General features: G+C 70.2%; 50 protein-coding genes (2 of these 50 running past the window's edge). 36 read left to right on the top strand and 14 right to left on the bottom strand.

What is annotated here, in order from left to right:
* Together N4G66_RS06270 and N4G66_RS06265 are read left to right on the top strand one after the other, a co-directional pair.
* Positions 1-218: the end of an ABC transporter substrate-binding protein gene (locus N4G66_RS06270; protein WP_261702936.1), read on the top strand. Its footprint begins 1,387 nt before the window's first position; only the last 218 of its 1,605 coding nucleotides appear in the window; the start codon falls outside the window, past its left edge; the stop codon is at positions 216-218.
* Between the two features lie 93 nt (positions 219-311).
* Complete coding sequence (locus tag N4G66_RS06265; RefSeq protein ID WP_261702935.1) at positions 312-1,895, top strand: ABC transporter substrate-binding protein; 1,584 nt, start codon at positions 312-314, stop codon at positions 1,893-1,895.
* Positions 1,896-2,002: 107 nt separating this feature from the next.
* Here N4G66_RS06265 and N4G66_RS06260 read toward each other — a convergent pair whose 3' ends face one another.
* Both N4G66_RS06260 and N4G66_RS06255 read right to left on the bottom strand, forming a co-directional pair.
* Entirely contained in the window at positions 2,003-2,674 is a 672-nt protein-coding gene (locus N4G66_RS06260; RefSeq protein WP_261702934.1) for a response regulator, read from the bottom strand.
* Positions 2,675-2,911: 237 nt separating this feature from the next.
* Positions 2,912-3,829, bottom strand: coding sequence for a RecB family exonuclease (locus tag N4G66_RS06255; RefSeq protein ID WP_261702933.1), 918 nt, complete (start codon positions 3,827-3,829; stop codon positions 2,912-2,914).
* Between the two features lie 176 nt (positions 3,830-4,005).
* Here N4G66_RS06255 and N4G66_RS06250 point away from each other — a divergent pair, with 176 nt between their 5' ends.
* The 3 genes from N4G66_RS06250 to N4G66_RS06240 all read left to right on the top strand — a co-directional run bounded on the left by N4G66_RS06250 (position 4,006) and on the right by N4G66_RS06240 (position 8,308).
* The gene (locus N4G66_RS06250; RefSeq protein ID WP_261702932.1) at positions 4,006-5,745 is read left to right on the top strand and encodes a site-2 protease family protein; all 1,740 of its coding nucleotides are present in this window, start codon (positions 4,006-4,008) and stop codon (positions 5,743-5,745) included.
* A 41-nt stretch (positions 5,746-5,786) separates the two neighbouring features.
* Entirely contained in the window at positions 5,787-6,689 is a 903-nt protein-coding gene (locus N4G66_RS06245; protein ID WP_261702931.1) for a tRNA (adenine-N1)-methyltransferase, read from the top strand.
* Between the two features lie 1,043 nt (positions 6,690-7,732).
* Entirely contained in the window at positions 7,733-8,308 is a 576-nt protein-coding gene (locus tag N4G66_RS06240) for a hypothetical protein (RefSeq protein ID WP_261702930.1), read from the top strand.
* A 98-nt stretch (positions 8,309-8,406) separates the two neighbouring features.
* Here N4G66_RS06240 and N4G66_RS06235 read toward each other — a convergent pair whose 3' ends face one another.
* Positions 8,407-8,712, bottom strand: a complete 306-nt coding sequence (locus tag N4G66_RS06235) for a ferredoxin (protein ID WP_261702929.1) — start codon at positions 8,710-8,712, stop codon at positions 8,407-8,409.
* 253 nt (positions 8,713-8,965) lie between these two features.
* On the opposite strand from N4G66_RS06235, the gene arc reads away from it, so the two are divergent.
* From arc to prcA, 6 genes are all read left to right on the top strand, one after another.
* Positions 8,966-10,732: a proteasome ATPase gene (gene arc / locus N4G66_RS06230; RefSeq protein WP_261702928.1), complete on the top strand. Its 1,767-nt coding sequence runs from the start codon at positions 8,966-8,968 to the stop codon at positions 10,730-10,732.
* 232 nt (positions 10,733-10,964) lie between these two features.
* Positions 10,965-12,476, top strand: coding sequence for a depupylase/deamidase Dop (dop, locus tag N4G66_RS06225; RefSeq protein ID WP_391858761.1), 1,512 nt, complete (start codon positions 10,965-10,967; stop codon positions 12,474-12,476).
* Between the two features lie 156 nt (positions 12,477-12,632).
* On the top strand, positions 12,633-12,851 hold the full coding sequence (locus N4G66_RS06220; protein WP_261702927.1) for a ubiquitin-like protein Pup: 219 nt from the start codon (positions 12,633-12,635) through the stop codon (positions 12,849-12,851).
* 32 nt (positions 12,852-12,883) lie between these two features.
* On the top strand, positions 12,884-13,477 hold the full coding sequence (locus tag N4G66_RS06215; RefSeq protein WP_261702926.1) for an endonuclease VII domain-containing protein: 594 nt from the start codon (positions 12,884-12,886) through the stop codon (positions 13,475-13,477).
* Positions 13,429-14,274 carry a proteasome subunit beta gene (gene prcB, locus N4G66_RS06210; protein WP_261702925.1) on the top strand — a complete coding sequence of 282 codons (846 nt, stop codon included), beginning with the start codon at positions 13,429-13,431 and terminating at the stop codon, positions 14,272-14,274. The genes N4G66_RS06215 and prcB overlap by 49 nt, the downstream gene beginning before the upstream one ends.
* A 57-nt stretch (positions 14,275-14,331) precedes the next feature.
* Positions 14,332-15,078 carry a proteasome subunit alpha gene (prcA, locus tag N4G66_RS06205; protein ID WP_261702924.1) on the top strand — a complete coding sequence of 249 codons (747 nt, stop codon included), beginning with the start codon at positions 14,332-14,334 and terminating at the stop codon, positions 15,076-15,078.
* 128 nt (positions 15,079-15,206) lie between these two features.
* Here the strand turns inward: prcA and N4G66_RS06200 are convergent, their stop codons facing one another.
* Positions 15,207-16,220, bottom strand: a complete 1,014-nt coding sequence (locus N4G66_RS06200) for a LacI family DNA-binding transcriptional regulator (RefSeq protein WP_261702923.1) — start codon at positions 16,218-16,220, stop codon at positions 15,207-15,209.
* Positions 16,221-16,328: 108 nt separating this feature from the next.
* Here N4G66_RS06200 and N4G66_RS06195 point away from each other — a divergent pair, with 108 nt between their 5' ends.
* From N4G66_RS06195 to N4G66_RS06140, 12 genes are all read left to right on the top strand, one after another.
* Positions 16,329-17,588 carry an MFS transporter gene (locus N4G66_RS06195; RefSeq protein ID WP_261702970.1) on the top strand — a complete coding sequence of 420 codons (1,260 nt, stop codon included), beginning with the start codon at positions 16,329-16,331 and terminating at the stop codon, positions 17,586-17,588.
* A gap of 9 nt (positions 17,589-17,597) precedes the next feature.
* Positions 17,598-18,959, top strand: coding sequence for a Pup--protein ligase (pafA, locus tag N4G66_RS06190; RefSeq protein WP_171143128.1), 1,362 nt, complete (start codon positions 17,598-17,600; stop codon positions 18,957-18,959).
* A 127-nt stretch (positions 18,960-19,086) separates the two neighbouring features.
* Positions 19,087-20,094, top strand: a complete 1,008-nt coding sequence (locus N4G66_RS06185; protein WP_261702922.1) for an FKBP-type peptidyl-prolyl cis-trans isomerase — start codon at positions 19,087-19,089, stop codon at positions 20,092-20,094.
* A 60-nt stretch (positions 20,095-20,154) separates the two neighbouring features.
* Entirely contained in the window at positions 20,155-20,526 is a 372-nt protein-coding gene (locus tag N4G66_RS06180) for an FKBP-type peptidyl-prolyl cis-trans isomerase (protein WP_261702921.1), read from the top strand.
* A 133-nt stretch (positions 20,527-20,659) separates the two neighbouring features.
* On the top strand, positions 20,660-21,613 hold the full coding sequence (locus tag N4G66_RS06175; RefSeq protein WP_261702920.1) for a helix-turn-helix transcriptional regulator: 954 nt from the start codon (positions 20,660-20,662) through the stop codon (positions 21,611-21,613).
* Positions 21,614-21,629: 16 nt separating this feature from the next.
* Positions 21,630-22,655 (top strand): helix-turn-helix transcriptional regulator, encoded by a 1,026-nt coding sequence (locus N4G66_RS06170; RefSeq protein ID WP_261702919.1) that lies wholly within the window; start codon positions 21,630-21,632, stop codon positions 22,653-22,655.
* A gap of 152 nt (positions 22,656-22,807) precedes the next feature.
* Positions 22,808-23,068: a hypothetical protein gene (locus tag N4G66_RS06165; RefSeq protein WP_103553753.1), complete on the top strand. Its 261-nt coding sequence runs from the start codon at positions 22,808-22,810 to the stop codon at positions 23,066-23,068.
* Between the two features lie 10 nt (positions 23,069-23,078).
* Entirely contained in the window at positions 23,079-23,273 is a 195-nt protein-coding gene (locus N4G66_RS06160) for a hypothetical protein (protein WP_261702918.1), read from the top strand.
* 237 nt (positions 23,274-23,510) lie between these two features.
* Positions 23,511-23,795: a Sec-independent protein translocase subunit TatA gene (tatA, locus tag N4G66_RS06155; RefSeq protein WP_261702917.1), complete on the top strand. Its 285-nt coding sequence runs from the start codon at positions 23,511-23,513 to the stop codon at positions 23,793-23,795.
* Positions 23,796-23,842: 47 nt separating this feature from the next.
* The gene (gene tatC / locus N4G66_RS06150) at positions 23,843-24,790 is read left to right on the top strand and encodes a twin-arginine translocase subunit TatC (protein ID WP_261702916.1); all 948 of its coding nucleotides are present in this window, start codon (positions 23,843-23,845) and stop codon (positions 24,788-24,790) included.
* A 29-nt stretch (positions 24,791-24,819) separates the two neighbouring features.
* On the top strand, positions 24,820-25,710 hold the full coding sequence (locus tag N4G66_RS06145; protein ID WP_261702915.1) for a diacylglycerol kinase: 891 nt from the start codon (positions 24,820-24,822) through the stop codon (positions 25,708-25,710).
* A 40-nt stretch (positions 25,711-25,750) separates the two neighbouring features.
* Positions 25,751-28,612: a DEAD/DEAH box helicase gene (locus tag N4G66_RS06140; protein ID WP_261702914.1), complete on the top strand. Its 2,862-nt coding sequence runs from the start codon at positions 25,751-25,753 to the stop codon at positions 28,610-28,612.
* A 388-nt stretch (positions 28,613-29,000) separates the two neighbouring features.
* On the opposite strand, the gene atzF is transcribed toward N4G66_RS06140, so the two are convergent.
* The 4 genes from atzF to N4G66_RS06120 all read right to left on the bottom strand — a co-directional run bounded on the left by atzF (position 29,001) and on the right by N4G66_RS06120 (position 35,965).
* Entirely contained in the window at positions 29,001-30,665 is a 1,665-nt protein-coding gene (atzF, locus tag N4G66_RS06135) for an allophanate hydrolase (RefSeq protein ID WP_261702913.1), read from the bottom strand.
* Between the two features lie 355 nt (positions 30,666-31,020).
* Positions 31,021-34,548 (bottom strand): 5-oxoprolinase/urea amidolyase family protein, encoded by a 3,528-nt coding sequence (locus N4G66_RS06130; RefSeq protein ID WP_261702912.1) that lies wholly within the window; start codon positions 34,546-34,548, stop codon positions 31,021-31,023.
* Positions 34,545-35,144, bottom strand: coding sequence for an urea amidolyase associated protein UAAP2 (locus tag N4G66_RS06125; RefSeq protein WP_261702911.1), 600 nt, complete (start codon positions 35,142-35,144; stop codon positions 34,545-34,547). The genes N4G66_RS06130 and N4G66_RS06125 overlap by 4 nt, the downstream gene beginning before the upstream one ends.
* Positions 35,141-35,965, bottom strand: a complete 825-nt coding sequence (locus N4G66_RS06120; protein WP_261702910.1) for an urea amidolyase associated protein UAAP1 — start codon at positions 35,963-35,965, stop codon at positions 35,141-35,143. The genes N4G66_RS06125 and N4G66_RS06120 overlap by 4 nt, the downstream gene beginning before the upstream one ends.
* 214 nt (positions 35,966-36,179) lie before the next feature.
* On the opposite strand from N4G66_RS06120, the gene N4G66_RS06115 reads away from it, so the two are divergent.
* The 6 genes from N4G66_RS06115 to N4G66_RS06090 all read left to right on the top strand — a co-directional run bounded on the left by N4G66_RS06115 (position 36,180) and on the right by N4G66_RS06090 (position 41,772).
* Positions 36,180-36,806, top strand: a complete 627-nt coding sequence (locus tag N4G66_RS06115) for a TetR/AcrR family transcriptional regulator (RefSeq protein ID WP_261702909.1) — start codon at positions 36,180-36,182, stop codon at positions 36,804-36,806.
* A 363-nt stretch (positions 36,807-37,169) separates the two neighbouring features.
* Positions 37,170-38,756 (top strand): sensor histidine kinase, encoded by a 1,587-nt coding sequence (locus N4G66_RS06110; RefSeq protein WP_261702908.1) that lies wholly within the window; start codon positions 37,170-37,172, stop codon positions 38,754-38,756.
* On the top strand, positions 38,753-39,160 hold the full coding sequence (locus tag N4G66_RS06105; RefSeq protein WP_261702907.1) for a roadblock/LC7 domain-containing protein: 408 nt from the start codon (positions 38,753-38,755) through the stop codon (positions 39,158-39,160). The genes N4G66_RS06110 and N4G66_RS06105 overlap by 4 nt, the downstream gene beginning before the upstream one ends.
* Positions 39,157-39,606, top strand: a complete 450-nt coding sequence (locus N4G66_RS06100; protein WP_261702906.1) for a DUF742 domain-containing protein — start codon at positions 39,157-39,159, stop codon at positions 39,604-39,606. Before N4G66_RS06105 ends, N4G66_RS06100 begins: the two co-directional genes overlap by 4 nt.
* Positions 39,587-40,207, top strand: a complete 621-nt coding sequence (locus N4G66_RS06095) for a GTP-binding protein (RefSeq protein ID WP_261702905.1) — start codon at positions 39,587-39,589, stop codon at positions 40,205-40,207. Before N4G66_RS06100 ends, N4G66_RS06095 begins: the two co-directional genes overlap by 20 nt.
* 74 nt (positions 40,208-40,281) lie before the next feature.
* Positions 40,282-41,772: a cytochrome P450 gene (locus tag N4G66_RS06090; protein ID WP_261702904.1), complete on the top strand. Its 1,491-nt coding sequence runs from the start codon at positions 40,282-40,284 to the stop codon at positions 41,770-41,772.
* Here the strand turns inward: N4G66_RS06090 and N4G66_RS06085 are convergent.
* On the bottom strand, positions 41,766-42,725 hold the full coding sequence (locus tag N4G66_RS06085; protein WP_261702903.1) for an RluA family pseudouridine synthase: 960 nt from the start codon (positions 42,723-42,725) through the stop codon (positions 41,766-41,768). The genes N4G66_RS06090 and N4G66_RS06085 overlap by 7 nt on opposite strands.
* A 4-nt stretch (positions 42,726-42,729) precedes the next feature.
* The gene (locus tag N4G66_RS06080) at positions 42,730-44,283 is read right to left on the bottom strand and encodes an amino acid permease (RefSeq protein ID WP_261702902.1); all 1,554 of its coding nucleotides are present in this window, start codon (positions 44,281-44,283) and stop codon (positions 42,730-42,732) included.
* A gap of 229 nt (positions 44,284-44,512) precedes the next feature.
* Between N4G66_RS06080 and N4G66_RS06075 the strand changes: the two genes are divergently transcribed.
* The 3 genes from N4G66_RS06075 to N4G66_RS06065 all read left to right on the top strand — a co-directional run bounded on the left by N4G66_RS06075 (position 44,513) and on the right by N4G66_RS06065 (position 47,171).
* A complete protein-coding gene (locus N4G66_RS06075) occupies positions 44,513-45,154 on the top strand; it encodes a PadR family transcriptional regulator (RefSeq protein WP_261702901.1) in 642 nt (213 codons plus the stop codon).
* A gap of 227 nt (positions 45,155-45,381) precedes the next feature.
* Complete coding sequence (locus tag N4G66_RS06070; RefSeq protein ID WP_261702900.1) at positions 45,382-46,398, top strand: ATP-binding cassette domain-containing protein; 1,017 nt, start codon at positions 45,382-45,384, stop codon at positions 46,396-46,398.
* Positions 46,395-47,171, top strand: a complete 777-nt coding sequence (locus N4G66_RS06065) for an ABC transporter permease (protein WP_261702899.1) — start codon at positions 46,395-46,397, stop codon at positions 47,169-47,171. The genes N4G66_RS06070 and N4G66_RS06065 overlap by 4 nt, the downstream gene beginning before the upstream one ends.
* 204 nt (positions 47,172-47,375) lie before the next feature.
* On the opposite strand, the gene N4G66_RS06060 is transcribed toward N4G66_RS06065, so the two are convergent.
* Positions 47,376-48,212 (bottom strand): siderophore-interacting protein, encoded by an 837-nt coding sequence (locus N4G66_RS06060; RefSeq protein ID WP_261702898.1) that lies wholly within the window; start codon positions 48,210-48,212, stop codon positions 47,376-47,378.
* A gap of 101 nt (positions 48,213-48,313) precedes the next feature.
* Complete coding sequence (locus N4G66_RS06055) at positions 48,314-49,252, bottom strand: 5'-3' exonuclease (protein ID WP_261702969.1); 939 nt, start codon at positions 49,250-49,252, stop codon at positions 48,314-48,316.
* A gap of 171 nt (positions 49,253-49,423) precedes the next feature.
* Here N4G66_RS06055 and N4G66_RS06050 point away from each other — a divergent pair, with 171 nt between their 5' ends.
* From N4G66_RS06050 to N4G66_RS06035, 4 genes are all read left to right on the top strand, one after another.
* Positions 49,424-50,503, top strand: a complete 1,080-nt coding sequence (locus N4G66_RS06050; protein ID WP_261702897.1) for a quaternary amine ABC transporter ATP-binding protein — start codon at positions 49,424-49,426, stop codon at positions 50,501-50,503.
* Entirely contained in the window at positions 50,496-53,111 is a 2,616-nt protein-coding gene (locus N4G66_RS06045) for an ABC transporter permease/substrate binding protein (protein ID WP_261702896.1), read from the top strand. The genes N4G66_RS06050 and N4G66_RS06045 overlap by 8 nt, the downstream gene beginning before the upstream one ends.
* 841 nt (positions 53,112-53,952) lie before the next feature.
* Complete coding sequence (locus N4G66_RS06040; RefSeq protein ID WP_261702895.1) at positions 53,953-54,534, top strand: helix-turn-helix domain-containing protein; 582 nt, start codon at positions 53,953-53,955, stop codon at positions 54,532-54,534.
* Between the two features lie 114 nt (positions 54,535-54,648).
* On the top strand, positions 54,649-55,368 hold the full coding sequence (locus N4G66_RS06035) for a helical backbone metal receptor (protein WP_261702894.1): 720 nt from the start codon (positions 54,649-54,651) through the stop codon (positions 55,366-55,368).
* 158 nt (positions 55,369-55,526) lie between these two features.
* Here the strand turns inward: N4G66_RS06035 and N4G66_RS06030 are convergent, their stop codons facing one another.
* Positions 55,527-57,350, bottom strand: a complete 1,824-nt coding sequence (locus N4G66_RS06030) for a choline/carnitine O-acyltransferase (protein ID WP_261702893.1) — start codon at positions 57,348-57,350, stop codon at positions 55,527-55,529.
* Positions 57,347-57,671: the end of a class I SAM-dependent methyltransferase gene (locus N4G66_RS06025; protein ID WP_261702892.1), read on the bottom strand. 521 nt of this gene lie beyond the right edge of the window; the window shows 325 of its 846 coding nt (coding positions 522-846); the start codon falls outside the window, past its right edge; its stop codon occupies positions 57,347-57,349. Before N4G66_RS06025 ends, N4G66_RS06030 begins: the two co-directional genes overlap by 4 nt.

Here is a 57,671-nt window from a genome sequence, read left to right as displayed (position 1 = left end):
ACCTGATCCCCGCCTCCCGGCGTGAGGCCGACCGCCTCAGCGCGTCGAAGAGTCTCACGACCATTCAGGACATCGTCGCGAAGGACGTCCCGCTGATCCCGCTGTGGCAGGGCAAGCAGTACATCGCCGCCCGCGACAACATCACGGGCTCGGAGTGGGCGCTCAACTCCTCCTCCACGCTTCAGCTGTGGGAGCTCAGCCGCGGCGTCAGCGGGTAACGGAACCATCCGATCCGGGGCCGTCAGGCCCCGGATCCGGCCTGGGGCCCTACAGTCTCGGGTTCAGTAGATCCAACGACAAGGCACGTGCAAGTGAACATGCGTAACCAGTGGCCAGTCCTGCCGATCGTGGCGGGGCTGGCCTCCGGCCTGCTGACCGGCTGCGGCTCGGAGACGGGCAGTACCGGGAGCAGTAGCTCCTCCGTGGTGATCGGGATGTCCGACGACGTCCTGGCCACCGACCCAGCTTCCGGCTACGACCCAGGATCGTGGCTGCTGTTCAACAACGTCTTCCAGTCGCTGTTGAGCTTCCCCAAGGGCGGAACCGAGCCCGAGCCGGAAGCGGCCAAGGAGTGCGCGTTCACCGACACCAACACCAAGGTGTACAAGTGCACGCTGCAGGACGGTCTGAAGTTCAGCAACGGTGACGCGCTCACCTCGGCGGACGTGAAGTTCTCCTTCGACCGCACGCTGAAGATCAACGACGGTGCCGGTCCGGCGATCATGTTCCCGATGCTCGACCGGGTCGTCACTCCGGACGCCCAGACCGTCGTCTTCCGCCTCAAGTACGCCGACGCCACCTTCCCGAGCAAGATCGCCTCCGGCGCCGGCTCGATCGTGGACCACCAGCAGTACGCCACGAACGCGCTCCGCAAGGACAACGAGGCCGTCGGTTCCGGCCCGTACAAGCTCGACTCGTTCAGCCACGACAAGGCCGTCTTCTCGGTCAACCCGAGCTACAAGGGCACCGTCAAGGCCAAGAACACCGGCGTCACGCTGCAGTTCTTCCACGGCGACCAGGCGGCTCTGAAGAACTCCCTGCTGAACAAGCAGATCGACGTCGCCTACCGAGGCCTCGCCGCCGACGACATCGCGGCGATCCAGAACGACTCCGCGGCCGACAGCGGCATCAACGTCATCGAGGGATCCAGCGCCGAAGTCCAGCACCTCGTCTTCAACATGGACGACCCGGTGGCCGGCAAGCTCGGTGTCCGCAAGGCCATCGCCTACCTCCTGGACCGCGACGCCCTCGTCGGCGACGTCTACCAGGACACCGCGACCCCGCTGTACTCGATCGTCCCGTCCGGCGTCGCCGGGCACAGCACGTCCTTCTTCGACACCTACGGCGCCCGCCCCTCGCGGTCCAAGGCCGCGGCCGCACTGCGCACCGAGGGCATCACCGGCAAGGTGAAGCTCACCCTCTGGTCGACCCCGTCGCGCTACGGTCCCGCCACGGACCAGGAGTTCAAGGCGATCGCCAAGCAGCTCAACGCCAGCGGACTCTTCGACGCGAACGTGAAGTCCGTCGCCTACGGCCAGTACGAGCAGGACGTCACCGCGGGCAAGTACGGCGTGTACGTGAAGGGCTGGGTGCCCGACTACCCGGACCCGGACAACTTCACGGCCCCGTTCTTCGGCAAGGGCAACGTGCTGAGCAACAACTACACCAACAGCACGATCACCGGCACCCTCATCCCGAAGACGGCCGCCGAGAGCGACCGCGCCTCGACCGAGGCCGAATACGGCAAGCTCCAGGACCTGGTCGCCAAGGACGTGCCCGTCCTCCCGATCTGGCAGGCCAAGCAGTACGCCGTCGCGCGCGACAGCGTCTACGGCCTCGAGAACTGCCTCGACGCCTCGACCGTGTTCCGCTTCTGGGAGATCTACAAGGGCTGACCGGGCACCGCTCGTGACCGCCGTACACGAAGGGCGCCCGTTCCTCACCGGAACGGGCGCCCTTCGCGCTGCCTGCAGCGAACCGGGACCGGCCCGGCGAACCGGCGCTACTGAGCCCCGGGACGCACCAGCCCGCTCTCGTACGCGTACACCGCGGCCTGCACCCGGTCGCGCAGCCCCAGCTTCGTCAGGACATGCCCCACATGCGTCTTGACCGTGGTCTCGCTGACGAACAGATCGGCCGCGATCTCCGCGTTCGACAGCCCGCGCGCCACCAGCTTGAGCACCTCGACCTCACGGTCGGTCAGCGTGTGCAACGTGTCCGGAACCGGCTCGTCGCCGGACGGCAGATGGCCCGCGTACTTGTCGAGCAGCCGGCGCGTGATGCTCGGCGCGAGCATCGCCTCGCCCGCCGCGACCACCCGGATCGCCTGCACCAGTTCATTGGCGGGCGCGTCCTTCAGGAGGAAACCGCTGGCGCCCGCGCGAAGCGCCTCCACCACATACTCGTCGAGGTCGAACGTCGTCAGGACGAGGACCTTCGCCGGACCGTCCCGGCCGGGGCCGGTGATCTGCCGGGTCGCCTCGACACCGTCCATCCGCGGCATACGGATGTCCATCAGAACCACATCGGGCTGCAGCGCACGCACCTGATCGAGTGCCTGGAGACCGTCACCGGCCTCGCCGACGACCGCCAGGTCCTGCTCCGCTTCCAGAATCATCCGGAAGCCGGTGCGCAGCAGCGGCTGGTCGTCGACCAGTAGGACGCGGATGGCCACGTAAGTCTCCTTCGCTAGTCCGGCCCCATTCTGCCCTGCTCCTACGGCCTGTCCGACAATTCCCGCCGGACCCGCGACGCCCGGCACCGCATCTCACCGCGTTGTCGGCTCACCCGCGTACGCCCAGCCCGAGGACGACCCTCCGCCTCGCGACGCTCCCCCACAGCCCGAAAGGCGTGGGAGGGGCCCCAGCATCCGACATCGCGCGCCGATCCACCGGGAACCACGGAACAGCCCTCAGCCGCCCGACCCGGGCGCCCTGACCGGGAGCGGATACACCGGGGGAGTACCACCGAATTCCGGACACACCGCCTGGTGGTCGCACCAGCCGCAGAGTTTGGTGGGACGCGGCCGCCACTCGCCCGTCTCCGTCGCCTCCCGGATCGCGTCCCACAGAGCGAGCAGCTTGCGCTCGACCCGCTCCAGGTCCGCGATCTCCGGGTCGTACGTCAGCACGTCACCGCTGCCGAGATAGACGAGCTGAAGACGGCGCGGAACCACCCGCTTCAGCCGCCACACCACCAGGGCGTAGAACTTCATCTGGAACAGGGCACCCTCGGCATACTCGGGCCGGGGCGCCTTGCCCGTCTTGTAGTCGACGATCCGGACCTCGCCCGTCGGGGCCACGTCGACCCGGTCGATGATGCCGCGCAGGGTGAGCCCGGAATCCAGCCGCGCCTCGACGAACAGCTCCCGCTCGGCCGGTTCCAGCCGCGTCGGATCCTCCAGCGTGAACCAGCGCTCCACCAACTGCTCGGCCTCGGTGAGCCAGCGCGCGAGCCGCTCGCCCTCCGGGTCGTCGGCGAACAGCTCCACGACCTCCGGCTTCGTCTCCCTCAGCCGGTCCCACTGGGCGGGGATCATCGACTTGGCGCGCGGCGCGGTCCGGTCCGAGGCCGGGGCGTCGAAGAGCCGCTCGAGGACCGCGTGCACCAGCGTTCCCCTGGTCGCGGCCTCGCTCGGCTTCTCGGGCAACTTGTCGATCACCCGGAACCGGTACAGCAACGGACACTGCATGAAGTCACTGGCACGCGAGGGCGACAGCGAGGCGGGCGCGCGCGCGACCGCCGGGGCCGGTCCGTCGGCGACGGGCGCGCCCGCCTCGCCGGCCGCGGCCGCTTCTTCGGGTACGGCGCCCTCGGTACTGGTTTCCATGACAACAGACCTTACGGCCCGCCACCGACAGCGAACCGGTCCCGGCGGCGGCGACGGCGCGGAAAACAGAGGGGGTGCCGGGGCGGAACGTGCCGCGACGGCCGCATACCATCGACCCAGACCCCCCTGCTCCGCATGAACCGGGGGCGGGGGACGCTATCGAACGAGGGGACATCGTGGACGAGAGCGGCGGGAGCGGGCAGCCGCGGTCCGGTACCGGCGAGGCGACCGAGCACCACGAGAGGCCCCCGGCCTCCGCCGGTCCGGCCTCCGGCGCACGCCCCGGACCGGCCGGGCCCGAGACCACCACCGGGCCGGCGCCCACGGCCCCCGGTCACGACTCCCGGACCGAGACGGACCCCGACGCGGACACCGGCACCCCGGCCGAGGCGGAAACCCCCGCCCGCCCCGAGGCCGACTCCCGCACAGCCACCGACGCCACCTCCCACGCGGAGTCCGGGCCCCACGACGACACCACGCCTGAGGACCGGACCGGACCCAAGGCGCACCCCACGCCCGCTCCGGAGCCCGTGGCCCACGCCGGAGCCTCCCACGACCCGCTGGTGAAGGCCCCCGCCTCCACCGAGCACACAGCGGGGAACGAGGAGACCGGAGCCCGCAACGAGCCCCCCGAGCCGTCCGACGGCCGGAGCGAGGCGCACGGCGACGAGCCGTCCCCCACGGACCACGACGAACCCGCCGACGCCCACCGGACCCGCGCCCGCACGGGCAACGGCAAAGGACGGCCACCGCGCCGCGGAAAGGAGCCCGGCGGCGGACTGCTGATGGGCCGGCCGTTCGGCGTGCCCGTGTACGTCGCGCCCAGCTGGTTCCTCGTCGCCGCCCTGATCACCTGGGTGTTCGGCGGCCAGCTCGACCGCGTCCTGCCCGAACTCGGCGCCGCCCGCTACCTGGTGTCCCTCTTCTTCGCGGTCGCCTTCTACGCCTCCGTACTCGTCCACGAACTCGCCCACACCGTCGCGGCCCTGCGCTTCAAACTGCCGGTACGCCGGATCCAGCTCCAGTTCTTCGGCGGCGTCTCCGAGATCGAGAAAGAAGCCGAGACCCCCGGCCGGGAGTTCGTGCTCGCCTTCGTCGGCCCGCTGCTCTCCCTCATCCTGTCCGGCCTCTTCTACCTCGCCATGCTGCCCGTGGAGCCCGGCACGGTCCCCGGCGTCCTGCTGGCCGGCCTGATGATCTCCAACCTCATCGTGGCCGCCTTCAACCTGCTGCCCGGCCTCCCCCTCGACGGCGGCCGCATGCTCCGCGCCGTCGTCTGGAAGATCACCGGCAGGCCGATGAGCGGCACCGTCGCCGCCGCCTGGGTCGGCCGCGCCCTCGCCGTCTCCGTACTCATCGGACTGCCCCTGCTCACCCAGTCCGAAGCGCTCGGCGCCGCCCCGGAGAACGTCGGCGGCATGGACACCATCACCGACGCCCTCCTCGCCGCCATCCTCGCGGCGATCATCTGGACCGGCGCCGGCAACAGCCTCCGCATGGCCCGGCTGCGCGAACACCTCCCGGAACTGCGCGCCCGGTCGCTCACCCGGCGCGCGGTCCCGGTCGAGACCAGCACCCCGCTCTCCGAGGCACTGCGCCGCGCCAACGACGTCGGCGCCCGCGCCCTGGTCGTCGTCGACGCCGACGGCGAACCGCTCTCCCTCGTCCGCGAGGCCGCCATCGTCGGCGTACCCGAGCACCGCCGCCCCTGGGTCGCGGTCAGCGGCCTCGCCCAGGACCTCACCGACGGCATGCGGGTCTCCGCCGAGCTCGCGGGCGAGGCCCTCCTCGACGCCCTGCGCGCCAGCCCCGCCACCGAGTACCTGGTGGTGGAGGACTCCGGCGAGATCTACGGCGTCCTGTCCGCCGCGGACGTGGAACGCGCCTTCGTGAAGGCCATGGCCCGGCCCTCCTGACCGTGGTCGGCGGCCCTGTCCGGGACCGGTAGGCTGTTCACATGTCCGAACCGACCGGTGCCGCCCGCAGGCGCGGGCCCTTCAAGGTCGGGGACCAGGTACAGCTGACCGACCCCAAGGGCCGCCACTACACGTTCACGCTCGAGGCCGGGAAGAATTTTCATACCCACAAGGGTTCCTTCCCCCACGACGAGCTGATCGGTGCTCCCGAGGGCAGCGTTGTCCGCACCACGGGGAACGTCGCCTATCTCGCGCTGCGCCCCCTGCTCCCCGACTACGTCCTGTCCATGCCCCGCGGCGCCGCCGTGGTCTACCCCAAGGACGCGGGGCAGATCCTGGCCTTCGCCGACATCTTCCCCGGCGCCCGCGTCGTGGAAGCGGGTGTCGGCTCCGGCTCGCTCAGCAGCTTCCTGCTGCGCGGCATCGGCGACCAGGGCATGCTGCACTCCTACGAGCGTCGCGAGGACTTCGCCGAGATCGCCCAGCAGAACGTGGAGCGCTACTTCGGCGGACCGCACCCCGCCTGGCAGCTCACCGTCGGCGACCTCCAGGACAACCTGAACGACACCGATGTCGACCGCGTCATCCTCGACATGCTCGCTCCCTGGGAGTGCCTGGAGGCCGTCTCCAAGGCGCTCGTCCCCGGCGGCATCCTCTGCTGCTACGTGGCGACCACCACCCAGCTCGCGCGGACCGTCGAGTCGATCCGTGAGATCGGCTGCTTCAACGAGCCGACCGCCTGGGAATCGATGATCCGCAACTGGCACGTCGAAGGCCTGGCCGTCCGCCCGGACCACCGGATGATCGGCCACACCGGCTTCCTGCTCACCGCCCGCCGCCTCGCGGACGGCGTCGAGCCGCCCATGCGCCGCCGCCGCCCCTCCAAGGGCGCGTACGGCGAGGACTACACCGGCCCGAACGCCGACGGCGGCGCCGGCCGCTGACGTACCCAACGCACCACAACTGTGGCCGAGTTCCCGGATCTCACCGGGAACTCGGCCACAGTGCTTTCCCGTTGACACTCCATCAGGGCCGCCGGACGGACCTGCCGAAAGCCCCCTGCCGACCGTCCTCCCGAGCCCACCGACGGTCCTCCGCAAGGCTGCTGACGGGTCCTCGGGAAGTCGGCGGACGGGCCTGCCGGCCGCTCCGGCGCATGGCCCGGAGGATGGCCGGGTCGTGTATCGGGAACGGGGCTCACGGGCTTGAGACGCGCGCCGGTGAGTGGCCAGGTGAGTGACCAGGAAGGCGGTCGACAGGTCTGCCGGGAGCCCCGCCGATGCGACCGCCTTCCGCGCAGGCCAACAGGCCGCCGGGACGGCTGCCGACACGGGCCTGCCGGGTGCCGGGGCCGGGCCTGCCGAGCGTCGGGGCCACCCCGCTCGCGCGCCGCCCCATCAGGACGCAGCACCTAGCCCCGGGGTGGAGCGCGACGGGCAGCTCGGCCGCCGTCGGCAGGCGGCACCCGGAGGCTGGTCGGCGGGCCCGTTAGCGGGTCCGTTCGCGGGTCCGCCGGCAGACCGGCCATGGGTCCGACGCGCGCTGCCGGATCGCGCCGGTGGTTGTCGGCGGAGCTGCCGCGAGCGGGGCCCACGTGCCTGACGGGCCGGCCTCCGGACCGTGCGGACGTCAGTCGACGGGTCTGGCCCGGAGACCGGCGGGCAAGGCCGCCGAGCCCGTCGGCAGGCCGTACGGAACGTGGGCGGAGGGCTGTACGGAACGCGGGCGGAGGGCCGAGCGGCGTCGCCCTCAGGACGCCCTCCCGACGGCCGTCCCCGTGGCCCTTCCCTCGGGTCCCCGACGGCCCTCCCGGTGGCCTTCCGGCGGCCCTCCCGACGGTCCGGGCGGGGCCCTTACGGGACCGTGCCGGAAACTCCGCCGGAACTCTTCACAAGTCCGGACCCCGCCGTTCCACCAGGCTGTGACGTGTGGCACCATGCGGGTCACCCCACCCCCACCGGCACAGCCCTCGCGGGAGACACTCCTAGTGCAGCAATCCGTTGTTCCGGAACTGGCACACACGCAGACCAGCCCCATCCAGTGGGTCGCCACGGCCACCGCCATCGCCGGAGTCGTGGCGCTGTCGTCCGTGCTTCACCCCGATCCGGCGAGGGCGGCCCAGCCCGGCGCCGGCCCGAAAACGGCGACGGCCCCGGTGGCCGCCCCCGACCCGACCGGCGTGGACTTCCCGATCACCTGCGGGCCCACCAAGGTGCTCGTGCAGAAGAAGGCCGCCGGGGACCTGGACGGCGACGGCCGCCCCGAGACCGTGGCCGTCGTCCGCTGCGACGCCGGCTCCGGCACCCCGCCCAACGGCGTCTACGTCCTCACCCAGGCCGAGGGAGCGAAACAGCCCAGGGTCGTGGCGACCCTGGTCGATCCCAAGGACCGGCTGAGCGTCACGGACTTCGCGGTGCGCGACGGAGCCGTCACAGCCACTCTGCTCGGCTACTCCTCGACCGACGTACCGAGTTGCTGCCCGGACCTGAAGGACAGCGCCAAGTGGCAGTGGAAGAACGGCGCGTTCATCCGCTCGACACCGTCCGAAGCGCGGAGTGCCTGAGCGCGCCCCCGGCGCGAGACCCGAACAAAAGAAAACACCCTCCGCGACGCGGAGGGTGTGAGGAACCAGACATCAGGTGACGCGCGGTACCCGAAAGGTCACTCCGCGTCGGAACCGTAGACCTCGACCTTGTCCGAAACCCGACGGACGTGGATGCAGTCCCCCGGGCACTCCTTCGCCGAGTCCGTCACATCGCGCAGAAGCGGCAGCGGTACGGGCGTTGTGGCGCCCACCGCCTGCAGGAGCTCGTCCTCCGGGCTCTTCACATAGGCCAGCCCGTCAATGTCCAGCTCAAAGACCTCGGGCGCGTACTGGACGCAGATCCCGTCGCCGGTACAGAGATCCTGGTCGATCCAGACCTCAAGCGCCTCGCCGTCGACTCCGGCCTCCTGCTGCACGGTCATTTCTCCTGCCGTTTTCTGCGTCGAGCGGACCGAAGACTGGGGAATCGGGCCAGCTCTGACGGGTGTTGAACACTTCGACCCTACCTCCGCCCGCTTCCCAATCATGTTCGGTGGGTATTCCCCTGGCGTGAGGGAGAGCGCAAGGGTGAAGATCGGACACACCCCGACAGTCTTTGTGATCTAGGGGTTTCAATCGACACCCACCCAGGTAGGGTCTGGAAGCGTCCAGCTCCCCTTGGAGGAGGTGAGGACCGTGGCAGCCCACGACGACGACATGAACCGCGGCATCCGCCCGGGACGAGGGTCCGATGACCCCGCCGGGCAGATTGCCTACCTTGAGCAGGAGATCGCCGTCCTGCGACGCAAGCTCGCCGACTCTCCGCGGCACACGAGGATTCTCGAAGAGCGGATCGTCGAGTTGCAGACCAACCTGGCAGGCGTGTCCGCACAGAACGAGCGGCTCGCCAACACGCTCCGTGAGGCCCGCGACCAGATCGTGGCCCTCAAGGAAGAAGTCGACCGGCTCGCACAGCCGCCGGCCGGCTTCGGTGTCTTCCTCACGGCGAACGAGGACGGCACGGCGGACATCTTCACCGGGGGCCGCAAGCTCCGGGTGAACGTCAGCCCCAGCGTGGAGCTCGTCGAGCTCAGGCGCGGCCAGGAAGTGATGCTCAACGAAGCTCTCAACGTGGTCGAGGCCATGGAGTACGAGAGCATCGGCGAGATCGTCACCCTCAAGGAGATCCTGGAGGACGGCGAGCGCGCCCTCGTGCAGGGGCACACCGACGAGGAACGGGTGGTACGGCTCGCCGAGCCGCTCCTGGACGTCAATATCCGTCCCGGGGACGCCCTGCTCCTCGAACCCCGTTCCGGCTACGTCTACGAGATCGTTCCGAAGAGCGAGGTCGAGGAACTCGTCCTCGAAGAGGTCCCGGACATCGGCTACGAGCAGATCGGCGGTCTGGGCGGCCAGATCGAGATGATCCGCGACGCGGTCGAGCTCCCGTACCTCTACCCCGACCTCTTCAAGGAGCACGAACTGCGGCCGCCCAAGGGCGTCCTGCTGTACGGGCCCCCCGGATGCGGAAAGACCCTCATCGCCAAGGCCGTGGCCAATTCGCTGGCCAAGAAGGTCGCCGAAGTGACCGGACAGGCCACCGGCAAGAGCTTCTTCCTCAACATCAAGGGCCCCGAGCTCCTGAACAAGTACGTCGGTGAGACCGAGCGGCAGATCCGGCTCATCTTCCAGCGTGCCCGGGAGAAGGCCAGCGAGGGCACACCCGTCATCGTCTTCTTCGACGAGATGGAGTCCCTCTTCCGCACCCGTGGATCAGGCGTCAGCTCGGACGTGGAGAACACCATCGTCCCGCAGCTCCTCGCCGAGATCGACGGCGTGGAGGGCCTGCAGAACGTGGTGGTGATCGGTGCCTCGAACCGTGAGGACATGATCGACCCCGCCATCCTGCGGCCCGGCCGGCTCGACGTGAAGATCAAGATCGAGCGCCCGGACGCCGAGGCGGCGAAGGACATCTTCCAGAAGTACCTCACCGAGCGTCTCCCGCTGCACCCCGAGGACGTGGGAGAGCACGGCGGCGACAGGGCGGCCACCGTCCACGGCATGATCCAGACAGCCGTGGAGCAGATGTACGCCGAATCGGAGGAGAACCGCTTCCTGGAGGTCACCTACGCCAACGGTGACAAGGAAGTCCTCTACTTCAAGGACTTCAATTCCGGCGCCATGATCGAGAACATCGTCGGCCGCGCCAAGAAGATGGCCATCAAGGACTTCTTGGAGCACAGCCAGAAGGGCCTCCGGGTCTCCCACCTCCTCCAGGCATGCGTGGACGAGTTCAAGGAGAACGAGGACCTGCCGAACACCACCAACCCGGACGACTGGGCCAGGATCTCCGGAAAGAAGGGTGAACGGATCGTCTATATCCGTACGCTCATCACCGGAAAGCAGGGCGCGGACACCGGACGCTCCATCGACACGGTGGCCAACACCGGTCAGTACCTGTAAAAGACAGGGCGGCTGCGGGTGCCCTTCACGGGTATCCGCAGCCGACTGCTTTTCAGGACATGGCCGGAGCACAGCAATGACGCAAATGATCTCCCCACCAGCGCAAAGGCGTTCTAGGCTCTTCCGTACCGCCGAGTCGCCAGTGCGGGGACGGGCACCGCACACGCACCGGAGCGCCAGCGGTACTTGAGCAGCGCCCCCGACCGAGGGCGCCGCCGGCAAGGAGGGCCGCATGACCGTACGGCGAGTAATGGGCATCGAGACGGAGTACGGGATCTCCGTCCCCGGTCACCCCAACGCCAATGCCATGCTCACCTCGTCCCAGATCGTCAACGCCTACGCGGCGGCGATGCACCGGGCGCGCCGCGCCCGCTGGGACTTCGAGGAGGAGAACCCGCTGCGGGACGCACGAGGCTTCGACCTCGCCCGGGAGACCGCCGACTCCAGCCAGCTCACCGACGAGGACATCGGTCTGGCCAATGTCATCCTCACCAACGGTGCACGGCTGTACGTCGACCACGCACACCCGGAATACAGCTCCCCCGAAGTCACCAACCCGCGGGACGCGGTCCTGTGGGACAAGGCCGGCGAGCGCATCATGGCGGAGGCCGCCGAGCGAGCGGCCCAGCTCCCGGGCGCCCAGCCGATCCACCTCTACAAGAACAACACCGACAACAAGGGCGCCTCGTACGGCACGCACGAGAACTACCTGATGAAGCGGGAGACCCCCTTCTCGGACATCGTGCGGCACCTGACGCCGTTCTTCGTCTCACGCCAGGTCGTCACCGGAGCGGGCCGCGTCGGTATCGGTCAGGACGGGCACGAGCACGGCTTCCAGCTCAGCCAGCGCGCCGACTACTTCGAGGTCGAGGTCGGCCTCGAGACCACCCTCAAGCGCCCCATCATCAACACCCGCGACGAGCCGCACGCGGACGCGGAGAAGTACCGCCGGCTGCACGTGATCATCGGGGACGCGAACCTCTCCGAGATCTCGACCTATCTCAAGCTCGGCACGACGGCGCTCGTCCTCTCCATGATCGAGGACGGCTTCATCGCCGTCGACCTGGCCGTCGACCAGCCCGTACGCACCCTCCACCAGGTCTCCCACGACCCGACCCTCAAGCGCCTGGTCACACTCCGCAGCGGCCGCACGCTCACCGCGGTCCAGCTCCAGATGGAGTACTTCGAGCTGTCCCGCAAGTACGTCGAGGAGCGCTTCGGGGCGGACGCCGACGAACAGACCAAGGACGTCCTGCTGCGCTGGGAGGACACCCTGAACCGCCTGGAGAACGACCCGATGAGCCTCTCCGGGGAGCTCGACTGGGTCGCCAAGCGGGAGCTCATGGAGGGCTACCGGCGCCGTGACGACCTCGACTGGGACGCCGCCCGGCTGCACCTGGTCGACCTCCAGTACGCCGACGTGCGTGCCGAGAAGGGCCTCTACAACCGTCTGGCCGCCCGCGGCAAGATCAAGCGCCTGCTGGACGAGAACGAGGTCGAGCGGGCCCGCACGACACCGCCCGAGGACACCCGGGCGTACTTCCGCGGGCGCTGCCTGGAGCAGTACGCGGACGACGTGGCGGCGGCCTCCTGGGACTCGGTGATCTTCGATCTGCCGGGCCGGGACTCGCTCCAGCGCGTCCCAACCCTGGAGCCGCTTCGCGGAACGCGTAATCACGTCAAGGAGCTCCTGGACCGCTGCCGTACGGCCGAGGACCTGGTCAGGGTCCTGTCGGGCAACTGAGCTTCCACCCGGACGGCACCGGCCGGACAGGGTGGAATACCTGGCGTTACGGGAATCATCGAGGTGGCCCCCGTACGTTGTAGCAACTGCGGGGCCGATGTCGGACCCTGCTTGTAGGGTCTGATCAAGAACGTCGAACCGAGCGGGGTGAGGGTTATGGCGACCAAGGACACCGGCGGCGGACAGCAGAAGGCGACGCGTTCCACCGAGGAGGTCGAGGAACAGTCGCAAGACGCACAGGCGACCGACGACCTCAAGGAACGCCAGGAAAAGCTGAGCGACGACGTCGACTCGGTTCTTGACGAAATTGACGATGTCTTGGAGGAGAACGCCGAGGACTTCGTCCGTAGCTTCGTTCAGAAGGGCGGCGAGTAGCCTTCGAATCCAAGGCCACGGGGGGCTTCGGGTTGAAGAGCGAAGAGGGTGTGAAGTGTTGCGTGCGGTGCGGCGAAGCCAAGCCGCACGCGGCCTTCGCTCGTAAGCGGTCCAATCTGGACGGTCTGCAGCATCACTGTCGAGATTGCGCGTCGGACTATCACCGAAAGCGTCAGGTGAGTCTCGGGCGGAAAGTCCGCCCTCAGGCGGACGTGCCCGAGGGGCACAAGCTCTGCCTCAAATGCGGTGAGGTCAAGCCGTGGAGCGAGTGGCATCGCAATGCAACGGCTTCGGACGGGCTGTCTACGCGTTGCAAGGTGTGCCGAGTCGCCGAGGGGCGTGCGGGACACCTCAAACGCCACTACGGCCTCACCGAAGCCGAACGCGACGAGATGGTGGCCTCGCAGATGGGGCTCTGCGTGATCTGCTTGAAAGCTCCCGCCATTCATGTGGATCACTGCCACAAGACGGGTAGTGTCCGTGGCGTACTGTGCTTCAACTGCAATTCGGCCATCGGCAAGTTGGGAGATGATCCCGACGCAGTTCGTCGGGCTGCCGCCTACTTGGAAGGATCCCCGTGGAAGCCAACACTCGTAGCACCGGGCGTCTACCGGCTGCCTTCCTGACGCCCGGGTCGTCGTCCTTCATGGACTTCCTGTCCGAGCACCAGCCGGAGATGCTGCCGGGCAAGCGGCAACTGCCGCCCATCCAGGGCGTGATCGAGGCCCCGCACGGCACGACCATCGTCGCCGTCACCTTCGCCGGCGGAGTCGTCCTCGCCGGTGACCGGCGGGCCACGATGGGGAACGTCATCGCCCAGCGAGACATCGAGAAGGTGTTCCCGGCCGACGAGTACTCGGCGGTGGGCATCGCCGGTACGGCGGGTCTGGCCGTGGAGATGGTGAAGCTGTTCCAGCTGGAGCTGGAGCACTTCGAGAAGGTGGAGGGCGCCACGCTCTCCCTGGAGGGCAAGGCGAACCGCCTGTCCACGATGATCCGTTCCAACCTCGGCATGGCCATGCAGGGCCTCGCCGTGGTCCCCCTCTTCGCGGGCTTCGACGTGGACCGCGACCGGGGCCGCATCTTCTCCTACGACGTCACCGGCGGCCGCTCCGAGGAGCACGGCTACGCGGCCACGGGCTCCGGCTCGATCTTCGCGCGCAGCGCCATGAAGAAGCTCTACGCCAAGGATCTGACGGAGGACCAGGCTACGACGCTGGTCGTCCAGGCCCTCTACGACGCGGCCGACGACGACTCGGCGACCGGTGGTCCCGATGTCGCGCGCCGGATCTACCCGATCGTCACCGTGATCACCGAGACCGGCTTCCGCCGGCTCACCGACGATGAGTCCTCCGAGATCGCCCGCGTGATCCTGGAGCGGCGACTCGTGCAGCCCGACGGCCCGCGTGCCGCGCTGCTCTGAGACCGGCCTCTTTTCCCAGGTGATCCAGTGACTTCGACAGAAAGGGACGGATAGCCGGTGTCGACTCCGTTCTACGTCTCACCCCAGCAGGCCATGGCCGACCGGGCGGAGTATGCCCGCAAGGGCATCGCCCGTGGCCGCAGCCTGGTCGTGCTGCAGTACGCCGACGGCATCGTGTTCGTCGGCGAGAACCCGTCCCGCGCGCTGCACAAGTTCAGCGAGATCTACGACCGGATCGGCTTCGCGGCCGCCGGCAAGTACAACGAGTACGAGAACCTGCGGATCGGCGGTGTGCGCTACGCCGACCTGCGCGGCTACACGTACGACCGTGACGACGTGACCGCCCGTGGTCTCGCCAATGTGTACGCCCAGACGCTGGGCACGATCTTCTCGTCGGCGGCGGAGAAGCCGTACGAGGTGGAGCTGGTGGTCGCCGAGGTCGGCGACACGCCCGACGGGGACCAGATCTACCGGCTGCCGCACGACGGTTCGATCGTGGACGAGCACGGTTCGGTCGCCGTCGGCGGCAATGCCGAGCAGATCAGCACCTATCTGGACACCCAGCACCGGGACGGGATGTCGCTGGCGGAGGCTTTGAAGCTGGCTGTTCAGTCGCTGTCCCGGGAGCCGAACGGCGGCGAGCGGGAGATTCCGGCGGAGCGCCTGGAGGTCGCGGTGCTGGACCGGACGCGGCCGCAGAAGCGGAAGTTCAAGCGGATCGTCGGTCGTCAGCTCGGCCGGCTGCTGGAGGCCGGAGGAGCGGAGACCGCGACGGAGGCCGAGGACGCCGACGACGACGAGTGAGGTCACGTCCGACCTCGCGCCCGTCAGTCGGGTGCACATACGGAAGGGGCCGCCCCGGTGCACACCGGCGCGGCCCCTTCCGCGTGCGGGCCCGGGTCCGGTGGGCCCAGGGGTGAAGGTGGTGGCGTCTACGGGGCTGGAGGGGCCGTGGAGCCCCGAACGACCAGTTCGACGGGGATGTCCTCCTGCGGGGGTGTGCGGCCGTCCAGGACGGCGAGGAGGGCCTTCATGCCCTGTTCGCCGAAACGCTCCGCGTCCAGGCGGACCGTCGTGAGTTCCGGGTCGAGGGCGCGGGCCAGGGCGAGGTCGTCCAGGCCGGTGATGGAGATGTCCTCGGGGATGCGCAGGCCGAGGCGGCGGGCCGCCTTGTAGGCGCCGGCGGCCAGTTTGTCGTCGTCGCAGATCACTGCGGTGGGGCGCGGTCCCGGGGCGGTGAGGGCGGTCTGGGCCGCGGCCAGGGCGTCCTCGAAGGAGATGGGCGCCCGTGCGACGCGCAGGCTGGTTCCGGGGATCTCGCAGAGGCAGGAGGCGATTTCCCGGGCGCGGACCTCGAAGGTCCAGGACGGGATGTCGGCGGCGAGGTGCAGGAAGCGGCGGTGGCCGAGTTCGAGCAGATGGGCGGTGATCTGGCGTACGCCGTCCGCGATGTCGAGGTTGACGGTCGCCGCGCCCTGGCTGCCGGCCGGGTCGCTGTCGAGCATGACCAGGGGGAGCTGGTCCCCGCGGATCGCGGTGAGGGCGTCGGCCGCCATGGAGGAGGCGATCACGCCGTCGAGGGCGGCCTGGGCGGAGCCGAAGGGGTCGCGGGCGGGGCCGATGCCCTCGGGGGAGGGGTAGAGGACCACGCCGAAGCCGTGCTGGGCGGCCACGCGGGCCGCGCCGGTGTAGACGCCCGCGAAGAACTCGGTGGTGAGCGCGGGGACCACCAGGAGGACGGTGCGGGTGCGGCCGAGGCGGAGGTTGCGGGCGGCCAGGTTGGGGCGGTAGCCGAGCTCCTGGGCCGCGTCCCGGACGCGTTCGGCCGTCGCCGCGGAGACGCGGCCGCGCCACTTGTCGCCCAGTACCAGGGAGACCGCTGCCTGGGAGACCCCGGCGGCCTCGGCGACGTCCCGGCTGGTGGGGCGCGTACTACCTCTTGCCACCGTCGGCCTGCTCCTTCGTCTGGACTCCCGGACAGCGCACATGGTACGTATGGAAGGAGGCGTTATACGTAACACTTGAACGTCGCGCACTATCTGGAAGGGCAGGCCATGGCCGCGGGATACCTGGAGATCCTCAGGGCGAGGCACGCCACCCGGCTGCTCGTCGGCACGCTCGTGGGGCGGCTGCCGAACGCCACCGCGGCCATCGCGGTCGTGCTGTTCGTGCGGGCCGAGGGTGGCACGTACAGCCTGGCGGGCGCGCTCGCCGCCGTGTACGGGGTGGCCAACGCGGTGGGACAGCCCCTGCTCGGCAGGCTCGTGGACCTCTACGGGCAACCGCGGGTGCAGCTGCCGGCGGCGGTCGTCTCGGCCTTCGGGATGGGCGTCTTCGCCTTCGTCGGGACGGGCCGGCCGGGCCTCGCCTGTGCCGCGATGGCCGTGGCCGGTCTCTTCACGCCTCCCCTGGAGGGCGGTCTGCGGGCGCTGTGGCCCTCCGTCCTGCGCAAGGAGGAGCAGGTGCACACCGCGTACGCGATGGACGCCGTGGCGCAGGAAGTGATGTTCACCGTCGGGCCGTTGTTCGTGACGCTGTGCGTCTCGCTCTGGTCCGCCCGGGCCGCGCTGCTGATCCTGAGCGTCATCGGTGTCCTGGGGGCCCTCTCCGTGGTCGTCTCGCCGCCCTCGCGCGCGTGGCGGTCGGCCCCGCGCGAGGCGCACTGGCTCGGCGCCCTGCGCTCACTGGGGCTGGTGGCCCTGCTCGGCGCGTTCCTGTTCATCGGGATGGCGCTCGGCTCGATCACGGTCGCCGCGGTGTCGTACGCCGACGGGCACGGCGGGGACGCGGTGTACGGCTGGCTGATGGCGGGCATCGGCCTCGGCGCGCTGCTCGGCGGCCTGGTCTACGGCGCGCGTCGGTGGGGCGGGGCGCCGGAGCGGCGACTGCGGGTGCTCGTAGCCCTTCTGGCGGTCTGTTACGTCCCGCTGATGCTGGTGCCCGGTCCGGTCGCCATGACGGCTCTGGCCACGCTCGCCGGGGTGTTCCTCGCGCCCTGCATCGCCTGCGCCTTCGTCCTGGTGGACCGGCACGCTCCGGCCGGTACCGTCACCGAGGCCTTCTCCTGGCTCGTGACGACGTTCACCGTGGGCGCGTCGGTCGGAACGGGCCTCGCGGGGCCCGTCGTCGAGTGGGGCGGGGCGGCCCGGGGCTTCGCCGTTCCGGGGGTCGCGGGCGCGGCCGCGCTGGTGGTTCTGCTGGCCACGGGCCGGGTCCTCGCAGCTACCGGGAGGGGCGCGGTCGTTGCGGTCTCATCGGAAAATGATCCAAACCGAGCCGTCGAACCCCGTTTCAGCTCAGGGGATCGGGCGTAATGTTCAGTCATGGACCGCCGCATTTTCGGGCTGGAGAACGAGTACGGCGTCACGTGTACGTTCAGGGGACAGCGCCGCCTGTCTCCCGACGAGGTGGCGCGGTACCTCTTCCGCCGTGTCGTGTCATGGGGCCGCAGCAGCAATGTCTTTCTGCGGAACGGTGCCCGCCTTTATCTCGACGTGGGATCACATCCGGAATACGCGACACCCGAATGTGACAACGTGACGGAGCTCGTCACCCACGACAAGGCCGGCGAGCGCATTCTCGAAGGACTCCTGGTGGACGCCGAACGACGCCTGCACGAGGAAGGAATCGCGGGCGACGTCTATCTGTTCAAGAACAACACCGACTCGGCAGGCAACTCCTACGGATGCCACGAGAACTATCTGGTGGCGCGGCACGGGGAGTTCTCCCGGCTCGCGGACATCCTCATTCCGTTCCTCGTCACGAGGCAGCTGCTGTGCGGTGCCGGCAAGGTGCTGCAGACTCCGCGCGGTGCCGTGTACTGCGTGAGCCAGCGAGCCGAGCACATCTGGGAGGGTGTCAGTTCCGCGACGACGCGCTCCCGGCCCATCATCAACACGCGGGACGAGCCGCACGCGGACGCCGAGCGCTACCGTCGGCTGCACGTCATCGTCGGTGACTCGAACATGTCCGAGACGACCATGCTCCTCAAGGTCGGTGCCACCGACCTCGTGCTGCGCATGATCGAGGCGGGCACCGTCATGCGTGACCTCACCCTGGAGAACCCCATTCGGGCGATCCGTGAGGTCAGCCACGACATCACGGGCCGCCGCAAGGTGCGCCTCGCCAGCGGCCGTGAGGCCTCCGCGCTCGAAGTGCAGCGCGAGTACTACGAGAAGGCCGTGGACTTCGTCGAGCGCCGCGGCATCCGAACCGGAACCGTCGAACAGGTCCTCGAACTGTGGGGCCGTGTGCTCGACTCGATCGAGGCCGAGGACCTCGACCGGATCGGCACCGAGATCGACTGGGTCATGAAGTACCAGCTCATCGAGCGGTACCGGGCCAAGCACAACATGACCATGTCGCACCCGAGGGTCGCGCAGATAGACCTCGCCTACCACGACATCCACCGTCGTCGTGGCCTCTACTACCTGCTGGAGAGGAAGGGGCAAGCCGCGCGGATCTGCAACGACTTGAAGATCTTCGAGGGCAAGTCCGTACCGCCGCAGACGACTCGGGCGCGGCTGCGCGGCGACTTCATCCGGCGGGCTCAGGAGCAGCGCCGCGACTTCACCGTGGACTGGGTCCACCTGAAGCTCAACGACCAGGCGCAGCGCACGGTGTTGTGCAAGGACCCGTTCCGTTCGGTGGACGACCGGGTGGAGAAGCTCATCGCCGGAATGTGAGCCGGGGTTTCGCGGGTGAAGCGGAACGCAACGCGGGGCGCCGTACGTTTTCCGTACGGCGCCCTTCTCACGTCGTAGAGTTGCGCGCACGCCATCAACCAAGATCGACCGATACGAGGCCCCCACCGTGCGCCGACGCTCACTCCTTCTGTCCGTACCCGCTGGACTGGTCACACTCGCCGGATGCGGTGACGACGGCAAGTCAGACACGGCGAAGTCCAGCAACAGTCCCTCGCCTTCGGCCTCCGCCGCGGCCTCCGCGCCGCCCCCGCCGAAGATCGTCGACGGCCCGCTGCCGGCGATCACCGCCGGTACGAAGTTCGGTGAGAAGCCGACCGTCGCCAAGGGGACCGGAGAGCCGTCGAAGGACCTCGCGGTCAGGACGGTCATCGCGGGCGGCGGCCAGACGGTCGCGGAGAACGACTACATCCAGGCCAACTACCTGGGTCAGATCTGGGCCACGGCGAAGGTCTTCGACAACTCCTACGACCGCAAGACGCCGCTGGTCATCCAGCTCGCGCAGGGCGGCATCATCGACGGCTGGCGCTACGCCCTGGTGGGCAAGAAGGCCGGCAGCCGTGTCGAGATGTCGGTCCCCCCGACCTGGGGCTACGGCTCGCAGGGCAACGCGCAGGCGGGTATCAAGGGCACGGACACGCTGGTGTTCGTCGTCGACATCGAGAACACGTTCAACTCCAAGAGCTCCGCCAAGGGCAAGGACGTCGCGCAGAGCGATGCCAAGCTGCCGAAGGTCGGCACCAACACGAACGGCGAAGCTCCCAAGATCACGGTACCGAAGACGGACCCTCCCACGGCGCTCGTGGCGAACTATGTGATCGAGGGCGACGGCGACGTGGTCAAGGCCGACAACAGCGTCCTGGTGCAGTACGAGGGCGTGCTCTGGGACACCGGCAAGGAGTTCGACTCCACGTACCAGCGGGGTCAGCTGACGTCGTTCGGGCTCCAGCAGGTCGTCAAGGGCTGGGCGCAGGGGCTGACCGGCAAGAAGGTGGGCAGCCGCGTTCTCATCGTGATCCCGCCGAAGCTGGGTTACGGCGACAAGCCGCCGGCCGGCAGCGGGATCAAGAAGGACTCCACGCTCGTCTTCTCGGTCGACATCCTGGCGAAGATGTGACGCCCTCGGTGATGTAAGACTGTCAGCGTTGCCCATACGTACACAAGCAGGAGCAAAGACGTGAGCATCGAGAAGCCCGAGATCGATTTCCCTGAGGGCCAGCCGCCGGCGGACCTCGAGATCAAGGACATCTGGGAGGGCGAAGGCCCCGAGGCCAAGTCGGGCCAGAACGTCACGGTGCACTACGTGGGTGTGTCGTTCAGCACGGGTGAGGAGTTCGACGCGAGCTGGAACCGGGGCGAACCGTTCCGTTTCCCGCTCGGCGGCGGCCGCGTCATCAAGGGCTGGGACAAGGGTGTGCAGGGCATGAAGGTCGGCGGCCGTCGCCGGCTGACCATCCCCGCCCACCTCGCCTACGGCGACCAGAGCCCGACCCCGGCGATCAAGCCCGGTGAGACGCTGATCTTCGTAGTCGACCTGATCGCGGTCTGATCACGGCGGACCGGATCCGATCTGGATTCGATCATCTGGGGCCCATGCCTGTCCGGGCATGGGCCCTCGGCTTTTACCGCGACCCTCCGGAGCGGTACGGTCATCGGTCGGAAGCACCATAGGAAGGGCGTCGATGGCCATTGCCAAGGCCGAGCGGCTGATGAACCTCGCACTGTGTCTGCTCGGGACGCGGCGGCCGCTCAGCAAGCGCGAACTCCGCGAGTCCATCGAGGCCTATCTGGAAGCCGGGTCGGACGACTCCTTCAACCGGATGTTCGAGCGGGACAAGGACGATCTGCGCGAACTCGGCCTGGTCATCGAGACGGTGGAGAACCTCGACGGCGAGGTGGGTTATCTCGCCCGCCGGGACAGTAACCGCCTGCCGCCGATCACCCTCGACGCCGAGGAGGCCGCCGCCCTCGGTCTGGCCGCCAAGGTCTGGCAGCAGGCCCGGCTGGCCGGTGCCGCGAGCGGCGCGCTGCAGAAGCTGCGCGCCGCGGGTCTGCCCGAGGATGTGGACCCGTACGAGTCGCACGGTGCCCTGGAGCCGCACATTCCCGTCCACGAGGCCGCCTTCGAGCCCCTGATGCTCGCCTGCCGCGACCGCCGTCCGGTCGTCTTCGACTACCGCAAGGCCACCGCCGTGCGCCCTGAGACGCGGCATGTCGAGCCCTGGGCCCTGGAGTGCTGGCGCGGCCACTGGTATCTCGCGGGCTGGGACCGCGACCGCGGCGCCGAGCGCGTCTTCCGGCTCTCCCGGATCACCGGCAAGGTCCGCGCGCGTGCGGGGCGGTACACGGCAGAGGTCCCCGATGTCGTCACCGTGCGCGAGACGGTCGCCGGCTGGGCGGGGGAGATCACCGACCGCTCGGCGTTGATCCGGCTGCGTTCCGGCGCGGGCTATCCGCTGCGGGCCAAGGCTGTCTCCGTACGGGAACTGGGCGGCGGCTGGGACGAGTTGGAGATTCCGTACGGGCACGGACTGGACGCCTGGCTGGTCGAGTTCGGGCCGGACGTGGTGGTCGTGGAGCCCGCCGAACTGCGGGCCGATGTGGTCGACCGGCTGCGCGCCGTGGCCAAGGGCTGAGGGGAAACGTAAGAAAGTGGCAGGAAAACCGGCCAGGCCCACGAACGCGATCGACCAGACCCGGCGGATGCTCTCCCTGGTGACGTATCTGCGTGAGCGCCCCGGCGCCCGCGTCGGCGATGTCGCCCGTGCCTTCGGGATCACCGAGGACGAACTGATCTCCGACCTCGACGTGCTGCCGCTGTGCGGGACCAGCTTCCGTGGCGGGGACCTGCTCGACATCGACACCGACGGCGACCGGATCTGGTGGCACAACCCCGACGACGTCGCCGAGCCGCTGCGGATCGCCGCCGACGAGGCGACCGCGCTGCTGGTGGCCGCCCGCGCGGTGTCCACCCTGCCCGGCCTGCGTGAGGGCGACCGGCAGGCGCTGCTGCGGGCCACCGCCAAGGTGGAGGCCGCCTCGGGGGAGGCGGCGGGTGCCAGCTCCCGGCTGTCGGTGACCTTCGAGTCCGAGGGCGGCGTCTTCGCCGACGTGGACCGGGCGATCTCCGAGCGGCGCCGGCTGTGGATCCGCTACTACTCGCCCTCGCGGGACGAGCTGAGCGAACGCGAGATCGATCCGATCCGCCTGGTCAGCGTGGGTCACACCTATGTGGAGGCCTGGTGCCGCCGCTCGGAGGCGCGCCGCACCTTCCGGCTCGACCGGGTCGCCGAGATCCGCATCCTGGACGAGCCGTCCGCGCCGCCGGAGGTCGAGCTGCGGGATCTGTCCGAGGGGCTGGTCCAGCCCGCGGCCGAGGACCCCGAGGTGGTCGTCGAGGTCGGTCCCGGCGGGCGCTGGGTCGCCGAGTACTACCCGCACGACAGCGCGGATGAGCTGCCGGACGGCGGGCTGCGTATCACCTTGCGGACCCCTGATCCCACGTCGCTGCGGCGGCTGGCCCTGCGTCTCGGCGGTGACGGCCGGATCGTCTCGCCCGAGGACCTCGCGGACAGCGCCCGGAGCGCGGCTCGCGAGGCGCTGGCCGCCTACGACGCGCCGGACGGGCTCGAAGGGGTCGAGGACAGGCCGTACGAGGGGCGGGAGCAAGGGCTTTGAGCACGTCGTCGATGTCTGGTGCGCCGGGAAGGCCGGGCACATCGGAGAAGCCGGGTGCCGTGCGGCGGGCGGAGACGGCGGGACGCGCCGGGGCGCCTTCGGGTGCGCCGGGGACGCCCGGCCGGACGGGGTCGCCCTCGGGTGCGCCGGAGATGTCGGTCGGGACGGCCTTCGCCGGGATGCGAAGGGTGGTCGAGGTGATGTTCAAGGCCGCCTGTCCCGACTGCCGGGCCGGCTTCGAGCTCACGCCGGGCGCCCTGCGCCTGGCCATCGGCGCCAGCAGCCGCACCACGTTCTACTCGTTCACCTGTCCCGCGTGCGGTTCCGCCGTCCGCAAGCCCGCGGGGGAGCGCATCGTCGAACTGCTCACCGGGGGCGGGGTCCGCACGCTGCGGCTGCACTCCACCCTCTAAGGTCGTCGTCATGTTCTGGCCGATGTTTGCGATCGCCGCGGGTTTCCTGGGAATCACGGTTCTGGGAGTGCTCGCCGTCCGTGTCTTCCTGGAAGCGGAGCGTCTGGGCCGACAGGTGGCCGACTCCGCGCGCCGCATCGGCACGGCCTCCGAGGACCTGGAACGGGCCGCTGTGAGGGCCGCACGCTCTATGGATGCGGTATGAGTCGTTCCATGGATGCGCAATGAGTCACGCCAGCCTGTCAACTTCATGCCGGGGCCAGGTACGCTCAGGGTCGCGGCCCGGAGAATGAGGCGCGGGCCGCGAACTGGGAGTACGCACAGGGATTGCCCCGCGTTCACCCCTGAGCGTTACGATCGCTGACAACGCGATGATCGGACACATGTCCGATCCATCGGACAGCACCCCGACCATGCAGCCTCGGTGAGAAGGTAAAGACTTATGTTCGGAAGGCTCGGAGCTCCCGAGATCATTCTCATCCTCGTCGTCATCATCCTGCTGTTCGGCGCGAAGAAGCTTCCGGACATGGCGCGCTCCCTCGGCAAGTCCGCCCGGATCCTCAAGAGCGAGGCCAAGGCGATGAAGGACGAGGGCGGCACCCCGGCCACGGCCGGCCCGCCCAGCACCGACGAGCAGCCCCCCGCTCAGCGCACCATCCAGGCCGCCCCCGGCGACGTGACCAGCTCGCGCCCGGTCAACGAGCCGACGGACACGACCCAGCGCTGACGCAGGGCCGGTGACATCCGGCCCGCCGCATGAGATGAGGATGTGGGTTGCTCAAGTCTGCCCGCAACACGGAGAGGGATCCCGAGGGGCGGATGCCCCTCGCGGACCATCTTCGCGAGCTCCGCAACCGGCTCGCGAAGGCGGTGCTGGCCATCGTCCTGGTGACGATCGTCGCAGCCTTCTACTACAACAACATCATCAACTTCTTCACCAAGCCGGTCCTGGACTCCATCGGGTGTCCGGAGACCTTCGCGGAGCTGGCGAAGCAGCCCAAGAACCACCAGTGCGCGCAGATCACCATCAACGGTCTGCTCGCCCCGTTCACCCTGGCGCTGAAGGTCTCCCTGATGGCGGGCGTCGTGCTCGCCTCGCCGGTCTGGCTCTACCAGCTCTGGGCGTTCGTCGCGCCGGGTCTGCACAAGAGTGAGAAGAAGTACGCGTACGCGTTCGTCGGCACCGGGGTCCCGCTGTTCTTCGGCGGCGCCTTCTTCGCCTACAAGGTGCTTCCCACCACGGCGAAGGTCCTGATGCAGTTCACGCCGAGCGGCGTGAAGAACCTCCTGCCGCTGGACGACCTGCTCGATCTGGTCACGCGCATGGTGGTGGTCTTCGGTCTCTCCTTCGAGCTGCCGCTGCTCCTGGTGATGCTCAACCTCACGGGCATCATCACCGGTCAGCGCATGCTCGGCTGGTGGCGCGGCATGATCATCGGCATCACGGTCTTCGCCGCCGTCGCCACTCCCAGCACCGACCCGCTGACCATGATGGCGCTCGCCGGGCCGATCTGGATCCTGTACTTCGGCGCGGTCGTCTTCTCGCTGCTCAACGACCGGCGCAAGCGTCGGCGCGACGAGTCCGGGCCGGGCGACGACGAGGCCTCCGACCTCGACCTCACTCCCGAGGACATCGGAGACATCGAGAACGTGACGGCCGGACCGACTCTTCCGGAGCAGGCCAGCACGGACCGGGTCAACGGTTATGACGACGTGACCTGACGAAGCCCGGGACCTCGTAGGGTCAGCCTGTGACCAGCGAGATCACCCTCTTCGTCAACCCCACCGCGGGCCGCGGCCGGGGCGCCCGCGCGGCGCTGCCGGCCGCTTCCGCGTTGCGCGCCGCGGGATTCTCCGTCCGGACGGTCCTCGGCGACGACGCGGCGGACGCCCTCGCGCGGGCCCGCGAGGCGGTCGCGGGCGGCACCGGCGCTCTCGTCGCGGTCGGCGGCGACGGCATGGCGAACCTCGCCCTCCAGGCCGTGGCCGGGACCCGTACCCCGTTCGGACTGGTCGCCGCCGGGACCGGCAACGACTTCGCGCGCGCCCTCGGCCTGCCCGTGGGTGACCCGGCGGCCTCGGGACGGCTGATCGCCGACGCCCTCAAGAGCGACCGGCTGACGGACGTCGACCTGGGCCGGGTGAACGGCACCTGGTTCGGCACCGTCCTCGCGTCCGGGTTCGACTCCCGGGTCAACGACCGCGGGAACCGGATGCGCCTGCCCGTCGGCCGTTTCAAGTACGACGTCGCCATGCTCGCCGAACTGGCCGCCTTCCGGCCCTTCTCGTACCGCATCACGCTGGACGACGGCGCGACCCGGGAGACCGAGGCGACGCTCGTGGCCGTCGGCAACGGATCGTCGTACGGCGGCGGTATGAGGATCTGCCCCGGCGCGGACCTCGGTGACGGCCTGTTCGACATAACCGTGGTCGGGGACTGCACCCGCACGACGTTGCTCAAGATCTTCCCGAGGGTCTACCGGGGCACCCACGTCGACCATCCCCTGGTGAGCGTGCACCGGGCGGCCCGCGTCGAACTCCTCGCCGAGGGCATCACCGGCTACGCGGACGGGGAGCCGCTCGGGCCGCTGCCGCTCGTGGCGGAGTGCATACCGGCGGCCGTGCGCGTCGCACTTCCCTGAGCTGCGGGGATCCGATGTTTCACAGCATCTGATACGGATAATGATCGTCCTCATGTCAGTGCCTCCCGGTAGTCTCGAAAGCACGATGACAGAGGACCTCTCACCGGCCGAGCGGTATGCGGCAGCACGCAGGCGCGCTGCCGAGCAGGCCACCGCGCTCGCCTCCTTCCGCGAGATGTACGACTTCGGCCTCGACCCCTTCCAGATCGAGGCCTGCCGGGCGCTCGAGGCGGGCAAGGGTGTGCTGGTGGCGGCGCCCACCGGCTCGGGCAAGACGATCGTCGGCGAGTTCGCCGTCCACCTCGCCCTCCAGCAGGGCAAGAAGTGCTTCTACACGACCCCGATCAAGGCACTCTCCAACCAGAAGTACGCCGACCTGTGCCGCCGTTACGGCGCGGACAAGGTCGGCCTGCTCACCGGCGACAACAGCGTCAACTCCGAGGCCCCGGTGGTCGTCATGACCACCGAGGTCCTGCGGAACATGCTGTACGCGGGCTCGCAGACCCTCCTCGGACTCGGCTATGTGGTGATGGACGAGGTGCACTACCTCTCCGACCGCTTCCGCGGCGCCGTCTGGGAGGAAGTGATCATTCACCTCCCCGAGTCGGTGACCCTGGTGTCGCTGTCGGCGACCGTGTCGAACGCGGAGGAGTTCGGTGACTGGCTGGACACCGTGCGCGGTGACACCCAGGTGATCGTCTCCGAGCACCGTCCCGTCCCGCTCTTCCAGCATGTGCTGGCCGGACGGCGGATGTACGACCTCTTCGAGGAGGGCGAGGGCCAGCGCAAGGCCGTCAACCCCGACCTCACGCGCATGGCGCGCATGGAGGCGAGCCGTCCGTCGTACCAGGACCGTAAGCGGGGCCGCGCGATGCGCGAGGCGGACCGGGAGCGTGAGCGCAGACAGCGCTCGCGCATCTGGACGCCCGGCCGCCCCGAGGTCATCGAGCGGCTCGAGTCCGAAGGGCTGCTGCCCGCCATCACGTTCATCTTCAGCCGCGCGGCCTGCGAGGCCGCCGTGCAGCAGTGCCTCCACGCAGGTCTGCGGCTGAACGACGACGCGGCGCGTGCGCGCGTCCGGGAACTCGTCGAGGAGCGCACCGCCTCCATCCCGGACGAGGACCTGCACGTCCTCGGCTACTTCGAATGGCTGGAGGGCCTGGAGCGCGGCATCGCGGCCCACCACGCGGGCATGCTGCCCACCTTCAAGGAGGTCGTCGAAGAACTCTTCGTCCGCGGCCTCGTCAAGGCTGTCTTCGCGACGGAGACCCTCGCGCTGGGCATCAACATGCCTGCCCGCTCGGTGGTGTTGGAGAAGCTCGTCAAGTGGAACGGCGAGCAGCACGCCGACATCACCCCCGGCGAGTACACCCAGCTGACCGGCCGCGCCGGCCGCCGCGGCATCGACGTCGAGGGCCACGCGGTCGTGCTGTGGCAGCGCGGCTTCAGCCCCGAGTACCTCGCGGGACTCGCGGGCACCCGCACCTATCCGCTGCGCTCCAGCTTCAAGCCGTCGTACAACATGGCGGTGAACCTGGTCGACCAGTTCGGGCGGCACCGCTCGCGCGAGCTCCTTGAGACGTCCTTCGCGCAGTTCCAGGCCGACAAGTCGGTCGTCGGGATCTCCCGGCAGGTGCAGCGCAACGAGGAGGGTCTCGAGGGCTACAAGGAGTCCATGACCTGCCACCTCGGTGACTTCGACGCGTACATGGACCTGCGCCGCGAACTCAAGGACCGCGAGACCGAGCTGGCCCGCCAGGGCATGTCGCAGCGCCGTGCGGAAGCGGCCGTCGCCCTGGAGAAGCTGAAGCCGGGCGACGTGATCCATGTGCCTACCGGGAAGTACGCCGGACTCGCCCTGGTGCTGGACCCCGGGCTGCCCGCGGGCAGGTCGAACGGCCACCGGGGCTTCGAGCAGCACGACGGCCCGCGCCCGCTGGTGCTCACCGCCGAGCGCCAGGTGAAGCGGCTGGCCTCGATGGACTTCCCGGTGCCGGTCGAGGCGCTCGACCGGATGCGCATCCCCAAGTCGTTCAACGCGCGTTCGCCGCAGTCCCGTCGGGACCTGGCGTCCGCGCTGCGGACCAAGGCCGGGCACATCGTCCCGGACCGGCACCGCAAGAAGCGCGCCGAGGCCGCCGACGACCGTGAGATCGCCCGGCTGCGCACGGTGATCCGCTCGCACCCCTGCCACGGGTGCAACGACCGCGAGGACCACGCCCGTTGGGCCGAGCGCTATCACCGCCTGCAGCGCGACACCTCGCAGCTGGAGCGGCGTATCGAGGGCCGGACGAACACCATCGCCCGCACCTTCGACCGGATCGTCGCCCTCCTCACCGAGCTGGACTATCTGCGCGCCGACGCGGTCACCGAGCACGGCAAGCGGCTCGCCCGGCTGTACGGCGAACTCGACCTGCTGGCCAGCGAATGTCTGCGCGCCGGCATCTGGGACGGACTTTCCCCGGCCGAACTCGCCGCGTGTGTCTCGGCGTTGGTGTACGAGTCCCGGGTCGCCGACGACGCGATGGCGCCGAAGGTGCCGTCCGGCAAGGCCAAGGCCGCGCTCGCCGAGACGGTGCGTATCTGGGGCCGTCTCGACGCACTGGAGGAGGACTTCGGGATCAACCAGACCGAGGGCGTCGGCCAGCGCGAGCCGGACCTCGGCTTCGCCTGGGCCGCTCATGAGTGGGCGTCCGGCAAGGGTCTCGACGAGGTGCTGCGCGAGGCCGAGATGCCCGCCGGTGACTTCGTGCGCTGGTGCAAGCAGGTCATCGACGTCCTCGGCCAGATCGCGGCCGCCGCGCCCGTCTCGGGCGGCGAGAAGTCGACGGTCGCGAAGAACGCGCGCAAGGCCGTCGACGCCCTGCTGCGCGGGGTGGTGGCGTACTCGTCGGTGGGCTGACGAGCGGCGGCCCGTCCGCCGGTGATCCGAGCCGAGCCGACACGGCCGGTGGGATGCCACCCCCTACTGTCCGGGGGCGGCACCTCACCGGCCGCGCTCGTTCCGGCGGGGTGCGGAGGTCGGCTCCGTGGCTGTTCGGTGCGATACGGCGGACGGTTCCGCGGCTGTTCCCGGCGGGGTGCACCTGGCGACCCCGCGCCTCTCGGCGGGGTGCGGCCGACTTGGGCGGGGTGCGGCCGGCGGCTGTGCGCCGGTTTCCGGTGGATGCGGCCTGCGGTTCCGGTCCCGTGCCGGCGGGGTGCACCCGGCGGCCCGGGCCGTTTTCGGCGGGATGTGGCCGGCGGCCCCGCGCCCGTGTCGGCCGGGTGCCGCCGGGGGCTCGGGTGGGTCAGCGGTTCGGGTGGCGGCTCACGTACGCGCGCCAGCCTCCGTACTCCGTGATGTCGGGCGCGCCGTCCAGTGCGCCGGGTTCGCAGAGGAATCCGGGCACGCTGCTGCCGTCGGCCAGTTCGATGCTGCCCAGCGTCATCGGGCGGGGGAGAGCCGCGAGCAGGCGTCCGAGGCCGTCCGCGGGGAGGCTCCACACCTCGGCCTCGACGGCGGAGCCGCCCGCGCCGACATGGACGAGCCCCGGCTTGGGCGGGCTGGTGGCCAGGGCATGCAGGCGATAGACGGCGGCGGTGGTGGTCGTACGGTCGAGGCGGGCGCCCAGGGAGAGCAGCTGGGGGTTGAGCGGCTGGCCGGACAGATGCGCCCCCACCACGGCGAGTCGGGTCTCCGGCTCCAGAGAGCGGGCGATCCGGGCGAGCCGCTCGTCGGTGAACGCGGGGCCGATCAGCATCACGCCGAAAGGGAGTCCGGCGGGTGTCCGCCCGGCCGGGACGGCGACGGCCGCCAGGTCGAAGAGGTTCGTGGAGTTGGTGAAGCGGCCCAGACGGGCGTTGGCGCCCAGCGGGTCGGCGGCAACTTCGGCGAGCGTGGGATGGCCGGGTGCGGTGGGCAGGAGCAGCGCGTCGGCGTCGGCCAGTTCCGCGAGGGCCCGGGTGCGCAGGGAGGCCAGCCGCTCCTGGTCGGCGTACAGCTGGTGGGCGGGGATGTCCCGGGCGCGGGTGATGATCCCCGCGACGGTGGGGTCGAGACCCGCACCCCCCTCGGCGGTCAGTTTGTCGACAAAACTGCCTACCGCCGTGTAGCGCTCGGCGACGAAGGCGCCCTCGTAGAGCATCGCGGCGGCCTCGGTGAACGGGGTGAGGTCGAGCGGGCGGACCTCGGCCCCCGCCGCGACGAGCCGGTGCACGGCCGCCTCGTACGCCTCTGCCCAGCCCTCGTCCAGCTCGCCGAGCTGTGCCGTCGGAGGGACGGCGACGCGCCAGGGGCCGGGGGTGCGCTGGGGGAGCGGGGGGAGTTCGCGACCGGAAGGGGACGCCATGTACGCGAGGGCCTGTTCGGCCTCCGGGAGGGTGCGGGCGAACACGGTCACGCAGTCCAGGGACGCACAGGCCGGGACGACACCGGTCGTCGGCACCAGACCGCGGGTCGGCTTCAGGCCGACGATGCCGTTGAACGCCGCGGGGACGCGGCCGGAGCCTGCGGTGTCCGTGCCGAGCGCGAGGTCGACGATGCCGAGGGCCACCGCCACAGCCGATCCCGAGCTGGAGCCGCCGCTGATCCGTTCCGGGTCCAGGGCGCCCCGGACGGCGCCGTGGGGAGAGCGGGTGCCGACCAGGCCGGTGGCGAACTGGTCGAGGTTCGTGGTGCCGAGGACGACGGCACCGGCCGCGCGGAGGCGGGCGACCGCGGGGGCGTCGGCCTCCGGGGTGTACGCGTAGGCGGGGCAGCCGGCGGTGGTGGGCAGGCCCGCGACGTCGATGTTGCCCTTCACGGCGAGGAGCGAGCCGGCGAGCGGGAGGCGCTCGCCGGCGGCGAACCGGGCGTCCACCGCGCGGGCTTCGTTCTCGGCTTCCGTCCGGGGGCGCAGGCCGATCCAGATCTCGGGGCGGTCCACGGCCTCGATACGGGCGTACGCCATGCGGACTCGGCTGAGGGCGGACATCGGTACTCCTTCTGCTGGGGCGGTTCCCCCACCGGCGGTGCGGCGGACGCTCCGTGCCCCCGTTCGCCCGGGGTTTCCCCGTTCCGGCGGGCCGGGAACTCGCCGGAGGACCGGACGGGTGCGGTCGCGGCCGCCGGTCCGCGGTCGGACGCGGGCGACGGCGCGGACGCTTGCGGGCGACGGCGGGGACTGTGCGGACGACGGCGGGGGCCGGTTCGGACGGTGCGGGAGGCAGGGCGGGTGCGGACGGCGGCGGAACGGGCGTGGTCGGGTGCGGACGGGTGCGGGTGACAGCGGCGGGGCCGGTTCGGACCGCCGCGGGTGGAGGCGGGGCCGGTTCGGGTGGCGGCGACGGTCAGGGTGCCGACGGTTCCAGGGGGGCGAGCACCAGCAGGGCCGTGCCCGCCTCCACCTGGGCACCCGGTTTGGTGAGGATCTGCTGGACGACGCCGTCGACCGGGGCGGGGACGCGTGACTCCATCTTCATCGCCTCCAGGGCGAGCAGCGGTTGCCCCGCCGTCACCCGCTCGCCCGGCTCCACGTTGAGCTGCCACACCGACGCGGCGAACTCGGCCTCGATCAGCCGGCCGCCCTCCGGGACGCTCACCTCGACGGCCGGCGCCGCCGGGGCCCCCGCCGCCTGTGCGCGGGTGAACTCGCCCGCCGCCTCCCAGGCGTCCCGCTCGGCGGAGAACGCGCCGCCCTGCCGGGACCGGAACTCCGCGACGGACTCGGCGTTCTCGGCGAGGAAGTCCTCGTACGCGGCGAGCGAGAAGGTGCCCTCCTCGACGCGTGGCACGAAGCGGCCGGAGATGATGTCGGCCCGCAGCTCCAGGAGTTCGTCCGCCTCCACCGGGTACCACTTGATCCGGTCGAAGAAGCGCAGCAGCCAGGGCGAGCCCGGCTCGAACGCGCCGCGCTGCTGCCAGCCCGACCACACCTGGGTCGTCCGGCCGACGAACTGGTAGCCGCCGGGGCCCTCCATGCCGTAGACGCAGAGGTAGGCGCCTCCGATGCCGACCGAGTTCTCGGCGGTCCAGGTGCGGGCCGGGTTGTACTTGGTGGTCACCAGGCGGTGGCGCGGGTCCAGCGGGGTGGCGACCGGCGCGCCCAGGTACACATCGCCCAGGCCGAGGACGAGATACTCCGCGTCGAAGACCGTGCGGTACACGTCGTCCACCGAATCGAGGCCGTTCACGCGGCGGATGAACTCGATGTTCCACGGGCACCAGGGAGCGTCGTCGCGGACACCGGCCATGTAGCGGGCGATGGCCTCGCGGGTGGCCGGGTCGTCCCAGGACAGCGGGAGATGGACGGTCCGGGAGGGGACGACGAGCTGGTCGCTCGGCGGGAGCGCGCGGACCGTCCGCCGTACGGTGTCCAGGAGTTCGCGCTGGGGCAGCCGGCGCGGGTCCGCCTGGATCTGGAGCGAGCGGATGCCCGGTGTGAGGTCGGTGACACCGTCGAGGTCCGCCTCCGTCACCGCCTCCATCAGCGCGTGGACCCGCATGCGCAGGGCCAGGTCCAGCTGCATGGGCCCGAACTCGACCAGCAGGTTGTCGTCGCCGCTGCGGCGGTACGTCACATCGCCGTCCCGGGCGAGCACCCCGCCGTCGACGATCGCGGGCCGCGCCGAACCGTCGTCGGCGAGCGGCGCGAAGCGCACGGTGTCGCCGGGGCGGAACTGGCCGAGCTTCCAGCGCTCGGTGCTGACGACGGTCGCCGGACAGACGAAGCCGCCGAGCGAGGGGCCGTCCGGGCCGAGCAGCACCGGCATGTCGCCGGTGTAGTCGACGGCGCCGACCGAGTACGGCGTGTCGTGGATGTTGGACGGGTGCAGGCCGGCCTCGCCGCCGTCCGCGCGGGCCCAGCGGGGCTTCGGGCCGATGAGCCGTACGCCGGTGCGGGCAGAGTTGAAGTGGACCTTCCAGTCGGCGGCGTAGAAGTCGTGGATGTCGTCCTCGGTGAAGAACTCCGGTGCCGCGTGCGGTCCTTCGAGGGCGCCGACCCGCCACTCGGCCGTGAAGCCGGGACGCTCGCCGGGTGGCACGGGTGCCCCGAGTGCCGTGACCGCGCCGCCGTGCAGGACGTCGCCGGTCCGCAGGGTCCGGCCCCCGTGGCCGCCGAACCGGCCGAGGGTGAAGGTGGAGGCGCTGCCGAGGAACGCGGGCACGTCCAGGCCGCCGCCCGCGAACAGCACATAGGTGCGCAGGCCGTGCCCGGTGGGCGCGCCGACCTCCAGAACCGCCCCGGCCGGCACGGTCACCGGCTCCCACTGGGCGATGGCCGCCCCGTCCACCGTGACCGGCGCGGGAGCACCCGTGACACAGACCGTCGTGGCGTGGGTGAACCTCAACGCCGGTCCCCGCAGAGTGCATTCGAGCCCCGGTGCGCCCTCGGGGTTGCCGAGCGCACGGTTGCCGAGCCGGAAGGAGAGGTCGTCCATCGGGCCGCACGGCGGTACCCCGACCTGCCAGTAGCCGGTGCGGCCGGGCCAGTCCTGCACGGTGGTGAGCGTGCCGCCGGACACGACCTCGATGCGTGGGGTGGGATCGGTGACACCCGCAAGGGTGGCCGTCGAGTGCGCCGCCCGCCGGAAGGACGGATCGGCGAGGGCGGCCCGCACCAGACCCAGGTTGGTCTCGATGCCGTCCACCCGGGTTCTGGCCAGTGCCTCGTCGAGCCGCTCCAGTGCGTGTTCCCGGTCCGGCCCGTACGCGATGATCTTCGCGAGCATCGGGTCGTACGACGTGGTCACTTCGGTGCCCGTCTCGACCCAGCCGTCCACGCGGACGCCGCCGGGGAACTCGACCCGCGTCAACAGGCCCGCGCTCGGCCGGTGTTCGCGCGAGGGGTCCTCGGCGTACACCCGCGCCTCGACGGCGTGACCGCGGGGCGTCCCCGGATCCCGTACGACATCGGACTCGCCCCGGGCCAGGCGCAGCATCCAGGCGACCAGGTCGACGCCGTAGATCTCCTCTGTGACCGGATGTTCCACCTGGAGACGGGTGTTGACCTCAAGGAAGTACGCCTCCTCGCGGGCGGCGTCGTACACGAACTCGACGGTCCCGGCCGAGCGGTAGCCGACCGAGGCGCACAACTCGCGTGCGGCGAAGGCGAGTCGGTCGCGCACGTCGGAGGGCAGGCCCGGGGCGGGGGCCTCCTCCAGGACCTTCTGGTTGCGGCGCTGGAGCGAGCAGTCGCGGTCGCCGAAGGTGACGACACGGCCCCGGCCGTCGCCGAAGACCTGCACCTCGACATGGCGGGCGTGTTCGACCAGGCGTTCGAGGAAAACTCCGGCGGAGGAGAAGGAGGCCGCCGCGACGCGCTGTACCCGGTCCCAGGCCTCGGTCAGTTCGTCGGCGGATCGACATGCCGACATTCCGATGCCGCCGCCTCCGCCGGTGGCCTTGAGCATGACGGGATAGCCGATGCACCCGGCCGCCTCCAGGGCCTCGGGAAGGCCGGGGAGCAGTCCCGTGCCCGGCGCCAGCGGCACTCCCGCGGCCTCGGCGGCCGCCCGTGCCGTGTGCTTGGCGCCGAACAGCTCCAGCTGTTCCGGCGTCGGCCCGACGAACACGATCCCGGCGTCCTCGCAGCGCCGCGCGAACGCCGCGTCCTCGGACAGGAAGCCGTACCCGGGGTGGATGGCCCCCGCCCCGGTGTCCTTGGCCGCCTTCAGGACCAGGTCGCCGTCGAGGTAGGACTCCTTGGCGGGGGCCGGGCCGAGGCGTACGGCCTCGTCGGCGAGCCGTACGTGGGGCGCGGCGCGGTCGGCGTCGGAGTACACGGCGACCGTGCGCAGGCCCAGTTCGCGGGCCGTCCGGATGATCCGGACGGCGATCTCGCCGCGGTTGGCGATCAGCAGGGTGTCGAAGGTCATGCGGAAGCCCCGATCGTGATCGCGACCGCCGTCGGTTCGAAGCCGTTGCACGGGTTGTTGATCTGCGGGCAGTTGGAGACCAGCACGATCACATCGCGTTCGGCGCGCAGGGTCAGTCGCAGTCCGGGCGCGGAGATGCCGTCGACGATGCCGAGGGTGCCGTCCTTCTCGACGGGCACGTTCATGTACCAGTTGATGTTCGAGACGAGATCGCGCTTGCCGAGGCCGTGACGGGCGCCCTCCGCGAGGAAGTTGTCCACGCAGGCGTGCTGGGACCAGGTGTGGTGCCCGTAGCGCAGGGTGTTCGACTCCTTGGAGCAGGCGCCGCCGACCGTGTCGTGCCGGCCGACCTCGTCCTCGACGACGGTCATCAGCGGGGTGTGTTCGTTGGACATCAGCACGCTGCCCGTGGTCAGGAAGATGTTCCCCTGCGCCTGGATGGTGTCCGGCGCGCTGTAGCGGACGGCGGTGTCCTCGGCGTCGTACACCAGGAAGTCGACGGCCTGGTTGCCGTGCAGATCGGTGACGGTGAGCGTCTGACCGCTGCGGACGACGGCGGACCAGGCGGCCCTGGCCGGGACGGTGACGTGCGTCATGCGAGCCCCCTCGTGGCAAGGAATTCGGTGGTGTTGAGGAAGGCGCGGCGGCCCTCGGGCGTGGCCTCCCACAGCGGGTCGCCCGCCGCGGTCGCCCGTGCGCGCCAGGCCAGCACCTCCAGGGGGGTGCTCGTGTAGCCGGGGCGCGGATCGGCCGGGTGCGGCACGTTCGCGATCAGCACGGTGACGTCCTGCTCGGCGCGCAGGGTGACGCTGCCACCGGGTCCGGCCGAGCCGGTGAAGTCGAGTGAGCCGTCGTCGCCGATCTCCACGCCCTGGAAGAACGAGAGGGAGGGCGGCAGATCGCGGGGTGTGAGCCCGTTCTTGGCGGCGGCCAGTTTGAACAGCTCGCGTCCGGCCGGGGACGCGGACTGCGGAGTGCCGTCCCCGTACCGCTCCGTGTTGCGTACGAGCGTGGAGGTGCCGCACAGGGCGTCGTGCCGTCCGGAGGAGTCGGCGACCACCGAGGCCAGCACCCGGCCCTGGTCGGAGAGGAGCAACTGCCCCTGGCCCAGATAGGCGTTCCACTGGACCTTGACGGTGTCGGCGACGTTCAGGCGCTCCCACGGGCGGTCCGCGACATACAGCAGCAGGTGCGCACAGGCGTCGCCGGTGAGGTCGGTCAGGCGCAGTTCGGTGCCCCGGGCCAGCACCTTGTGCGTGTAGTTGCCGCCCGCCACGGTCTCCGCCCACACCAGATGGCCCGCCTCGCAGGGCGGCGCCGGCCAGTCGCCCGCGGGGACCACGGGCATGGCCTCCGTACGGGTTCCCTGCTGGGCGCGGGCGTGGTCGCGCGCTCCGTAGGTGGTCGCTGTCGCCATCGCGGGTCCTCCGGCTCCTGGGTCATTTCTGTCGCCCGACAGAAATTAGGGGCGGGGTGGGTCGCGGCCGTGTCCCGTGTGTTGCCGCGCGGTTACCTGTCCCTCACGGGGGTGCGCAGCCGGGGAGGGCGGGGTCCGCGCACCGCCGCCCGGGGTCCGTCGTGCGCGTCGCGGCACCCCGTCGGCGCACCTCGTGTGTGCGAGGATCGAACGTATGGGAACGGGTGGCGGACGACGGGTCGGCAGGCCGCGGGTAGCGCAGCGGCCGGACAGCGGACTGACGCCGCGCGCCGAACTGCTCGACGCCGCCGCCGAGTTGTTCACGACGCGGGGATATGCGGCCACCACCACCCGTGCCGTCGCCGAGCGGGCGGGCATGCGCCAGGCGTCCATGTACCACTACGTGTCCGGCAAGGAGGAGCTGCTCGCCGAGCTCCTGGAGTCCACGGTCACGCCGTCGCTGGCGTTCGCCCGCGAGCTCCTCGCCGACGACGCGGCGCCCGCGGAGGGCCGGCTGTGGGAGCTGTGCCGCACCGACGTGGAGGTGCTCTGCGGCGGCCCGCACAACCTCGGCGGCCTCTATCTGCTGCCCGAGGTGCGCACCGAGCGCTTCGCCGGGTTCCATGCCGTGCGGGCCGAACTCAAGGACACCTACCGGCAGTTGCTCGCCGCGACGGCGGCAGGGGGAGCGCTCGCCAAGAGTGAGCTGGATCTGCGGACGGATCTGCTGTTCGGGCTGATCGAGGGCGTCATCCTCGTGCACCGCTCCGATCCGCAGCGTCCGGTGTCCGCCTTCGCCGAGGCCACGGCGGACGCGGCGCTGCGCATCGCCGGAATCTGAGCCTTCACCGCCGCTTTCCTCTCCATCGCTCCACCGTCGCCGCTTCGCCCCGGCCGAGCCGCGATCGCCCCGGTGAGCCGCGGTTTCGCACGTCCGCACGGCATCACGCACCGTGTGCGTACGGAGGCGCAGCGTGCAAATGGGGCTGAGGGTACTCCAGTCTTATGGGCGTTTTCAGGTGCTTGCTGAATATGACACAGCGTTGATCCGGTCGGACTAAGCTCGCCCGCAGCGCACCGAGTTGGGATGTAATCGTGCGTTTGTTCCCAAAAGTTCCGAAGATCTCGTTTGATCCGTGTTGATCCATGTCGTTTCCCCCACAAACCTCCCCCACCCCCAGCCGACTTGTCTCAGAGGGCATACATGGTGAGTGTTCAATCGCCTCCCGGTGACAGTGAACTTCCCTACGCGCGCGTGCTGTTGCTGCCGGCCATACTGATGGCGGTGGCGACCGGCGCCGCAGTCGCCGCGGTGACGGAGCCGGCCCGGGGCGCGGTCGCCCTGTGCGGTGGCTTCGCCACGCTTCTGGTCATCGCGATCGGCGGCGAAGCCGTCCGCCGCGGCCGCGTCGCCCGTGAGCTGCGGGCCGACTTCGCGCGCCGCACCGCCTCCCTGGAACAGCGCATCGCCGCGCACGATCAGGAGATCGTGCGCTTCACCCGGGAGGTCCTGCCGTACGCGATCGACCGACTGCACGACGGGGATTCCCCCTCGGAGGTCGTTCGCACCCTGGGCCGCGACAACCCGGAGCTCCGCGAAGTCCCCAAGTCCCAGAAGGACTTGCTGAAGAAACTGCTCAAGATCGTCGACACCGAGGAGTCGATGCGCGACGCCGCGCAGCGCTCCTTCGTCAACATCGCCCGGCGCGTCCAGGCCATCGTCCACCAGCAGAACAACGAACTCCGCGAGATGGAGGAGGACCACGGGCGCAACCCCGAGGTCTTCGACGACCTGCTGCGCATCGACCACGGCACCGCGCTGATCGGCCGGCTCGCCGACTCCATCGCCGTGCTCGGCGGCGGCCGCCCCGGACGCCAATGGCCTGAGCCCGTACCGCTGTTCAGCGTGCTGCGCGGCGCGATGTCCCGCATCCTGGAGTACCGGCGCATCGAGCTGCACAACATCGTCGACATCGCCGTCAACGGCGTGTCCGTCGAACCGCTCATCCACGCCCTGGCCGAGCTCCTGGACAACGCCACCCGGTACTCGCCGCCGCACACCAAGGTGCACGTCACCGCCATCGAGGTGCAGACCGGCATCGCCATCGAGATCGAGGACGGCGGCGTCAGTCTCAGCGACGAGGCCCGCGGCAAGATCGAGGAGCTGCTCCGGCTGGCCGCGGCGGGCGTCGACCCGAACGTCATGGGCCAGGCGCCCCGGCTCGGCATGGCCGTCGTCGGACGACTCGCGCAGATGTACAGCATGCAGATCTCGCTGCGGCAGTCCGCGTACGGCGGTGTCCGCGCGGTCCTCGTCGCCCCGCGCGACATGCTCACCACCGACTTCGCCCCCGGTCTCGCGCACGGCATCGGAGCCACCTCCGTGGCCGGCATCGACAACGGCGGGGTCGAGGGCCCGGCGCGCAAGCCCAAGAAGCGCCGGCCGACCACGGGCCCCCGCATCCCCTCGTCGAGCGGTGACCTCCGCGAGGACGACGTCCCGGTGGTCACCGAGTGGACGCCGGGCGGTCTGCCGCAGCGCCGCAGCCGGGTCAAGGTCCCGCTCAGCCAGCGGTACGCCGAGGCGCGCGCCGAGCAGGAGGCCGCCGAGGCCGCAGGCGCCTCGTCCTTGTGGGAGCCCGAGCCCGAACCGCAGGAGAAGGAGCCCGAACCCGGGCTGTGGGTCGAGGCGTTCATGAACGGACTCAAGGGTGACCCGGACCCGACCGCATTCAGCACGGACAACCAGCCGGCCCCTGCCGAGGCCGACGACGAGGGGGACCTCAAGTGATCCAGCAGCGAGCCAACTTCGACTGGATGCTCAAGGAACTCGCCGACGGAGTGCCGGGCATCCAGCAGATCGTGGTGCTCTCCGCCGACGGGCTGCGCATCGCCCGCTACGGCGGCGACCCGGACGCGGCCGACCGGGTCGCCGCGGCCTGTGCGGGCCTGCAGAGCCTGGCCGGAGCCGTCGCGGGCGAGATCCCCAAGAGCGACGGCCGGATGCGGATGGTCATCATCGAGATCAACGGCGGCTACTTCTACCTGATGTCGGCCGGAGCCAACGCCTACCTCGCGGTGCTCGCCAACCAGACCGCGGAACCGGGGCTGATGAGCAACCGCATGCGGGACCTCGTCGTACGGATCGGCGCCCATCTGACGAGTCCGCCGAGGCACAACGGGCAGACCGTATGACTCCTCCGCAACGCCGGCGGCGCCAACCCGAGGACCGGCCCCCGGACCCTCCCGCAGCAAGCCTCCCCCTCGCGGGCCCGGAAGGCCACGAGGGGGAGGAGGGGCAGGGCAAACCGAAGAACCCGGAGCGCCTGTACGTGCTCACGGGCGGCGGCGAGGGCGGCGACCGGGCCGAGCTCGATCTGGTCACGCTGGTCGTCGCACGCGCCGCCGAGTCGCCGCCCGCCGCCCAGCCGGAACAATCGGCGCTGTTGCGGCTGTGCAGGGCCCCTTTGTCCGTGGCCGAGATCTCGGCCTATCTCAATCTGCCGTTCAGCGTGGTGACCGTCCTGCTCACCGAGCTGCTGGCGGCCGAACTGGTACAGGCGCGCGCCCCGATCGTCCGTCAGGCGCTTCCCGACCGTTCCCTCCTCGAAGCGGTGATGCATGGACTTCAAAAACTCTGACACCATCACGGGCCCTCGCGCCGAGGACCACCTGCCCCACACCGCACAGGCGGCGGTGAAGATCGTGATCGTGGGCGGCTTCGGAGTCGGCAAGACGACCATGGTGGGCTCCGTCAGCGAGATCAGGCCGCTGACGACCGAGGAGACCATGACGCAGGCCGGCATCGGGGTCGACGACAACTACGGGTCGGAGACCAAGACGGCCACCACCGTGGCCATGGACTTCGGCCGGATCTCCATCACGGACCAACTGGTGCTCTACCTGTTCGGCACACCGGGCCAGGAGCGCTTCTGGTTCCTGTGGAACGGCCTGTTCGAGGGAGCGCTCGGCGCGGTCGTCCTGATCGACACCCGCCGTCTGGAAGTCAGCTTCGACGTGATCGGCCGTCTGGAGGAGCGCGGCGTTCCGTTCGTCGTCGCGATAAACGACTTCCCCGACGCGCCCCGGTACCCGGTCGAGGACCTGCGGGCCGCGCTCGACCTCGCCGAGGAGATCCCGATCGTGAAGTGCGACGCCCGCCGCAGGGCGTCGAGCCGCGACACCTTGATGACCCTGATGCGGTTCCTGCATTCCCTGGCGATGACTTCGGCGCGCGTCTGAACGCCGTACCGTGAACGGCATCCGTTCGCCAACTCCCCATCCATAGAACGTATTTGAGCTTCGGAGCGATCATTGTGACGACCGAATCCCATTTTCCGACCGGTACGGATGAACCCGCGTTCGGTGGCCCGCCTCCAGGCTGCCCCGCCCATGGAATCGGCCCCGGCGTCGGCCCCGGCGGTCTGCGCCGCCTGTACGGGCCCGAGGCGGAGGACCTGGGAGCGCTGTACGAGAAGCTCCGTGCCGAACACGGAGGCGTCGCACCCGTGTTACTGCACAACGACGTGCCGATCTGGGTGGTCCTCGGCCATGCCGAGAACCTGCACATGGTCAGCACGCCCTCGCACTACGCGCGCGACAGCCGGCTGTGGACCGCCGTCAAGGACGGCACGGCGGGCGCCGACCATCCGCTCGCCCCGCACATCGCCTGGCAGCCCATCTGCTCCCACGCCGAGGGCGACGAGCACCTGCGGCTGCGTGGAGCCGTCACCGGCGCCATGTCCACCATCGACTTCCGCAGTCTGCGGCGCTACATCAACCGTGCGACGCAGCGCCTGGTCAACGTGTTCTGCGAGCTCGGCGAGGCCGATCTGGTCGGACAGTTCGCCGAGCATCTGCCGATGTCCGTGCTCTGCGAGATCATCGGCATGCCCGAGGACTACAACGACCGCATGGTGCAGGCCACCCGTGACCTGCTCAAGGGCACCGACACCGCGATCGCCAGCAACGAGTACGTCATGAGCGTGCTGACGCAGCACACCCTGCGGCGCCGTGCCGAGCCCGAGGAGGACTTCACCAGCCACCTCATCAACCACCCGGCCCGGCTCACCGACGACGAGGTCGCCCAGCATCTGCGGCTCGTCCTGCTCGCCGCGTACGAGGCCACCGCCAACCTCATCGCCAATGTGCTGCGCATGGTGCTCACCGACCCGCGTTTCCGAGCCCAGTTGAACGGCGGGCAGATGACCGTTCCCGAGGCGGTCGAGCAGTCCCTGTGGAACGAGCCGCCGTTCAGCGCCGTCCTCGGCTACTTCGCCAAGCAGGAGACGGAGCTCGGCGGCCAGCGCATCCGCAAGGGCGACGGACTGCTGTTCGGGATCGCGCCGGGCAACGTCGATCCCCGGATCAGGCCCGATCTGGCCGCCAGCATGCAGGGCAACCGCTCCCACCTCGCCTTCGGCGGCGGTCCCCACGAGTGCCCGGGCCAGGACATCGGCCGCGCCATCGCCGATGTCGGCGTCGACGCCCTGCTGTTGCGGCTGCCGGACGTAGAACTCGACTGCGACGAGAACGACCTGCGCTGGCGGGGCTCCATGTCGTCGCGCCACCTCGTCGATCTGCCCGTGCGATTCGAGCCCAAGCCGACACAGGACGTCATGCAGCGGCCCGCTGTCCGCGCGCTGCCCGCCCAGCGGTCCCATTGGCAGGTCATGACCGGCACCGCAGCACCGGCCGCGCCCGCCGCACCGCAGCCGGTGGTCCCCGAACCCGTCCCGGCCGCTCCTCGGCCCGCCCGCGGGCCGAGCGCCTGGCAGCGCTTCCTGCGCTGGTGGCGCGGCTACTGATCCCCGGCCGCTCCGGCCGACCAGACGTCGTACGAGGCCCACGCCTCCAGTACCCGTTCGCTGACGAACCGATGGGCCCGTCCGGTGACCGGATCGGTGAACTCCAGTGTCCGCGCCAGCAGTTGCAGCGGACGCCGGAAGTCGTCGGCCGGCACCGGACCGGTCACCGTCGGGTACAGCGGATCGCCGAGAATGGGCAGGCCCAACGCGCTCATGTGCACCCGGAGTTGATGGGTCTGGCCGGTACGGGGAGTCAGCCGGTAGCGCCCCAGCGCGTCCCGGCGTTCCACCAGGTCGATCCCGGTGACCGCGTTCGGCTCGCCCGCCACCTCCCGCGCGGCCATCACCCCGCGCTCCTTGAGGATGCGGCTGGTGACCGTGCGCGGCAGACCGAGAGCGGAGTCGTACGGCGCCACGGCCTCGTACTCCTTGCCGATCAGCCGGTCGCGGAACAGCGACTGGTACGCGCCGCGTTCCTCCGGCCGTACGGTGAACAGCACGAGCCCGGCGGTCAGCCGGTCGAGGCGGTGTGCGGCGCCCAGCTCAGGCAGGCCGAGCTCCCGGCGCAGCCGGGCGAGGGCCGTCTCGGCGACATGGCTGCCGCGGGGTGTGGTGGCGAGGAAGTGCGGCTTGTCCGCGACGACGATGTGCTCGTCCCGGTACACCACGTCGAGCGGGAACGGCACCGGCTCCTCGTCGGGCAGCTCCCGGTGGAACCACACGAACATCCCCGGCGCGTAGGCCGCTTCGGCGGTCAGTGGCCGTCCGTCCTCGCCGACGATCAGCCCCTCGTCGATCATCGAGTCGATGACCCCGTCGCCCGCCGCGAGCCGTTCCACCAGATACTCCCGCACGGTGGGCCGGCTCCCCTCCCGCGGCAGTCTGATCCGCACGGGGTCGACCCCGTGGCGCTGCGGGAGGGGGGACGGCGGGATCCGGGGCTTGCGTCTCACCCGGTCAAGCGTACGAGGCCGGGACCACCTCGGGAGCCTCCGCCTCCGTCGCCCGTGCCTTGAAGGCCCGGTACCCGGCGCCCGCGACCAGCGTCACACCGAGGAACAGCAGGGTGAACCAGCGGAAGTACCAGTGCCCGCCCGCCGGGTCGTACACCGCGGCGCGCGGCCACGCCAGGTTGACCGTCATGAAGAGGCCGTAGACGAGGGCGAGCGCGTTGACGGGGATGCCCCAGCGGCCGAGGGAGAAGAGCGGGGCGCCCGTCTCGTCGGTGCCGTCCGCGGTGAACCGCCCGCGCAGCCGGCGTACCAGCAGCGGCCCGGTGACCATCGCGTACGCGAGGTACAGCATCACGATGCAGGTGGTGCCGATCGCCAGGAACGCGTCCGGCGAGGCGAAGTTCAGGAGCAGCAGGGCGGCCGCGAGGACGCCGACGACCAGGGCGGGGGCGCTCGGCATGCCGGTGCGCGGGTCGACCTTCGCGAGACGGCCGGAGAAGGGGAGCTGGTTGTCGCGGGCCATCGAGAAGAGCATGCGGCAGGCGGCGGTCTGGATCGCCAGGGTCGCCACCGCGATGGCCACCACCACGTCGGCGAGCAGCGCACGGCCGACCCCGTCGCCGAGGCTGCTGGTCAGGACGTAGCTCAGGCCGTCGACGCCGAGGCGGCCGTCGGTGAGGCTCGGGGCGGCGAGCAGTCCGCCGAGCACGATCAGTCCGCCGAGCAGACCCGCCGCGCCGAGCGCGGTGAGGATCGTACGGGGCGCGGTGCGCCGCGGGTGATGGGTCTCCTCGCTCATCTCGCCGGCGCTGTCGAAGCCGATCATCACGTACGCGGCCATGAACGAGCCCACCATGAGCGCCCCGAACAGGCCCGTGCCGGTGCCTGTGCCGGTGTGGAAGGTGATGCCGGGGGAGCGTTCGGAGTGGGTGAGCAGCAGCACGATGATCAGGACGGCGCCGATGATCTCGGCGGTGACGCCGATCCGGTTGACGGCGGACATCACGCGGTTGTCGAGAAGGTTCACCACCGTGGTCAGGACGAGCAGGACGACGCCGAGGACGGCCGCGTTGGCGGCGCCGTCGGGGCTGGTGGGGGCCGGATCGCTGCCGACCAGCTGGAAGCCGGACCAGATCGCGGGCAGCACCATCTGCAGGGCGAGTGCCGCCGCGGCGACCACGACGATCTGTCCGATCACCATGATCCAGCCGGCGAACCAGCCGAAGGAGCGGTTCGACAGGCGCGAGGACCACTGGTAGATCGCGCCGGAGATCGGGTAGCGCGCGGCCAGTTCCGCGAAGCACGCGGCGACCGCCAGCTGGCCGATCAGCACGGCCGGCCAGGTCCAGAAGAAGACCGGGCCGCCGAAGGCGTACCCGAAGGCGAAGAACTGGAAGACCGTCGTGAGGACGGAGATGAAGGAGAACCCGGTGGCGAACGAGGCGTACCGGCCGAGGCTGCGGTGCAGCTCCTGGCGGTAGCCGAACTCGGTCAGCGAGCGGTCGTCGGGGGACTCGGGCGGATCGGGGCGTACGTCGGAGGGGGCGGTGGTGGTCACGGCGGCACCTGCCTTCGGCGCGGAAGGGAGAGGAATTCCTGTCGGGTGACAGAAATTAGGGAGACCCTGTTTCACCCGCGTGACGCGGCCGTGTCAGCGACGGGCCTAAGTCCTCACGTGTCTGCCGTCCCCGTTTCAACGCGATACATCGCGTGTATTGACGAGCCTTCTTGAGACGCGATATGTTCGGCTACGGATATTCGGAGACGAGTCGAGAGGTGTGGTGGCGATGAAGCGACGCAAGCTGAGCAATCCGCTGGCGCTCGCCGTCATGACGACGCTCTGGCAGAAGCCGATGCATCCGTACGAGATCGCCCAGACGTTGCGCCGTCAGGGCAAGGACAGCAGCACGAAGATCAACTACGGGTCCCTGTACACGGTCGTGCAGAACCTGGAGAAGCACGGCTTCGTCGAGGTCACCGACGTGGAGCGGCAGGGCAACCGTCCGGAGCGCACGGTCTACGGCATCACCGAGGCCGGGCGCGAGGAGATGACCGAATGGCTCTCCGATCTGATGGCCGTCCCGGCGCGCGAGTACCCGATCTTCGAGACCGCGCTCTCGCTCATGGGGGCACTGCCTCCCGACGAGGTCGTACGGCTGCTCGCGGAGCGGCTCAACTCCCTCGAGGTGCAGGCCGCGAGCACCCGCGGCGGCCTGGCGAAGCTGTACGAGACGCTGCCCCGGCTCTTCCTCGTGGAGAGCGAGTACCAGCTGCACATGATCGAGGCGCAGGCGAAGTGGGTCCGGGGCTTCCTCAGGGAGCTCAGGGAGGGCACGCTGCCCGGCGTCGAGGCGTGGCGGACCTTCCACGAGACGGGGGAGATCCCGCCCGAGTTCCAGGACGTGGAGGAACGCCACTTCGAGCAGTGACCCGAAGAAGAACAGACCCCGGCAGGACTGTTGCACCAGTCCCGCCAGGGTCTCGAACCCCGAACTGAATCCGCCGTGCGGCAGTTCCAGGCGATCGAGGTGCGGCACACCCAGGATAGCCCGGCGCTCTTCACACGGATCAGCTCGGCAGTCACCCGAGATCACTCGGGAATCCGAGACCACTCGGCTTCACGCCGAGCATCCGCTCACTTGGGAGAGCAGCCGTCATGAGTAGTACTCGTGCGCCCGCAGTCGAGGCGCGTCAGCTGATCAAGACCTATTCCGGTGACGTCACCGCGCTCAGCGGCATGGACATCACGGTCGAGCAGGGGACCGTCTTCGGCCTCCTCGGCCCGAACGGCGCCGGCAAGTCCACCACCGTCAAGATCCTCACCACCCTGGCCCGCCCCGACTCGGGCACCGCCACCGTCGCGGGTCACGACGTGCTGCGCCACCCGGACCGGGTGCGGCGCGCGATCGGCGTGGTCGCCCAGAACTCGGGCGCCGACCCGGTGGCGACCGGCCGGGAGAACCTCCGGCTCCAGGGCAGGCTCTACGGTCTGAAGGGCGCGGGCCTGGACCGCCGGGTCGACGAACTCCTGGAGCGGTTCTCCCTCGCCGACGCCGCGCGGCGCCCGGTCAAGGGCTACTCGGGGGGCATGCGACGGCGCCTGGACGTGGCGCTCGGTCTCGTCCACCGTCCCGAGGTGCTCTTCCTCGACGAGCCCACCACCGGACTCGACCCCGAGGCGCGCACCGCGATGTGGGACGAGATCGCCCGGCTCGCCGGCGACGAGGGCCTGACCATCCTGCTCACCACGCACTACCTGGAAGAGGCCGACCGGCTCGCCGAGCGCATCGCCATCGTCGACCGCGGCCGGGTCGTCGTCGAGGGCTCCCCGGACGAGCTGAAGGGCGAACTGCGTGGGGACGCCGTCCACGTGGAGCTGAGCGAGGCGGTCGGCGAAGCCGGCCGAACGCTGCTGGAGGGCACGCTCGGCGGGCTGCCGGGCGTGCATCAGGTGCTGCTCGACGGACGGCGGATCAGCGTCCGTGCCGACGACGGCGGGGCCGCGGTACCCGCCCTGCTCGGAGCCCTGGAGCGGGCCGGGGTCAAGGTCGCCTCCGCGACCGTCGCCCGGCCCTCGCTCGACGACGTCTATCTCCGCTATGCGGGCCGCCGTTACTCGGAAGCCGAGGCGGAAGGCGCCGACTCCTTCGTTCTGGCCGGAGGTGCCCGATGAGCACGGCCGTTTCGCAGACCTGGTACATGACGCAGCGACAGCTGATGGTGTTCGCCCGCCAGCCCGCGTACGCGATCATCACCCTGATCCAGCCGGTGATCTGGCTCTTCCTGTTCGGCAGCCTCTTCAGGAAGGTCGTCGGGCTCGGCGGCTTCGGCACCACCTCGTACCTCGACTACCTGGTGCCGGGCGTGGTCGTGATGAGCGCCCTCAGCTCCAACATGTGGGCCGGAATGGGCACGTTGGAGGAGATCCAGCGAGGCACGCTCAACCGCTTCCTCACCACCCCGGTCAGCCGGGCCGCGCTGATGAACGGCAACGTCGTCAACAACGGCCTGATCACCGCCCTGCAGTCGGTGATCATCGTGCTCCTCGGACTCGCCGGAGGCGCCGACTACCCCGGCGGCATCGGCGGTGTGGCGATCCTGGTCCTCGCCTCGGTCCTGCTCGGCACGGTGTTCGGAGCGCTGTCCAACGCGCTGGGCATGCTGGTGCAGGAGCGGGAGTCGATCATCGGCATCAACACCTTCCTGCTGCTGCCGCTGACGTTCCTCTCCAGTGCCTTCATGGCTCCCTCGCAGATGCCCGGCTGGATCCGGCACACCGCCGACTTCAACCCGCTCGACTGGGCGATGGTCGCGGGCCGTTCGGCGATGTCCGAGCACCCCGACTGGGGTGACGTGCTCAGCCGGACGGGCGGCCTGCTCGCGCTCGCGGTGGCAGCGGTCTGGCTGTCGATCCGCACGTTCCGGTCGTACCAGCGGTCGGTGTAGCCCCCAGGAACGGGCAGCCGGTCCCGCCCGGGGGCGGTGGGGTGACGCCGGCTCCGGCCCGCGTCGGCGCCGCCTCGGCCGCGGTCGGTGGCAGCCCCGGCCCACGGCGGCCACCCGTACGCACGGCTGTCCGTACGTACGTCAGGAGGCGGCCCGCGCCACGCGGGTCCGCCTCCTGATGACGTACGGGGTGGTGAGCCGGCGTCAGGCCGACGCCTCCTGCTCCGCCTCCACCTGGGCGTTCCACGCGCGCTTCGCCGCCTGCCAGCCGTCCTCGTTGTGACCGAGGCGCCAGTAGCCGGAGATGGACAGGTCGTCGCGCGAAATCCCGCGCTCGACCCGCAGCAGCCCTCGCAGTTCCTTCACGAAGCCGGCCTCGCCGTGTACGAACGCGTGCACCCGGCCCTCCGGGAACTCCAGGGCCTGTACGGCCTCCACCAGGGCCGCGCCGACGGGCCGGTCACCTCGGTGCAGCCAGACGACCTCCGCGTCGGAGTCGATCTTCTGCTCCTCCTCGGGTCCGGAGACCTCGACGAAGGCGCGGACCACGGCGGCGTCGGGCAGCGACTCCAGGGCGGCGGCGATCGCGGGCAGCGCGCTCTCGTCTCCGGCGAGCAGGTGCCAGTCGGCGCTCACATCGGGCGCGTAGGCACCTCCGGGACCCATGAACCGGACGACTTCGCCCGGCCGCACCCGAAGGGCCCACGGCCCGGCGAGCCCCTCGTCGCCGTGCACCACGAAGTCCAGGGTCAGCTCGCGCACTTCGGGGTCCCAGGAGCGCACGGTGTACGTCCGTGTCACCGGCCACTGCTCGCGCGGGAGCTCCTCGCGGATGCGCTCCATGTCGAAGGGCTCGGGATAGGAGACGCCCGGGGGGCCGAACAGCAGCTTCACATAGTGGTCGGTGCTGGTGCCCGCGGCGAAGTCCGCCAGGGTGTCGCCTCCCAGTACCACCCGTTGCATGTGGGGGGTCAGCCGCTCGGTCCGCACGACCTTCGCGGAGTGGGGCTTCCGGGGCTTGCGTTCCGGGCGCTCTGCCATGACTGCCTCCTGATTCGCATGCTTAGGCTTACCTAAGTTAGCATCCCTTCCTCTGTAGCACCTATGCATGAAGCGGTATCAGTCGTGTCAGAAGCGTTCGGCTAAGCCTGCAGTGTCGTGAGCAGGCGGTGCAACGAGCCGCCCAGACCCCAGCGCGCGGCCAGTTCGTCCAGCGCGGCGGGATGGCGCGGCGCGTGCGGCAGCGCCGTGTCCACCTCGGGCAGCGGCACATCCCCGGCCACCTTGACGACGGTCGGCGCCACGGCGAGGTACGGCCGCGACTCGTCGAGCCGCTTGCGCTGAGAGGGCGTCAGCTTGGCCTTCGGGTCGTCGACCGCGGCCATGATCCCGGCCAGGTCGCCGAACTCGGCGAGCAGTTTGGCGGCCGTCTTCTCCCCGATGCCGGGCACTCCGGGCAGCCCGTCGCTCGGATCGCCGCGCAGCAGCGCCAGATCCGCGTACCCCGGACCGTCCACGCCGTACTTCTCGCGCAGCCAGGCCTCGTCGGTGAGCTGGAGCGTGCCGACACCCTTGAGGGGATACAGCACGCGCACCTCCCGCTTGTCGTCGACGAGTTGATACAGGTCACGGTCTCCGGTGACGATGTCGACCGGGCCCTTGGCGCGTCCGGTGAACGTGCCGATCACGTCGTCCGCCTCGTACCTCTCGACCCCCACGCGGGCGATGCCCAGCGCGTCCAGGACGTCCTCGATGACGGGCACCTGCGGGGAGAGCGTGTCCGGCACCTCTTCCTGATCCGGGCCGACCTCGGTCTCCACCGCGACCCGGTGCGCCTTGTACGACGGGATCAGATCGACCCGCCACTGCGGGCGCCAGTCCGCGTCCATGCAGGCCACCAGGTCGTCCGGGCGGTGGTCCTTGACCAGGCGGTCGATGAACTCCAGCAGCCCGCGCACGGCGTTCACCGGGGTGCCGTCCGGGGCCTTCACGGATTCCGGCACACCGAAGTAGGCGCGGAAGTACAGCGAGGCGGTGTCGAGAAGCATGAGTCGTCGAGTCTGCGTCGTCACGTTCCGCATCATGCCGTACGCCACTGACAGTGACCTGGACCACTCCCGTGTTTGCTCCGTGTAAGCGGGGGCAGGCGCCGCCTCTGAACGGACCCGGTTGTGCATTCAACCGTCATCAGCCGTCGGGAACGTCGAAAGCGTTCGTTCAACCCGTTCCCCGCGTTCGAACGAGAGGCACACGTGTCATCCAGGCTTGAGGCCGACCATCTGTACAAGGTGTTCGGAAGACGATCGAAAGCGGCCGTGGAGCGGCTCCGCCAGGGGGCCGACCGTGAGGAACTGCGCGCCGACGGCACCACCGCCGCCGTGATCGACGCGTCCTTCACGGTGGAACCGGGGCAGATCTTCGTCGTCATGGGCCTGTCCGGATCCGGAAAGTCCACGCTGCTGCGCATGCTCAACGGACTGCTGGAGCCGACCGCGGGGCAGGTGCGCTTCGACGGCCAGGACCTCACCGCGCTCAGCGCGCGCGAGCTGCGCGAGGTCCGCTCCCGGAAGATCAGCATGGTCTTCCAGCACTTCGCGCTGTTCCCGCACCGCAGCGTGCTGGAGAACGCCGCCTACGGCCTGGAGGTCCAGGGCGTACCGGCCGCCGAGCGCAGGGAACGGGCGGCCACGGCCCTCGAACTGGCCGGACTCGCAGGCTGGGAGAAGTCCTGGCCCGACGAACTGTCCGGCGGAATGCAGCAGCGCGTGGGACTCGCCCGCGCGCTCGCCACGGACGCCGATCTGCTGCTCATGGACGAGTCGTTCAGCGCGCTCGACCCGCTGATCCGCCGGGACATGCAGGACCAGCTGATCGAGCTCCAGAAGAAGCTCAAGAAGACCATCGTCTTCATCACGCACGACCTCAACGAGGCGATGCGCCTCGGCGACCGGATCGCCGTCATGCGCGACGGCCGCATCGTCCAGACCGGCACCGCCGAGGACATCCTCGTGCGGCCCGCAGACGACTACGTCGCCTCCTTCACCCAGGACGTCGACCGCTCCCGCGTGCTCACCGCGGGCGCCGTCATGGACACGGACCTGCGCGGCGACGAGGCCGACTGCTCCTGCGAGACCGCCGGGCCGGACACCTCGTTCGTGGACCTCTGCGCGATCAGCGCCCGCCTCTCCCACCCGGTCGCGGTCGTCGACAAGAACCACACCCTCGTCGGGGTCGTCCCCCGGCAGCGCCTGGTCGGCTTCCTCGGCGACGAGCAGGGCACGCCCGAGCGGTGTCCCAGCCCGCGCGGCGAGGAGGTGACGGCCGGTGCCTAGGATCCCCTTCGGCGACTGGGTCAACAGCGCGGTCGACTGGCTGCTGAACCACATGGCGTGGCTCTTCGACTTCCTCAAGACCGTCTTCTCGGGCACCTACGACGGCATCGACGCCGTCCTCCAGGCGCCCCAGCCACTGCTCCTCGCCGGTATCTTCGCCGTCGTCGCCTTCTGGCTGCGCGGCACCTCCGCCGGTGTCCTCACCTTCGCCGGATTCGCCTTCATCGACTCCCTCGAACTGTGGGAGGACGCGATGGTGACCCTGTCCCTGGTCCTCGTCGCGACCCTCATCGCGCTCGTCGTCTCCGTGCCCGTGGGCATCTGGGCGGCCCGCTCCGACCGGGTCAGCGGCGTCGTCCGGCCGGTCCTCGACTTCATGCAGACGCTGCCCGCGATGATCTACCTCATCCCGGCGATCCTGTTCTTCGGCACCGGTGCCCCCGCCGGCATCGTCGCCACCCTGATCTTCGCGCTGGCCCCCGGTGTCCGCATGACCGAGCTGGGTATCCGCCAGGTCGACAAGGACCTGGTCGAGGCCGCCGACGCGTTCGGCACCACCCCGCGCGACACCCTGCTGCGCATCCAGCTCCCGCTCGCGCTGCCCACCGTCATGGCGGGCGTCAACCAGGTCATCATGCTGGGCCTGTCCATGGCCGCCATCGCGGGCATGGTCGGCACCGGCGGTCTCGGCGGCGATGTCAACGAGGCCATCGGCCAGTTGAACGTCGGCCTCGGCTCCGAAGCCGGCGTCGCCATCGTCATCCTCGCGATCTACCTCGACCGTATGACCGGCGCGCTGGGGACCCAGGTCTCCCCGCTCGGCCGCCGCGCCGCCGCCAAGGCGCGCGCCGCGCAGGGCCTGAGGATCTGGTCGTACCGCCCCCGTCCCGTCGTGGCCATGGCGGGCGTCGTCGTCCTCGCCCTGGTCGCGGGCGGCATGGGTGTCTTCGGCGGCGCGGGTGCCACCTCCACCGCGTCCGACGGCGAGAACGTCGGCCAGGGCAAGAAGGTCACCATCGGCTACATCCCCTGGGACGAGGGCGTCGCCTCCACCTTCCTCTGGCAGGAGATCCTGGAGCGGCGCGGCTTCCAGGTGGAGACCAAGCAGTTCGACGCGGGCCCGCTGTACACCTCGCTCGCCCAGGGCGACATCGACTTCGAGACCGACTCCTGGCTGCCGACCACGCACGCGCAGTACTGGAAGAAGTACGGGAAGCAGCTCGACGACCTGGGTTCCTGGTACGGCCCGACATCCCTGGAACTGTCCGTGCCCGCCTACATGAAGGGCATCGACTCCCTCGACGACCTCAAGGGGCAGGCCGGGAAGTTCGGCGGCAAGATCACCGGTATCGAGTCGAGCGCCGGAATGATGGGCCTGCTCAAGACCAAGGTGCTCAAGGAGTACGGGCTCGACCAGGAGTACGAGGTCGTCGACAGCTCCACGCCCGCGATGCTGGCCGAGCTGAAGCGCGCGTACGCCGAGAAGGCGCCGATCGTCGCCACCCTGTGGTCGCCGCACTGGGCGTACAGCGAGTACAAGCTGAAGAAGCTCAAGGATCCGAAGGGCGCCTGGGGCAAGGGCGACGGGGTGCACACCCTCTCCCGCAAGGGCTTCGCCCAGGACAACCCGGTCGTCGGCAAGTGGCTGAAGAACTTCCGGATGACCGAGAAGCAGCTGACCGGTCTCGAAGCGGAGATCAACAAGGTCGGCAAGGGCAAGCAGCAGGACGCGGTGCGCGCCTGGTTGAAGACGAATCCCGGCGTCGTCGACAAGCTGGCCCCGGTCGAGGGCTCCGCGTCCGCCACCCCGGCCGAGGCGAAGCGCCCGCTGGACGTCGCCTGGTTCCCCTGGGACGAGGACGTCGCCGTCACCTACCTCTGGAAGAACGTGCTGGCCCGGCGCGGCTACACCCTCAACCTCAAGCAGATGGACGTGGGCCCGGTCTACACGGGTCTGGCCTCCGGTGACCTCGACCTCAACTTCGACGCCTGGCTGCCGTACGCCCAGTCCAACTACTGGGAGCAGCACAAGAACGACCTGAAGGATCTCGGCACCTGGTACAAGCCGACCTCCCTGGAGATCGCCGTCCCCTCGTATGTGAAGGACGTGAAGTCCCTCTCCGACCTCAAGGGAAAGAGCAAGACCTTCGGCGGGAGGATCATCGGGATCGAGCCGGGCACCGGTGAGATGAACCTCCTCAAGAACAAGGTGCTTCCCGGCTACGGCCTCGACAAGGAGTACAAGGTCGTCGACGGCTCGACGCCCGCGATGCTGGCCGAGCTGAAGCGCGCGTACGCGAAGAAGGAGCCGGTCGCGGTCGTCCTGTGGTCGCCGCACTGGGCGTACAGCGAGTACAAGCTCACCAAGCTCACCGACGACAGGAAGCTGTTCGGGGAGGGCAACACGATCCGGACGATCTCCAGTGAGAAGTTCCCCGACCAGTACCCGAAGCTCACCGAGTGGATCAGGAAGTTCAGGATGAGCGAGAGCGAACTCGGCGGCCTGGAGAGCGAGATCAAGCGGCGCGGGCAGGGGCACGAGGAGGACGCCGTCGCCGGGTGGCTGAAGGAGCACCCGGACATGGTGCAGCGGATGACTCCGCAGTAGGAGACGGGCCGTTCGCCCCGAGGCGCGGTGAGCGGTCGAAGCGAGGCGCGGTCAGAGGTCAGCCGCTGGCTCCGAGGCGCGGTAAGGGGTGGCAGTTCGCTCCTGGGCGCGGTAAAGGCCGGTGGTTCGCTCCGAGGCGCGGTCAGCGGTAAGGGTCGGCGGTTCGCTCCGAGCGGGCCGAGCGGTTCACTCCGAGGGGTGGTCCTCGTCGTACGGGTTCGTTTGACCCGCGCGGCGCGGGCCACCCCTCGCGGCGTTCCCGGGATCCGCGGACTCCTCCCCGTCCGGGCGGATACCGGTCCGCACGCGCGGCCGACGACGCCGGTGGTCACGTACTGGCGTACGAGAGAGATCCGGACAACCGTGACGCGGTCCGTGACCGCACCCTCCCGAAGGGTTTTCGGCCCATGGCGTTGACCGAGCGTTCGGCATGCGGCCGCGCTCGCGCACCGCTCCGAGGGCCCGCCGCACATCAGCTCCGTGCGCGGCGGCACGGCCGAACGCATCGGCCACCGCGGGTTGCGGGGCGGCGCGGAGCGCCAACTGTGCGCCGGGAGAACGGACTTCAGGATCCGATCCGACGGCCGGCGGGTCCGGACGGGCATACCGCCTGGGTGATCGGCCCTTTCGTCTCGCGCGGGGGGACCGCGGCGCCGGGCGCGCGACGGCTCGCGTGGTGGCGCGAACTGTAACCCTCACACTCCCTCGATGTGACAGCGATGTGACGGGTCCATGAAACGGTTTGCCGAACATGCGTAGGGTGCAAACAACTCATCAGAAGCGGCGAACCGGAAATCCGGACGGTTCGCGGACCGACGACGCGAGGGAGGGAGCCGGAGCCATGGGCGACCACAAAGAACAGCCCCTTCGGGTGGGCGCGGCCGTACGGCGACGGCGTCGGGCACTGCGGCTCACCCTTGCCGTCGTGGCCGAGCGCAGTGGTTTGTCGGTGCCCTTTCTCAGCCAGGTGGAGAACGAGCGGGCGCGGCCCAGCAGAAGTTCCCTGGAGAGAGTCGCCGACGCCCTCGGCACCACCGCCGTCGAACTGCTCGCCGCCGCCGACCCGGCGTGCAGTGTCGACGTCGTGCGCGCCGACGCCGGTGCCGAGTTCACTCCCGAGGCCCACGCGCGCCCCTTGGTGCGCGGTCACCACCAGCTGCACGCCACCGAGTTCACCGGCGACCACGAAGAGGGACGCGAACTCCAGCACCGCAACGACAAGTTGATGTACGTCGCCGACGGTGCCGTCGAGGTCGAGGCGGAGGGGCGTGCCCATCGCCTGGGGCGCGGCGACACGCTCTACCTGACGGGCGGGGTGCGGCACCGCTGGCGCGCCACCGTGCCGGACACCCGGGTGGTCGTCGTCGAGGTCGCCGACCACATCGACGCGGTGGAGGACCGGCACACCTTCGGCAAGCGCTGAGCGGCGCGGCCGAGGACGGTGGGGGAGAGGACGGCGCGAGCGGGAACAAGGCGGGGGAAGCCGGCGCGCGAGAGGATGGCGGAAGAGAGGACGGCGCGGGAGAGGCGGACGGTTATGCGGGTGGTGTCCCTCGTGCCCTCGCTCACGGAGGCCGTCGCCGTGTCGGTGCCCTCGGCCCTGGTCGGCGCCACCGACTGGTGCAGCCACCCCGCGGACCTCGACGTCCTGCGGATCGGCGGTACCAAGAACCCCGACGTCGACGCCGTCGTACGGCTCGCGCCCGACCTCGTCGTCGCCAATGAGGAGGAGAACCGGGAGCCCGATCTGACCGCGCTGCGGGAGGCGGGGATCGAGGTACTGGTCACCGAGGTGCGGGATGTGCCCGGGGCCCTTCGCGAACTGGACCGGGTGCTCGCTGCCTGCGGCGCGCGCAGTCGCCCGCACTGGCTGGAGGCCGCGGAGGCCGCGTGGGCGGAGCCGCCCGCGCCCGCCCGCCGTACGACCGCGATCGTGCCGATCTGGCGGCGGCCCTGGATGGTGCTGGGCCGGGACACCTTCGCCGGAGACGTCCTCGCCCGGCTCGGCGTCGACAACCTCTACGCGCAGCACGAGGACCGCTATCCCCGCGTCCCGCTCTCCGAGCTGACCGCGGCGTCCCCGGAACTCGTGGTGCTGCCCGACGAGCCGTACCGCTTCACCGCCGACGACGGGCCCGAGGCCTTCCCCGGGGTGCCCCGCGCCCTCGTCGACGGCCGCTTGCTGACCTGGTACGGACCGTCACTGGCGGAGGCACCCGCACGACTCGGCGAGGCGCTGCGAGCAGCGCGGTCATGACCATCGGACGCGGTCATGACCATCGGACGAGGCGCCGCAAGGCCTGAACTTCCTTTCTGGATGGGCGAAATCAGCACCCCGGGCTCAGCCGCTGAAGCCCTCCGGGCCGCCGGACCGTGGTCCCCGACCCGGAGTTCCGGTCCGGCGGCGGGGTCCGTTCAGTCCTCGGGCCGCTCGGACGCCAGCAGCTCCCGGAGTTCGTCCATCGCCTCCCGGAGCCGGTCGGCGAACGTCCGCATCTGCGCGGCGACCGCCAACGGCGTGCTCAGATAGAGGTTGAACCGCTCGGGAAGCAGCACATAGGCGACACCGATGCACTGGCTGCTGGTCGACCCGAAGCCGAAGTACTGGATATTGACGGACGGCGCGGAGCTCGTACTCAGATAGTCGTCCCGCATGGTCGACCAGCCCGGCGTCCGGTACAGCGCGGGCTGTTCGGTCACCCCGAGCTCGGCCCCCCGCCGGCGCTGGATCAGCTCCAGCTCCCACAGGTGCTGCTCCGGCACCTGCCCGGCCTGGCACGCCTTCGCGCGTGCCACATGGGCCTCCGTGGCTGCCCGGAACGCGGCGCGCCGCGCGTCCGCGTCGGCTGCCGGGTCCTCCATCGCCGCCACGAAAGCCGCCATCTCGGTGGTGACGACGCGCATCGCCTCGGTCCGCCCGTGCCGGTACTGCCGGGTGGCGATCGACTCGTACGTGGCGCCCAGGTGCCCCTTGGCGCGCTGGTGGGCGAGCTGGTAAGCGGCCTGGACGAACGCGTCCGGCGAGACCCTCAGCACCTTGGCCGCGCTGCTGCCGAAGTCCGTGAACGACAACGTGCTGGTCGCGGTGCTCTCCCCGTACGCCGCGAACGCCTCGGCGGCGGAGCGCGCCCGGTCCCGCAGCGCGTCGTCCAGTTCGAACACGATCGGCTCCAGCGCCGGCAGCCCCTGGGAGCGGGCTCCGGACTGCCGGGACTGCTCCTCGGCCGGGGTGTCGAACAGGGCGTCGGTGAAGGTGAGGATCGTGGTCCCGTCCAGCTCGCAGTGCTCGACGTTGATGCCCGCCCGCCCGTCGGCGAAGACGACGAAGGACACGGCCTTGTCGAACCAGCGGTTGCCGCGGTCGCCGTACAGCAGCTGGTCGCAGGCGTCCTGGACGTCCGCGGGGGCGAAGTCCTCCAGAGCGACGCAGAACAGCGCGGTCTCGACATCGTCGAGGGCGTCGGCGTTGCGGGGGTGGCAGGCGAGAAGGGACTCCCGGGCGGCCGCCCACTCCGCGCGGGCCATGGTGGTGAGGTGCCCCACCGAGGTGTCCGCGCCGGCCGGGTCGGCCTTCATCACGGCGCGCAGCCCCGCCTCGATGTCATCCAGACTGTGCGGGACACCGTCCGGACCCAGCACGTTCAGCCGGAACATGCCGCCCCGGAAGAACACCACGATGTGCCGGGCCTCGGACGGGCCCGGCCACTCCTCGGTATGGGGGGCGCGGACGGTGTCCTGCTGCGGGCCGGGGATACGCGTGCTGGAGAACAGGAACTTGTTCTGCACCATCGACTGAGGTGCTCCGCGCTGCACCACCGGTGGAATCAGCCCCTGATCGAGCTGCCGCTTGTAGTTGAGGGCCCCGGCGACGAGCCCGGCCGCCCGCTCCACCTGCGCCTGGTCGGAGTCCTTGAACAAGAAGAAGAAGTTGGCGTTGAGGGCGATCCGGTCCCGGCGGCCCAGGTATCGGTACGGCCAGAAGGTGTCGAGCCAGCTGTGCACGCCCTCCGTGGCGTCGTATTCCTCCAGCGCGGCATGCAGCACCCGGCCGGGGCCACCGGGTCGGAGGAAGGCGGCGACCTCCGCCTCGGTCGCCGACCGCTCGTCCGCGGTCAGCAGCGGCGTACACCAGGCGAGAAACCTCTCGCAGCTCGCGTCCAGCGTCGGCAGCGGCACGCGCGGGAGGCTGTCCTCCTGGGCGAAGGTCGCGTTGCCCGACGCATCCTGACTGGTCTTCAACTTTGTTCTCGATTCGGCTCGTTGGTACCTGTGATGTCGTACGGCCGGGAAAGGTGGAGCTGTGCGTACAGCCAGCCTTCCGCCTCCAGGCCCCGTGGATCCACCCCTGCGGCCGACATGCTGTCGAGCACGAGCGCCTGCTCCTGCGGGGAGGCGAACCGCCGCTGTCTGAACACCTCGTCGACGCGGACGGTCCGGTAGCCCAGCCCCGCCAACGCGCGCTCGACGGGGTCGAACGGGAACATCCGCAGCACGAAGTGCGCCATCCAGGGGCGGCGGACGCCCTGCGCCCGGACGACTCGCGTGAGCGTCCGCTCGGTG

This window comes from Streptomyces rhizosphaerihabitans, assembly GCF_025399795.1.
Classification (GTDB): Bacteria; Actinomycetota; Actinomycetes; order Streptomycetales; family Streptomycetaceae; genus Streptomyces; species Streptomyces rhizosphaerihabitans.
This window is presented reverse-complemented; position numbering and strand designations above follow the sequence as displayed.

Excerpts from the sequence above, each read along its gene's own strand:
- N4G66_RS06255 (WP_261702933.1), bottom strand. The coding sequence starts at position 3,829 with ATGGAAACCAGTACCGAGGGCGCCGTACCCGAAGAAGCGGCCGCGGCC.
- N4G66_RS06245 (WP_261702931.1), top strand. The coding sequence starts at position 5,787 with ATGTCCGAACCGACCGGTGCCGCCCGCAGGCGCGGGCCCTTCAAGGTC.
- N4G66_RS06235 (WP_261702929.1), bottom strand. The coding sequence starts at position 8,712 with ATGACCGTGCAGCAGGAGGCCGGAGTCGACGGCGAGGCGCTTGAGGTC.
- dop (WP_391858761.1), top strand. The coding sequence starts at position 10,965 with ATGACCGTACGGCGAGTAATGGGCATCGAGACGGAGTACGGGATCTCC.
- N4G66_RS06220 (WP_261702927.1), top strand. The coding sequence starts at position 12,633 with ATGGCGACCAAGGACACCGGCGGCGGACAGCAGAAGGCGACGCGTTCC.
- N4G66_RS06195 (WP_261702970.1), top strand. The coding sequence starts at position 16,329 with ATGGCCGCGGGATACCTGGAGATCCTCAGGGCGAGGCACGCCACCCGG.
- pafA (WP_171143128.1), top strand. The coding sequence starts at position 17,598 with ATGGACCGCCGCATTTTCGGGCTGGAGAACGAGTACGGCGTCACGTGT.
- N4G66_RS06175 (WP_261702920.1), top strand. The coding sequence starts at position 20,660 with ATGGCCATTGCCAAGGCCGAGCGGCTGATGAACCTCGCACTGTGTCTG.
- N4G66_RS06165 (WP_103553753.1), top strand. The coding sequence starts at position 22,808 with ATGTCGGTCGGGACGGCCTTCGCCGGGATGCGAAGGGTGGTCGAGGTG.
- N4G66_RS06160 (WP_261702918.1), top strand. The coding sequence starts at position 23,079 with ATGTTCTGGCCGATGTTTGCGATCGCCGCGGGTTTCCTGGGAATCACG.
- tatA (WP_261702917.1), top strand. The coding sequence starts at position 23,511 with ATGTTCGGAAGGCTCGGAGCTCCCGAGATCATTCTCATCCTCGTCGTC.
- N4G66_RS06140 (WP_261702914.1), top strand. The coding sequence starts at position 25,751 with ATGATCGTCCTCATGTCAGTGCCTCCCGGTAGTCTCGAAAGCACGATG.
- atzF (WP_261702913.1), bottom strand. The coding sequence starts at position 30,665 with ATGTCCGCCCTCAGCCGAGTCCGCATGGCGTACGCCCGTATCGAGGCC.
- N4G66_RS06130 (WP_261702912.1), bottom strand. The coding sequence starts at position 34,548 with ATGACCTTCGACACCCTGCTGATCGCCAACCGCGGCGAGATCGCCGTC.
- N4G66_RS06125 (WP_261702911.1), bottom strand. The coding sequence starts at position 35,144 with ATGACGCACGTCACCGTCCCGGCCAGGGCCGCCTGGTCCGCCGTCGTC.
- N4G66_RS06120 (WP_261702910.1), bottom strand. The coding sequence starts at position 35,965 with ATGGCGACAGCGACCACCTACGGAGCGCGCGACCACGCCCGCGCCCAG.
- N4G66_RS06115 (WP_261702909.1), top strand. The coding sequence starts at position 36,180 with ATGGGAACGGGTGGCGGACGACGGGTCGGCAGGCCGCGGGTAGCGCAG.
- N4G66_RS06110 (WP_261702908.1), top strand. The coding sequence starts at position 37,170 with ATGGTGAGTGTTCAATCGCCTCCCGGTGACAGTGAACTTCCCTACGCG.
- N4G66_RS06100 (WP_261702906.1), top strand. The coding sequence starts at position 39,157 with ATGACTCCTCCGCAACGCCGGCGGCGCCAACCCGAGGACCGGCCCCCG.
- N4G66_RS06095 (WP_261702905.1), top strand. The coding sequence starts at position 39,587 with ATGGACTTCAAAAACTCTGACACCATCACGGGCCCTCGCGCCGAGGAC.
- N4G66_RS06075 (WP_261702901.1), top strand. The coding sequence starts at position 44,513 with ATGAAGCGACGCAAGCTGAGCAATCCGCTGGCGCTCGCCGTCATGACG.
- N4G66_RS06070 (WP_261702900.1), top strand. The coding sequence starts at position 45,382 with ATGAGTAGTACTCGTGCGCCCGCAGTCGAGGCGCGTCAGCTGATCAAG.
- N4G66_RS06065 (WP_261702899.1), top strand. The coding sequence starts at position 46,395 with ATGAGCACGGCCGTTTCGCAGACCTGGTACATGACGCAGCGACAGCTG.
- N4G66_RS06060 (WP_261702898.1), bottom strand. The coding sequence starts at position 48,212 with ATGGCAGAGCGCCCGGAACGCAAGCCCCGGAAGCCCCACTCCGCGAAG.
- N4G66_RS06055 (WP_261702969.1), bottom strand. The coding sequence starts at position 49,252 with ATGCGGAACGTGACGACGCAGACTCGACGACTCATGCTTCTCGACACC.
- N4G66_RS06040 (WP_261702895.1), top strand. The coding sequence starts at position 53,953 with ATGGGCGACCACAAAGAACAGCCCCTTCGGGTGGGCGCGGCCGTACGG.
- N4G66_RS06035 (WP_261702894.1), top strand. The coding sequence starts at position 54,649 with ATGCGGGTGGTGTCCCTCGTGCCCTCGCTCACGGAGGCCGTCGCCGTG.